The organism is Rhodococcus sp. DMF-1, from assembly GCF_021441945.1.
GTDB classification, from domain to species: domain Bacteria; phylum Actinomycetota; class Actinomycetes; order Mycobacteriales; family Mycobacteriaceae; genus Rhodococcus; species Rhodococcus ruber.
The window spans coordinates 5487799-5543777 of the sequence record NZ_CP090442.1 but is presented as its reverse complement, the minus strand read 5'-3'; the positions used below and the strand labels follow the sequence as shown (position 1 = coordinate 5543777).

The following is a 55979-nucleotide window of genomic DNA, read 5'->3' as shown; positions in this document are numbered from 1 at the left end:
CCGGCCCGATGGTGTTGAGCAACACCCGGCGGCGGGTGTCGGCCGTCTCGGTGCGGCCGCGGCCGAGCACCGGCATCAGCATGCCGACACCGAAGTCGAAGCCCTCGAGCACGAAGTATCCGGTGAACAGCACCGCGATCAGGACGAACCAGATCTCTTGAAGTCCCATGACCGATCTCCTAGTACGCGAAGGACAGCTGCTTGGGCCGGCCGGTGTCGTCGGGTTCGTCGTCGTGCTCGCCCGGCGGGTGAGCGTCGTGCGGCAGCGGGCCCTCGAGGGTGTAGCGGCGGATCAGCCAGAACCACACGACGCCGAGCGCACCGTAGACGACGGTGAAGGCCACCAGGGAGGCGATCACGGCGCCGGCCGAGTTGTTCGACACGCCCTGGTCGACGGTCAGCCGGATCATGTCCACGCCCGTCGGGTTGGGGTGCACGACCCACGGCTGGCGGCCCATCTCGGTGAAGATCCAGCCGGCGCTGTTGGCCAGGAACGGCGTGGGGATGGCGAGGATGCTCAACCAGCCGAACCACTTCTGGTCGGGGACGCGGCCGCGGCGGGTCACCCACAGACCGGCGACGGCCAGCGCTGCCGACCCGGCGGCCAGGCCGATCATGGCGCGGAACGACCAGTAGGTGACGAACAGGTTGGGGCGGTAGTTGCCGGGACCGAATTGCTGCTCGTACTGGTCCTGCAGGTCTTCGACGCCCTGCAGGGTGACGCCGGTGAACTCGCCCTGCGCGAGGTACGGCAGCACGTACGGCACCTCGAGGACGTGGATGACGCCGTCGCAGTTGTTGTGCGTACCGATCGTCAGGACCGAGAACTTGGGGTCGGTCTCGGTGTGGCACAGCGACTCCGCGGACGCCATCTTCATCGGCTGCTGTTCGAACATGAGCTTCGCCTGGATGTCGCCGCTGACGAAGAGCGCGACACCGGAGACGATCATCACGAGCATGCCGAGCCGGGCGGCGGGCCGGAACATGCCGCGGGCCTCGCCTTCGAGCCGGTCGGCCTCGACCGGCTCGGCCTGCGCGGCGCGGCGCATGTTGCGCACCATCCACCAGCCGGCGATGCCGGCGACGAACGTGCCGGCGGTGAGGAACGCCCCGGCGACGGTGTGCGGGAACGCCGCGAGCGCGGTGTTGTTGGTCAGCAGTTCCCAGATGCTCGTCAGTTCCGCACGCCCGGTCTCGGGGTTGTACGTCGCGCCGACGGGGTGCTGCATGAACGAGTTGGCGGAGATGATGAAGTACGCGGAGGCGTTCACGCCGATCGCGACCAGCCAGATCGTCGCCAGGTGGACCAGTTTCGGTAGCCGGCCCCATCCGAAGATCCACAGGCCGAGGAAGGTCGATTCGAGGAAGAACGCCACCAGGCCCTCGAGCGCCAGCGGGGCGCCGAAGACGTCCCCGACGAAGCGGGAGTATTCGCTCCAGTTCATGCCGAACTGGAATTCCTGCACGATGCCGGTGGCCACGCCGAGGGCGAAGTTGATGAGGAAGAGCTTGCCGAAGAACTTCGTCAGGCGGTACCAGTGGTCCTTCTTCGTGACCACCCACATGGTCTGCATGACCGCGATGAGCGGGGCGAGACCGATGGTCAGCGGGACGAGGATGAAGTGATAGACGGTGGTGATGCCGAACTGCCACCGGGACAGGTCCAACACATCCATGGCTACTCCGAGGTAACGCCCAGGGACAGGCTCCGAGTCCGGGGCACGGGCTCGGGGCCTCGGACTCTGTGCACAAGGAACCATCCGCCGGACGCGTCGGTGACCTTGTTACTACTTACAGTAGTAGAAGTGGACAGGAGCGTCGACGGTGTCGACCGACACATCCCCGCGCTCGCGTGCTCCGGACCGGCCCACGACGGGGGATCCGGCGCTCACTCGACCGCGGCGTCCACCAGGGCCTCGACCTCGCCGACCAGGGACCGCCGGGACAGATCGTGCCCGTCGAGGGTGTGCACGCGCGCCGCCAACGCGACGCTCGAGACCAGCCAGACGCCATCTGCCACAACGAGATCCGCAGGACGGACCGGCTCGTACCGCACCACGAAGTTGTGGTCGCCCGCGACGTCGAACAGCGCCTGCTGGGTGGTGCCGGGCAGGATTCCCTGCTCGGGCGGCGGGGTGATCAGCGTGCGCCCGCGCGCGACGAGGACCGACGAACGTGGCCCTTCCAACACGAAACCCTCGCTGCTGATGTAGATCACATCGTCGGCCCCGAGGGACTCGGCATGCCGCAGCGCCGCCATGTTCGTCGCGTAGGACAGGGTCTTGGCGCCGAGCAGCTGCCACGGCGCCTTCGACGCGAGATCCACCGAATACCCGCGCTCGAGCGTCACCACGGACACACCGTCCGCGCGGGCCTTGTACACCCGTTCGGCCACCGGGGTCAGCAACAGGAACGCGGTCGGCTCACTGCCACCCTCCCGGCCGCGGGTGTACACCAGGCGCAACGCCCCTTCCCGCTCCGCGTCCCACTGCTCGACCGCGACGTCGATCGCCAGCCGCCAGTCGTCGCGCTCGGGCGTCGGCAGCCCCGCCGCCGCGGCGGAGGACACGAGCCGGCTCAGGTGCTGCTCGACGGTCCGTGCCCGCCCACCGCGCACGAGGAGGGTCTCGAACACCCCGTCGCCGCGCAGCACCCCGATGTCGTCCGCGTGCAGCAGCGGCACGTCCGCGTCCCGAACCTCGCCGTCCAGCGTCACCAGCACCCGCTCAGCCATGCGCACACCCTATCCATTCCGCCGGGCGCAGACCCGCGCTCCTAGACTGATGTCGTGGCCGACACTCCCTTTGTGACCGACAGCCCACTTCTCGCTCGTCCCGGTGCCGTTCCCGCGCCGGCCGGCACCCCGGACACGGGACTGCCCTGGCACTACGGCGATCCGTTCGGCGAACAGCGGGCCGCCCTCACCGGCGTGGCCGTCGTCGACCGTTCGACCCGGTTCGTCGTCGCGATCTCCGGCGAGGAGCGCCTGAGCTGGTTGCACACCATCTCCAGCCAGCACGTCGCGCAGCTGCCCGACGGCACCTCGGCGGAGAACCTCAGCCTCGATGCGCAGGGCCGCGTCGAGCACCACTTCGTGCAGACCGACCTCGACGGCGTCACCTGGATCGACACCGAACCGCAGTGCGGGCCGGACCTGTTGACGTTCCTCAGCAGAATGGTGTTCTGGTCCAAGGCCGAGCCGCGGGACGGCAACGAGATGGCCGTGCTGAGCCTGCTCGGGCCGCGCGCCGGCGATGCCCCCGTCCTGGCCGCGCTGGGCATCGACGCCCTGCCCGCCGACGTCTACGCCGCGGTCGCCCTGCCCGGCGGCGGGCTCGTCCGGCGCATGCCCTGGCCCACCGACGACGCGTGGGACCTGCTCGTCCCCCGCGAGCGGCTCACCGACGTGTTCGCCGCCCTGGTCGACGCCGGGGCCCGCCCGGCCGGAACGTGGGCGTTCGAGGCGCTGCGCGTCGTCGCGCTCCGCCCGCGGATCGGTCTCGACACCGACGAGCGCACCATCCCGCACGAGGCCCGCTGGATCGGCGGCCCGACCGAGCACGGCGCCGTCCATCTCGACAAGGGCTGCTACCGGGGGCAGGAGACCGTCGCGCGGGTGCACAATCTCGGCAAGCCGCCCCGGCATCTCGTCCTGCTGCACCTCGACGGCTCCGCCGAGGGCCGGCCCGAACCCGGGGACCCGGTGACCGCCGACGGCCGCGCCGTGGGGCGGCTGGGCACCGTGGTCGACCACTTCGAGCTCGGCCCCGTCGCGCTGGCCCTGATCAAGCGGAACGTGCCCGTCGGCACGGCCCTCGTCGCCGGGCCCTGCGCCGCGGCGATCGATCCGGACTCCATCCCCGACGACGCCACCGTGCAGGCCGGCCGGCTCGCCGTGGAACGGCTCCGGGGTCGGTGAGCCACCGGAACCCGCCGACCGGACGGGTCGAGGCGGTCTGCACGGTGCACTCCGTCCGCGCCAGCGGCACCCGCCGTGTCGCGCACACGGCCATCGACAAGCGTCCCGTGACCGGCCCCGTGCAGGTCCGCCGGCTCGGCCTGGCCGGCGACCGGCAGTGCGACACCGCCCACCACGGCGGTCGCCACAAGGCGGTCTACGCGTACGCCGAGGACGAGGCACGTCGCTGGGCCGACGAGCTCGGCCGCGAACTGCCCGCGGGGTGGTTCGGCGAGAACCTGCGCGTGAGCGGGATCGCCGCCTCGGATGCGGTGATCGGCGAGCGCTGGCGGATCGGCGCGCTCGGTCTGCTCCTCGAGGTCACCGGGCCGCGCACGCCGTGCGGCACCTTCGGGGTGTGGGCGCAGGAACCGGGCTGGGTGCGGCGGTTCGCCGCGCGCGGCGACACCGGGGCCTATCTGAAGGTGCTCGCCGAGGGCCCCGTCGAGGCGGGCGACGGGATCTTCGTCGTGCACGTACCCGAACACGGCGTGACCGTGCGGGACCTGTTCACCGGCCGGGACCCGGCGCGGATCGCGGAGATGCTCGCGCAGCAGGACGACCTGTCCCCTAGTGTCGCCGACAAGGCTCGCAGACGAGTCGCCGGACGAGAGGTGCAGGTGGAGTATTGAGCGTCGAACTCGTGGAAGTGGTGCGATCGGGGTTCCGCGAATGCGTGCACCGCGGCTCGCTCGTCGTACTCGACCCGGCCGGCGACGTGCGGCTCGCACTGGGCGAGATCCGCACGCCGATCTATCCGCGGTCGTCGAACAAGCCGCTGCAGGCGGTGGCGCTGCTGCGGCAGGGCTTCGTGCCCCGCTCGACGGAGGAACTCGCGATCGCGACGGCCTCGCACGAGGGCGAGGCCGGGCACGTCCGGCTGGTGGACGCGCTGCTCGCCGGGCACGGATTCACCGAGGACGACCTGCAGTGCCCGCCGGATCTGCCGGGCAACGAACCGGCCCGGGCGACGATCGTCGCCGCCGGTCACCCCCGGCGGACGGTGTACATGAACTGCTCCGGCAAGCACGCCGCGATGCTCGCGACGTGCGCCGCGAACGGCTGGCCCGTCCGCGCCGGCTCGGACGAGCCGGGCTACCTCGACTCCGCCCATCCGCTGCAGCAGGCCGTGGTCGAGACGGTCCTCGACCTCGCGGGCGACGTCGAGGACACCGATCTCGGAATCGACGGGTGCGGCCTGCCGATCGTGCCGCTGCCCCTGGTCAATCTCGCCCGGGCCTATTCGCGGCTGGCGACGGCCGAGCCCGGGACGCCGGAACGGGCCGTGGCCGACGCGATCCGGAGTCATCCGCACCTCGTCTCTGGCACCGGCAAGGACGACGCCCGGTTGATGCCCGCGGTGCCGGGACTGCTGTGCAAGGCCGGGGCGGACGGCGTGCACGCGGGTGCCCTGCCGGACGGCACCGCGTTCGCACTGAAGATCGACGACGGCCACGAGCGGGCCCGCCTTCCCCTCACTGCCGCCCTGCTGCACCACCTCGGAGTGACGTGGTCCGAGGAGCACGCGGAGCTCGCGTCGCAGCCGGTGCTCGGCGGTGGGATCCGGGTCGGCACGGTCCGGGCGATCCCCGGAGTGCTCTGAACGCTCCCTCGTCCCGCATTTGCCCAGGTCGCCTGTGGGTGAGACCAATCGGACACCGGCGCCACCAGGTGTGTGGAGGCGGAACCGACTTTTCCACGCTAGAGTGGTGGCCAGGAAAATACTCAATTAACCGGGGCCGCCAAATTCCCCAGGCCGCCCCGTCAAGGCGCGAGGGGGTTAGCCATGGGCCGCGGCCGGGCTAAGGCAAAGCAGACCAAGGTTGCACGGGAGCTCAAGTACAGCTCACCGGCCACCGACTTCGAGAGCCTCCAGCGGGAGTTGTCTGGCGGTACACCCAACTCGCACCGGGACGAGGTCTTCGCAGACCAGCGTTCCGGACCGGACGGTCGTTCCCCCTGGGACGACGACTACGACGACGACTGGCGTCGCTGACCCGAGCCTCACGCACAGGAGGGGGGAGTCGGACCACCGACTCCCCCCTTCGCTGGCACCCTCCTCGCCGTCCGGATCTCGCACACCGCTGCGACACCCGGCCGGCAGGTGAGGCGATCCGGAAAACTTCGTCACCACGACGCGCAGCGCCCGGGCCGTCCTGCACGGCCCGGGCGCTGCGCGTATCGGTGCGACGCGTATCCGGTGTCGGATCCGGCTCCGGTGCCGACTCCGTTTCCGGTGTCGGCTCCGGACCGGCGCCGGGTCAGAACCGCGGGTGGTCGCCCACGAGCACGGCGCGCACGTCGTCCTGGTCCTGAGACTTGCGCACGGTGCCCAGCGTCCAGCAGTCGATGTGGCGCGCGGTGAGCACCGCGAGGGCCCGGTCGACGTCCTCGGGCGCGACGATCGCGACCATGCCGACGCCCATGTTGAAGGTCTTCTCCATCTCGGTCCGCTCGACGCGGCCGCGCTGGGCGATGAGCCCGAACACCGGGGCCGGGCTCCACGTGGTCCGGTCGAGCTCGGCGACGAGTCCCTTCGGCATCACCCGGGCCAGGTTGCCCGCGAGCCCTCCGCCGGTGACGTGGCAGAACGTGCGGACCTCGGTTTCGGCGGCCAGCGCGAGGCAGTCCTTCGCGTAGATCCGGGTCGGCTCGAGCAGTTCCTCGCCGAGGCTGCGGCTGAACTCGTCGACGTGCGCCGTCAGGCTCATCTTGCCGATGTCGAGAAGGACCTTGCGGGCCAGCGAGTATCCGTTCGAGTGCAGCCCCGACGAACCCATGGCGATCACCACGTCGCCCGGACGCACCCGGTCGGGCCCGAGCAGCCGGTCGGCCTCGACGACGCCGACACCCGTGGCGGACAGGTCGTAGTCCCCGTCGGCCATCACGCCGGGATGCTCGGCGGTCTCGCCGCCGAGCAGGGCGCAGCCGGCCTGGACGCAGCCCGCCGCGATGCCGCCGACGATCTCGGCCACCCGCTCGGGCACCACGCGCCCGACCGCGATGTAGTCCTGCAGGAAGAGCGGCTCGGCGCCGCAGACCACGAGGTCGTCGACGACCATCGCCACGAGGTCGAGACCGACGGTGTCGTGCTTGTCGAGGGCCTGCGCCACCGCCAGTTTGGTGCCGACCCCGTCGGTGGACGCCGCGAGCAGCGGTTCCTTGTAGTCGCCCTTGAGCGCGAACAGCCCCGCGAATCCACCGAGGCCGCCGAGCACCTCCGGGCGGGTCGCCTTCTTCGCGTGCGGCGCGAACAGTTCGACGGCTCGATCGCCGGCCTCGATGTCCACGCCCGCCGCTGCGTAGGAAGCTCCGGGGGTTGTGTCCTCGGTCATGGGTTGTCGGCTCCAGCCTCGAGTTGTGGTGAACAGGTGTATCGGCATCGCTGCCGGGCGCGCGAACGCACGCCGAAGCCCGCCGATCGCGCACCTCAAGGTACCCGACCGGGCCGGACCGCCGACGCGCGACGACGCGAAACCGGGGCCGCCGTCCTCGCGACGGCGGGCGGGTCTAGGGACGGCTCAAGGCGTCCGCGTTGTCGTTGTCGAGCGCCGGCGTGGCCCCCGCGGCCCCGCCGAGCATCCCTTCGAGCACGTTCTTCCCGACGGCGTGCTCCTTCGGCAGCGCGATCGGGTAGTGCCCGTCGAAGCACGCGGCGCACAGGCGCGAGGCGGGCTGCTCGGTGGCGCCGATCATCCCGTCGATCGAGATGTATCCGAGGGAGTCCGCGCCGATCGACCGGCGCACCATCTCCACCATCTCGTCGAAGTCGTGCCCGGTCCGTTCGGAGGCGTCGCGGGTGCCGCCGCCGTTGGCGATCAGCTCGGCCGGGGATGCGAAGTCGATGCCGTAGAAGCACGGCCACTTCACCGGCGGCGACGCGATCCGCACGTGGATCTCGAGCGCACCGGCCTCGCGGAGCATCCGGATCAGGGCCCGCTGGGTGTTGCCACGCACGATCGAGTCGTCGACCACGACGAGCCGCTTGCCGCGGATGACCTCGCGCAGCGGATTGAGCTTGAGCCGGATGCCGAGCTGGCGGATGGTCTGGCTCGGCTGGATGAAGGTACGGCCCACGTAGGCGTTCTTCATCAGGCCCTGGCCGTAGGGGATCCCCGAGCCCTGCGCGTAGCCGACGGCGGCGGGGGTGCCCGACTCCGGCACCGGAATGACCAGGTCCGCGTCGACCGGGTGTTCCTTGGCCAGTCGCCGGCCGATCTCCACGCGAGTGGCGTGCACCGAGCGGCCCGCGATCGTCGAGTCCGGCCGCGCGAGGTAGACGTACTCGAACACGCAGCCCTTGGGCTCCGGGTTCGCGAAGCGGCTCGAGCGGACGCCGTCGGCGTCGATGGCGAGCAGCTCGCCGGGCTCGATGTCGCGCACGAAGGACGCGCCGACGATGTCGAGCGCGGCGGTCTCGCTGGCCACGACCCAGCCGCGGTCCAGGCGGCCCAGGCACAGCGGCCGGATTCCCCACGGGTCGCGCGCCGCGTAGAGCGTGTGCTCGTCCATGAAGGTCAGGCAGAAGGCACCGCGCAGGGTCGGCAGCAGCTCGAGGGCCGCCTGCTCGACCGTGCTGTCGGCGGCGGCGTGCGCGAGCAGCGCGCCGACGATGTCGGAGTCGGTGGTGGCCGTGACCGCCCGCCGGTCGTCGCCGAGGCCCAGTTCCCGGGCACGCTGGGCGAGTTCGGCGGTGTTGACCAGATTGCCGTTGTGGCCGAGCGCGACGCCGGTGCCGGCCGCGGTCGTGCGGAAGATCGGCTGGGCGTTCTCCCAGGTGGTCGACCCGGTGGTCGAGTAGCGACAGTGCCCGATCGCGATGTGCCCGGACATGGCGGCGAGGGTCTGCTCGTCGAAGACCTGGCTCACCAGCCCGAGATCCTTGAACACGAGGACCTGAGAGCCGTCGGCGACGGCGATACCGGCCGCCTCCTGCCCCCGGTGCTGCAGCGCATAGAGGCCGTAGTACGTGAGCTTGGACACATCCTCGCCCGGAGCCCAGACTCCGAAGACTCCGCACTCCTCACGAGGTTCGTTCTCGGGTTCCTCGGCTGCGAGGAGATTACGTGTGTGAACCGACAGATCGGCACTGGTCACCGGGGTGCTCCCTGGGGGCTGGACAAAAGAGAGGCAAGGCCATTCTACGGGTCGGCCGACGATGCCCCGCTCCGACGGGTCACCGGGGCCTCCTCCGCCGTTCCCAGCCCTTGCGCTCACAACCGCAACAGCGGCATCCAGTGCGCGATCTCCGCGGCACGGCTCCCGGACGCGTCCAGCGATCCCGCGGCGGCGGCGTCGGCGAAATCGACGAGTCCCGTGACCAGACGAAGCCACGTCCGCGGGCCGGTCTCGACGACGTTGGGCGGGGTCCCCCGGGTGTGGCGGGGCCCCTCGATGCACTGCACCGCCACGAACGGCGGCACCCGCACCTCGACGCTGGATCCGGGCGCCGCCTGCTCCAGGGCGCGAGCGGTCAGGCGCACCGCCGCCGCGAGGTCGGCGCGGACCGGTGCGTCGACCGTCTCGTCCCGCAGCCACGGACCGACCCGCAGGACGGCGGCGCGGAGCTCGGCGGGGTCGACGGGTTTGCGCGGTGCCACGGCGAGCCAGCCTAGCTACGCCGGGCGGCGTCGTCGTCCTCGGCGGGCAGTCCCGCCAGCCGCACCGCCACGGCCCCGCCGACGTTGAGTGCCAGGTGCAGCAGGGCGGGTGCGAGGACGCTGCCGCTGCGGCGGCGCAGCCGGTCGAAGACCACCGCCGAGAGTCCGGTGACGAGCACCGTGCCGAGCACGTGATGACCGGCGTCCCGCGCGGGCTGCACGTGCCACAGCCCGAACGCCGCCGCGTGCAGACCGGACCCCGCCGTGCCCGGACCGAGCAGCGCCGCGAGAACGCTGCGGAACAGCAGCTCCTCGGCGGCGACGGTGCCGAACGGAATGTGCAGCCCCACCCATTCGTAGAAGTCCTCGCGTTCGGCACGGGCTTCGTCGACGAGCCGGGCCCGCAGCGACGGGACGGCGAGCATGCCTGCGTACGCGGCCAGCGGGACGGCGGCGGCGGCCAGACCCCACCGCGCGCCGGACACGAGATGCCGCGGATCCAGTCCCAGCATGCCCCGCTCGACGCCCGCGGCCCGGGCCGCGAACACCGCGGCGGTGCCGACGGTCGCCGAGAGCACGGCGCGCCCGCGCGGCCCGATCCGGGTGGCCGGCAGCACCGCGCCCCAGCCCACGACCGCCGCGGCGACCGCCGGACCGAGCCACGGCCGGCGGTGACTCCGTCCCGGCCGGCTCACTTCTCCGGTCCCTGCAGATCGTCGATGACGGTCAGCGCGAACCGCACCCGCTCGGTGTCGGCCTCGGTCCAGCCGTCGGGCGCAGTGACCGCGATCCAGCCGTCGAGCACCGTGGTGCCGTAGTTGTGACCGTGCCCGTCGGGCACCCCGGCGGCGTTGGTCAGATCCGCCGAGACCTGCCAGAAGGTCACGAACGGGAACCAGCGCATCTGCGGAAGCCGGTCGGGGCCGGGCGGTTCGGACAGCCAGTCCGGCCGGCTGACGATCAGGTCCGGGGACCACCACACCACCGGATCGGACGCGTGCTGCAGGTACAGGATCCGGGGGAACAGCCACGGGGTGTCGGGCTCCCCGATCGACGCGCGGTCGTCGGCGAAGCGCACCACCAGGCCGTCCGCGTACACCGGTTCGACCTCGGTCGTGCCCGGGTCTCGGCGGTCGACGAGCTGGCGCCACAGGCGGTTCGAGTTGGGCGGGCCGACCCACAGGACGCCGTCGACGGTGTCGCGGATCGCGGCGACCGTGCCGAAAGCGCCCTCCCCCGACTGGGTTCCGAGGCTCTCCCCGTACACATACAGCTCCGGCCGATGCTCGGCGGACTGGGCGAGCCACCGGTTGTGAACCCGATCGATGAGCATGTCGCCGGCGGCCGCGGCCTTCTCACGGTCGGCGAGGAAGGAGATCCAGCTCGGCATGTACGAGTACTGCCACGCGACGAGGGCGACGTCGCCGTTGTGGACGAGCTCCATCATCATCGCCGCGGTCGGATTGACCCATCCCGTTCCGGTGGTCGGGATGATCACGAGCACCTCGCGGTCGAACGCGTCGGTGCGTTCGAGCTCGTCGATCACGACGTCGGCACGCGCCTCGGGGGTGTCGGCGGTCTCGAGTCCCGCGTAGACCCGGATCGGTTCCCGGGCCGGGACACCGTTGATCGCGGTCAGCTCGGCGGCGTCGAGACCTCGGCCGACGAAGTCGCGCCCCTGGTAGCCGAGGGTGTCCCACGCCGCGAACGACTCGGGGCTCCCGGACTTCTCGGGCACGAGCGGCTGCGTGACTCCCGGCCGGGTCTCGTTGTTGTGGATGCCGAACACCCAGTTCAGTCCCGCGTAGGCGCCCCGGGCCAGCACACCGTCGATGAGCATGAACACCACCAGCACCACCAGCAGCGCACCGAGCGAACGCGCGGCCCCCGGCGGTATGCGCAGACGCCGCACCAGCTGCCACGCGACGATCCCCGCGAGTTCGCGCAGGCCGCGCCAGGTGGCGATCAGGGTGAGCGCGACGGCGGCGGCGAGCACCAGGGTCCGCAGATACCCGCTGGTCGTGGTGCCCTCGGCGTTCATCAGCGCGGCCAGCTGGCGTTGCTGCCGCGACGCGAACACCAGCGCCACCAGCGACGCGAGCACGGCGGCGACCGGGACCGCCACCTTGATCGCCCGCAGCACGGGCAGCGGCGGTGGCCACCACGGCCGCTTCGCCAGCAGCCGGTTGCCGGCCCAGCCGACGGCACATCCCACCCCGTAGCCGATGGCGACGTTGATGCCGCCGATCAGCCCCTGGAACAACCAGTCGCGAGGCAGCAGCGACGGAGTCAGCGACCAGCAGAAGAACAGGGCCGCGAAGGCGATGCCGGTGAAATCCAGGCTCAGCGCCCCCCACACCTGGGCGGTATGGGGGTGGCGGTCACCGAATTCGGTGACCGCGTCGATGATCCGGCCCTGCCGGGCCTCTATCGACGCCAGCCGATCGACCTGGGAACCGACCATCGCTCACCCGAACAACGCTGGAAGTGTGCCCTCGTAGACCTCGCGCAGTTCGGCCGTCGTGACCGAGAACAGACCCTGCACCTCGACGGAGTCGGAGCCCTCGTCGACGACCCCGATCCGCACCCACGGCATGTCGCGCGCCGTGCACATGCCGGTGAAGCGGGTCTCCTCGGTGCGCGGCACCGCCACCAGCACCCGGCCGGCGGACTCGGAGAACAGGGTCACGAACGGGTCCGCGTCCTCCGGCAGCAGGATCCGGCAGCCGGTCTCGCCGGCCAGCGCGGCCTCGACGACCGCCTGCGCGAGACCGCCCTCGGACAGGTCGTGGGCGGCGGAGACCAGGCCGTCGCGCGAGGCGGCGGTGAGGATCTCGGCGAGCAGCCGCTCCCGCTCGAGGTCGACCTTCGGCGGGACGCCACCGAGGTGATCGTGCTCGACCTGCGCCCAGATCGAGCCGTCGAACTCGTCGCGGGTCTCCCCCAGCAGGATGAGCGTCTCGCCCGGCTCGAGGCCGAGGCCGGTGGGGATGCGGCGGTGCACGTCGTCGATCACGCCGAGCACGGCGACGACCGGGGTCGGCAGGATCGGAGTGGCCCCGGTCTGGTTGTAGAAGCTGACGTTGCCGCCGGTGACGGGAATGCCGAGCTGCGCGCACCCGTCGGCGAGACCGCGCACGGCCTGCTGGAACTGCCACATCACGCCCGGATCCTCGGGCGAGCCGAAGTTCAGGCAGTTGGACACGGCCTTCGGGGTGGCACCGGTGACGGCGACGTTGCGGTAGGCCTCGGCGAGGGCGAGCTGCGCGCCGGCGTACGGGTCGAGCTGGGTGTAGCGGCCCGAAGCGTCGGTGGCGAGCGCGATCCCGCGGCCGGTCTGCTCGTCGACGCGGATCACGCCCGCGTCGGCGTGCTCGGCGAGCACCGTGTTGCCGCGGACGTAGCGGTCGTACTGCTCGGTGATCCACTTGCGGCTGCACAGCTGCGGCGAGCCGATCATCTTCAGCAGGGTCGCCTTCAGTTCCTCGGGCGTCTGCGGCCGCTTCAGCCCCGCAGTGGTGTCCGCGACGAGCGAGTCCTGGGACTCCGGGCGCTGCACCGGGCGGTGGTACACCGGGCCCTCGTGCGCGACGGTGCGCGGCGGCACGTCGACGACGGTCTCACCGTGCCAGTCGATGACGAGCCGGTCGCCGTCGGTGACCTCGCCGATCACGGTGGCCAGCACGTCCCACTTCTTGCACACGGCCATGAAGGCGTCGACGTTCTCCGGGGTCACGACGGCGCACATGCGCTCCTGGGACTCGCTCGAGAGCACCTCGGCGGGGGTCATGCCGGTCGCGCGCATCGGAACCCGCTCGAGCGCGACGTGCATGCCGCCGTCGCCGGCGGCGGCCAGCTCGGAGGTCGCGCAGGCGAGGCCGGCGCCGCCGAGGTCCTGGATGCCGACGACGAGCTTCTCGCGGTAGAGGTCGAGGCAGCACTCGATGAGCACCTTCTCGGTGAACGGATCCCCCACCTGCACCGCCGGCAGCTTCTTGCGGGACTTCGAGGGGCCGGCTTCCTGTCCGGAACCGGATTCGTCACCGTCGAAGGTCTCCGACGCCAGGACGGACACGCCGCCGATGCCGTCGAGGCCCGTGCGCGCGCCGAACAGGATGATCTTGTTGCCCGTGCCCGACGCGAACGCCAGGTGCAGGTCCTCCGTGCGCATCGCCCCGGCACACAGCGCATTGACCAGGGGGTTGCCGGCATAGGAGGCGTCGAAGACGGTTTCGCCGCCGACGTTGGGCAGGCCGAGGGAGTTGCCGTACCCACCGATGCCGCGGACCACGCCGTCGACGACGCGCCGGGTGTCGGGCGCGTCCGCGGCGCCGAAGCGCAACTGGTCCATGACCGCGATCGGACGGGCACCCATCGCCATGATGTCGCGGACGATGCCGCCGACACCGGTCGCGGCACCCTGGTACGGCTCGACGTAGGACGGATGGTTGTGGGACTCGACCTTGAAGGTGACCGCCCAGCCGTCGCCGATGTCGACGACGCCGGCGTTCTCACCGATGCCCGCGAGCATCGAGGCCCGCATCTCGTCGGTGGTGGTCTCCCCGAAGTACCGCAGGTGCACCTTGGAGGACTTGTAGGAGCAGTGCTCGGACCACATCACCGAGTACATGGCCAGCTCGGCATCCGTGGGACGACGGCCCAGGATCTCCCGGATGCGGGCGTACTCGTCGTCCTTCAGTCCCAGCTCACGGAAGGGCTGGGCGACTTCGGGGGTTTCGGCGGCGTGGGTGACGGTATCCACCTGCGGTGACACTGGGCGTCGGGTCCCTTCACTCTGGGATCGAAACGGCAGGCCGGGCGCGCGCTGCCGCGGCCAGTCTATCCGGGTGCACGCCCGGCTCCGTCCACCGGTGCGGACCGCTGGGGCGGCCGCACCGCCGTCAAGGCGTCGAGGTCCACGCTCACGCGGTGCCCCGCGACCGGGAGCGTCACCTTGCCCGTGTACTCGCCCTCGTAGCGATACCACCCGTCGTCGAGCACGAACACCCCGAGCGTGGCGGGCTCGACGAGGTCGATCATCCAGTACACGGGGATACGGGCCTCGGCGTACTCGGAGAACTTGGTGACGCGGTCGGTGCGGACGGAGCCCTCGGCCATGACCTCCACCACCAGCCGGACGTCGGTCCCCGTCGCGCGGTCCGGATCGGCATCCACCAGTGCGCGGTCGACGACGATGCCGTCCGGGCAGCGCACCGTCAGCGGGGTCTCGGTGAGCAGCACCTCCACGTCGCCGAGCACGGCGAGTTCCTTCGGCAGCTGGTCGGCGAGCTGGGCGACCAGCCCGAACGCGACGTGCTGGTGCAGGTACCCGGGCCGCGGCGACGCCGACAGGACCCCCTCGCAGACCTCGACGTGGAACTGTTCGTACTCGGGCAGTTCCGCCCATTCGGCGAGGGTCAGCAGATGGTCGGGGAACGACGGGCCGGTCACAGGATCACCACCGTTCGCGGTCGGGCGTGTTGTCCCCTCAGTCTGGCACCGGATGCCGCACCGTGCCGGTCAGTTGGGCGGAGTGAGGAACGCCTCGAGCGCGCGGGCGTACGCGGTGACGTCCTTCGTTCCCATGAGTTCGCGCGCCGAGTGCATCGCGAGCTGCGGGGCCCCGACGTCGACGGTCGTCAGTCCGGTCCGGGAGGCGGTGATGGGGCCGATCGTCGAACCGCACGGCAGGTCGGCGCGATGCACGTAGCGCTGCAACGGCACTCCGGCCTGCTCGCAGGCGAGCGCGAAGGCAGCGGCGCCGGCGGCGTCGGTGGCGTAGCGCAGGTTCTGGTTGACCTTGAGCACGGGGCCGCCGTTCACCGCGATGCGGTGGGCGGGCTCGTGGCGGTCGGGGTAGTTCGGGTGGGTGGCATGAGCCATGTCTCCGGAGGCCACCACCGAGCCGGCCATCGTCCGGAGGAAGTCCTCGCGGCCGCCGCCCCGGGCCAGCACGACCCGTTCGAGCACGGTGGTCAACAGGTCGGAGAACGCCCCGCGGTCGGACATGCTGCCGACCTCCTCGTGGTCGAACAGCGCGAGCACCGGCGCCGGGCCACCGTTCCCGGCGACGTGGCCGACGGCCGCGAGCAGCGCCGCGGTCCCGGCGTAGCAGGTGCCCTGGTTGTCCAGGCGCGGCGCGCTGAGCAGGTCCGCATCCGCCCCGATCAGGGTGGACGGGGCGAGATCGTGGGTCATCAGCTCCCAGCCCAGGATCGCGTCGGCCTCCACCTCGACGGCCTCCGCGAGGAAGGCGAGGAAGGACCGCGGCGCGGTGCCCACTCCCCACACGGCGTTCACGTGGCGCTGCGGATCCAGTTGCACGCCCTTGCGGTCCTCCGACAGGTGGATGGCGAGTTGCGGCACGCGCAGGATCGGCCGATCGACGCGCACGAGGACGTCCTCGGCCCCGGTGCCGGTCCGTACGGTGAGCCGGCCGGAGATGCCGAGATCGCGGTCCAGCCACGAGTTCAGCCAGGCTCCCCCGTACGGTTCGAGGCCGACCAGCTGCCAGCCCGCCGAGGTGAGGTCCGGATGCTGCTTGACCCGCAGGTTGGGGCTGTCGGTGTGCCCGCCCACGATCCGGAACGGGCGGGCGGGGTCGCCGTCGGCGCCTTCGGTGCTCCACGCGATCAGCGAACCGCCCCGCAGCAGGTAGTAGCGGCCGGGCTCGCTCGGCCACACCTCGGTCTCGGTGAGCTGCGTGAAGCCCGCGTCGGCGAGAGCGGCGGCGACGGTTGCGCACACGTGGAACGGCGACGGCGACAGATCCACGAAGTTGCACAGGCCCTGGGCGTCGGCGGCGGTAGTCGTAGGCATGGGTGCATCCTCGCACCGCCCGCACCGCTATACACCGCTAAAAGCACCAAAAGAACTAAAAGGAGCTAAAAATCCAGCTAGGCTGGCCGGGTGCGGAACCCGTTCAGACCGTCGTTCGGGGTGACGCCGCCCCTGCTCGTGGGGCGCGGCGACCTGGTGGAGGACTTCGGCGCCTCGCTCGACGACGGTCCGGGCGCGCCCGGACGCGCCACCCTCTACACCGGTGCACGCGGGGTCGGGAAGACCGTGATGCTCAACCAGGCCGAGGAGCAGGCCCGCCGCCGGGGCTGGCTGGTGATCTCCGAGACCGCCACCCCCGGGCTCGTCGACCGGCTCACCCGCGAGCACCTGCCCCGGCTGCTGCACGAGCATCGCGACCCACCGGCCCGGCGCCGGCTGACCGGCGGGTCCGTCGCCGGGGTCTCGGTGAGCTGGACCGACGTCGCGGAGGGCCGGCCCGAGGCCGGCTTGCGCCGGCAGCTCGAGGAGCTGACCGGCATCCTGGCCGGCCACGGCACCGGGCTGCTGATCAGCGTCGACGAGATGCACCGCCGGCGCAGTGGCGACCTGCGCGAGCTCGGCGCCGTCGTCCAGCACGCGTTCCGGGAGGAGCGGGAGCTGGCGTTCGTCGGCGCCGGCCTCCCGGCCGCGGTGAGCGACCTGCTGAGCGACGACGTCGTCACGTTCCTGCGCCGCGCCGACCGGCACGTCCTCGGCCCCGTGTCCCTCGACGACGTCGCCGAGGCGATCCGCGTCCCCGTCGAGGAGTCGGGACGCTCGATCGCGGACGAGCAGTGCCGCACGGCCGCGGCCGCCACCGGCGGATATCCCTTCCTGATCCAGCTGGTGGGCCACAACGTGTGGCGCCGCCGTCCGGACCGGGAACACATCACCGCCGAGGATGTCGCCGACGGCATCGCGGCCGCCCGCCGGCGGATCGGCTCGCTCGTGCTCGAGCCGAGCCTGGCCGATCTGTCGCAGATCGACCGCAGCTTCCTCGTCGCCATGGCGGTCGACGACGGTCCCAGCCGGATCGGCGACGTCGCACGACGCCTCGGCGTGAACGGCACCTACGCCAGCCAGTACCGGCTCCGGTTGATCAACGCCGAACTCGTCGAACCCGCCGGCTACGGCCGGCTCGACTTCACCATGCCCTACCTGCGCGAGTACCTGCGCGAGCATGCCGCCTCGATGGGCGTGCCGCCCCGAGAAGGGTGAGACGTCAACGCTCTTCCGGAGAACCTCGACGCTCTTCCGACAGACCTCAGGGGGTGCTCGCCACGCAGAACTGGTTGCCGTCCGGGTCGGCGAGCGTCACCCACCGGAACCCGCCCATGTCCTGGCGGTGCACCTCGCTCGCACCCGCCTCGACGAGCCGGCTCACCTCGGCGTCGAGGTCGGGCGCCACCAGGTCCAGGTGGATCCGGTTCTTGCCCGGCGTCGGATCCGGAACCTTCTGGAACCCGAGTTTCTGTGGAGTGCCGGGCATTCCGACGACGAAGAACCAGCCCTCGTTGTCCTGTTCGATCCGGCCGCCGGTCTGTTCGGCCCACCACGTGGCGAGCGGACCGGGGTCGGCGCTGTCGAAGGTGATCATGCCGATGTTCAGTGCCATGGCCGGGACGGTAACGGACGGGGCCGACAACGTTGCGCCGCAACGGCACCGGGTACGCCGTCAGCAGGCGGCGCGAACGAGTTGGGTGATGCGGTCCACCTGCTGATCGGTGGGGGCGACCGCACCGTTGGTGGACAGTTCGGCGACGTTGTCGCGGATCTCCTCGTCGCTCGCACCGTCGTCGATCAACGGACAGGTTTCGGTGACGATCGCCTCGATGGAGGCATCGTCCCTGCCGTCGGCCAGGTTCGGGTATCCCGTCCGGAACGTCGCGACGAACGTCCCCAGCTTCGCCGCGTCGACGGCACGTTCGACGACGCTGGAGGCGACGCTGCCGGCCGGGCGGGTCGTGCTCGCCGGCGCCGACGTCTCGTCGTCGGATCCACAGGAGGTGAGGAGGAAGAGGGCGGCGACCGCCGCCACCACAGCAGTCCGAGTCTTCATGGTTCGAGCGTGACACGCCGGGACGTTCCCGTGCCCCGGAAAGGCGGAATTCGCGGCGGACCGCTGCGCTCGGGCACGTTCCGCCCCGGCGGCCGGACAGCCCCGAGGCCGGACAGCCCCGGGGAAAGATGCGTAATGCTACTCGAGACACGGACCGCGACATGCGGCATAGTGGTGCCCGGCACGGCCGATCGGGGGATTCGGCAGTGCCGGCCGGAGCCGGTTGGGGGCCGCTCCGGACCGGAGAAGAAGGGGCCCCGCCGCCGATCGGGACGGCGACGGGGTCCCTTTCTCGTCATGTTCTCTCGCCACGCCGGACGACGATCGGGTCAGCTCCCGGCTGCGATCTTCGCCGGATCCAGCTCCAACCGGCGCAGCAACTGCGCGTTGAGCGCCACGACGATCGTGGACACCGACATGAGCACCGCGGCGACCGCGGGCGGCAGCACCACCCCGGCGAAGGCCAGCACACCGGCCGCGAGCGGCACCGCGACGATGTTGTACCCGGTGGCCCAGACCAGGTTCTGCCACATCTTGCGGAAACTCGCCTGCGACAGGGCGATCACCGACAGCACGGCACGCGGGTCGTCGGCGGCCAGGACCACCCCGGCCGACTCGACGGCGACGTCGGTGCCCGCGCCGATGGCGATGCCGACGTCGGCGCGGGCCAGGGCCGGCGCGTCGTTGACGCCGTCGCCGACCATCGCGACGCGGTGCCCGCGGGCCTGCAGCTCGGCGACCTTCGCGTCCTTGTGTTCGGGCAGCACGTTCGCGAACACCTCGTCGATACCGAGGTCGGCGGCGACGGCGTCGGCCACCTGGAGCGCGTCCCCGGTGATCATGGCGACCTTCACTCCGCGTGCGTGCAGGGCGTCGATCGCCTGCCGCGACTCCTCGCGCACCGCGTCCTCGAGCGCGACGGCCCCGAGCACAGCACCGTCGCGCACGACGTGCAGCACCGACGCCCCGCGCGCGACCCAGGGTCCGGTCGCGGCCTCGACGTCGGCGGGAACGTGCGCCCCCAGGTCCGCGAGGACGGCCGGACCGCCGACGAACACGGTGGCCCCGTCCACCACGGCTCGCACCCCGCGTCCGGGCAGGGACCGGAAGTCCTTCGCCGGCACCGCGGCCCGGCCTCCGGCGGCGGCAACGACGGCGCGGGCGACGGGGTGCTCGCTGTCGGATTCGACGGCGGCCGCCAGGGCCAGCAGGTCGTCCTCGGTGGTGCCGGCGGTGGCGACGACGTCGGTGACGACGTGCCGGCCCTGGGTGAGGGTCCCGGTCTTGTCGAACAGGACGACGTCCACGCCGCGCATCCGCTCGAGCGACAGCCGGTCCTTGACGAGTACGCCGGCGCGGGCGGCGCGCTCGGTCGAGATCGCGATGACGAGCGGAATGGCCAGGCCCAGCGCGTGCGGGCACGCGATGACCAGGACCGTGACGGTACGGACGACGGCCTCGTCGAGGTTGCCGAGCAGCGTCCACACGGCGAAGGTGAGGACACCGGCGAGGGTGGCGAAGTAGAAGAGGAAGGCGGCGGCCCGGTCCGCGAGCGCCTGGGCTCGGGAGGACGAGGCCTGCGCGTCGGCGACCATGCGCTGGATGCCGGCGAGCGCGGTGTCCTCCCCCACCGCGGTGATGCGCACGCGCAGTGCACTGTCGGTGGCGATCGTGCCGGCGACGACGGTGTCGCCGACGGCGCGGGGCACGGCGCGGGACTCACCGGTGATCATCGACTCGTCCACCTCGGCGCGGCCGTCGACGACCGTCCCGTCGGCCGGGACGCGCGCACCGGCCCGCACCAGGGCGACATCGCCGACGGTGAGGTCGCCGAGCGGGACCGGCACCACGCCGTCCGCGGTCACCTTCTCGGCCGTGTCGGGCAGCATCGCGGCCAGGGCGTCGAGCGCGCGCGACGCCGAGCCCAGCGCCCGCATCTCGAGCCAGTGCCCGAGCAGCATGATCACGATCAGCAGCGCCAGTTCCCACCAGAAGTCGAGGTCGAACCCGCCCAGTCCGAGCGTGGTCACCCAGGACGCCGCGAACGCGACGCTGATGGCCATGGCGATGAGCAGCATCATTCCGGGCCGGCGGTCGCGCAGCTCGTTCCACCCGCCGACGAGGAAGGGGCTGCCGCCGTAGACGAAGACGACCGTGCCCAGGACGGGCGAGACCCATCCGGCCCACGCGGCGTCGGGCAGCGGGTAGCCGAGCAGGTCGGCGAACATGGCGCTGAAGACCACGATCGGAACCGCGAGGACCAGGCTCACCCAGAATCTGCGCCGGAAGATCTCACCGTGCGGCCCGTGACCGGCGTGCCGGTCCCGGCTGCGCCCGGTGTCGTTCCCTCCGGGTGGCGCGGTGTGGGCCCCGTGTCCGTGGTGTGCGAGCTGTGTCATGGCTTTCGCCTCGATCCGTTTCCGTTTCCGTGGACCCTTCCATTGATACCCCCAGGGGGTATCAATGGAAGGGTTGGGGCGGTCACGATTCGGTCACGGCGGTGGAACTACTGCTCGAGCATGGCGCGCATCTCGTCGATCTCCGCCTGCTGTGTCGCGATGATCGACTCGGCGAGTTGCCGCGCCTCCGGGTTCACTCCCTCGGCCAGCTCGGTCTGCGACATCTCGATCGCACCCTCGTGATGGGCGATCATCATGGTCAGCCACATGCGGTCGAAGTCCATGCCGCGGGCCCCCATCATGGAATCCCACTCGTCGTCGGACATCATTCCCGGCATGCCGCCGGGCATCCCCATGCCGCCGTGCCCCATCCCGTCCTCGTCCGGTGCCTCCTGCCCCCACTCCGCGAGCAGCGACTCCATCTGCTCCATCTCGGGTTCCTGGGCGGCCTCGATGCGGGCGGCGAGGTCGATCAGTTGCGGATCCTCGCTGCGCTCGGGCACGGCCTGGGCCATCTGCACGGCCTGCGCGTGATGGGGGTACATCTCCTGCAGGAACTCGACGTCCGCGTCGGCGAACTGCGCCTGCGCGGCCGGAGCCGAGGTCTGGGACGTGCCCGGGGCCGACGTCCCTGCCTGTTGCTGCGGCTCGTCGCTGCCACACGCCGCGATCACCACAGCCAGCGGCACCGCTGCCGCCGCCGCTACTACTCTCTTGTTCCACAACATGATTCGAACGTACTCGTCGCATCGGCCGGGTCCGGTGCCGCAGGCCCTGGCCCGGCCGGTCCTTCATCGAAACTTCATCGTCCGCAGGGCCCGCCCACATGCGGCGGCGCGCACACTCGTCACAGGAGGTGCGCGATGATGGGTTGGTACGGCGGCGCGGGCTGGGCCGCGGCCCTCGCGATGGGTGTGTTCTGGCTGTTGCTCGCCGGGGTGGTGGTGTGGGCGGTGATCCGGGCCGCGGCACCACCGGATTCCGGCGACGATGCCCGCCGGATCCTGGATCGGCGGCTCGCCTCCGGCGAGATCGACCTCGAGACCTACCGGACCCTGCGCGACGAACTGGACGCGCGGTCTCCGCGACGGATGCGGCGATGACCCGCATGCCCGGCACGCGAGGCACCCCCTCGGTCGCCGGGCAGAGCCATCCGGTTGCGCACCCGCCCCGCGACGAGGAACGGGCGGCCGTGAGCGCTGGGTACCCTGGCCGCGTGCACACCCCCGGCCCGCGCATCCTCGTAGTCGACGACGAAGCAGCCCTGGCGAAGGTGGTGGCCAGCTATCTCGAACGGGAGGGCTTCGAGGTCGCACTCGCCCACGACGGGCCGACGGCCGTCGCGCTCGCCCGGCGAACGGATCCGGTGCTCGTCGTGCTCGACCTGATGCTCCCGGGTTTCGACGGGATCGAGGTGTGCCGGCAACTGCGGACGTTCTCCGACGCGTACGTGCTCATGCTCACCGCCCGGGGCGACGAGGTGGACAAGGTCATCGGCCTGTCGGTGGGTGCCGACGACTACGTCGTGAAGCCTTTCGGGCCGAGGGAACTCGTCGCCCGGGTACGGGCGATGCTGCGCCGGCCCCGCAGCGGCACCGCGTCGGAGGCACCGCGCCGCATCGGCGGGCTCGTCGTCGATCCGGTGTCGCGCACCGTCTCGGTCGACGACGCACCCGTCGCGCTGACACGCACGGAATTCGATGTGCTGCTGGCACTTTCGGATCGACCGTCGGCGGCGCTGTCACGGCGGCAGATCATCGACGAGGTGTGGGGGCCGAACTGGTTCGGCGACGAGCACATCGTCGACGTCCACATCCGTGCGCTGCGCCGCAAGCTCGGCGACGACGCCGCCGCCCCCCGCTTCGTCCGTACGGTGCGCGGAGTCGGGTACGCGATGGAGGCCACGGGGTGAACCGGCTGGGACTGCGGGGGCGGCTGCTGATCGCGCAGTTGCTCGTGCTGCTCGTCGGGGCGGCGACACTCACCGTGGTCGCGACGCTGGTGGCCGCCCCGCTGTTCCACTACCACCTGGCCCACGCGGGTGTGGAGAACGCGCAGGTGCGCCTGCACACCGAGGAGGCGTTCGCGCAGGCCGGGGCGGTCGCGCTCGCCGCCGGGGCGGCCGTCGCGCTCGGGGCCGCCGCGATCACGTCCGTCGTCCTGATGCGCCGCATCACCGCGCCGGTGAGCCGGCTGGTCGAGGCCACGGGCCATGTCGCCCGCGGCCGCTACGACGTGCCGATCACCCGGTCCGGCGACGCGGACTTCGCCCGGCTCGAGAACGCCTTCGCCGACATGGCAGGCCGTCTCTACACCACCGAACTCTCCCGACGCCGGCTCCTCGACGATCTCGCTCACGAACTGCGCACCCCCGTCGCGACGCTCGAGGCCTACCTCGAAGGCATCGAAGACGACGTACTGCCCGCCGACGCCACCTCGTGGCAGGTGATGCACGATCAGCTCGACCGATTGCGGCGTCTCGTGTCGGACCTGTCCGACCTCTCCGCCGCGGACGAGCACGCGCTCGACCTGCACCCCGAGGAGGGCGACCTCGCCGCGACGGTGGCGGCGTCGGTGTCGGCCGCGACCCCGCGGTTCGCCGACAAGCAGGTGGGACTCGAGGCGGAACCGCCCGAGGTGCTGCCGCCGGTCCGGTTCGATCCGCAGCGGGTCGCACAGATCCTGACGAACCTGCTCGAGAACGCCCTACGGCACACGCCGGCCGGGGGCCGGGTGGTCGTCACGTGCGAGCGCACGGACCGGGCGACCGTCCTGGTGCGGGTGCGCGACACGGGCGACGGCATACCCGCGGATCAGCTCGACGCGGTGTTCGAGCGGTTCCACCGGGTCGATCCGGCCCGCAGCCCCGGCGGCAGCGGCCTGGGCCTGACCATTGCGCGCAGCCTCGCCCGCGCCCACGGCGGCGACCTCACGGCCGCGAGCGACGGGCCCGGGCGGGGCGCCCGCTTCGACCTGACCCTGCCTACGAACGGGTGTCAGGCGGAGACGACCGCGTCGAGAACGCTGTAGAACATGCCGAGCCCGTCGTCGCTGGGGCCCGTGAGTGCTTCGGTGGCGTGCTCGGGGTGCGGCATCAGACCGACGACGCGTCCGTTCGCCGACGAGATGCCCGCGATGCCGCGCTGGGAGCCGTTCGGGTTGTCGCCGGCGTAGCGGAACACCACGCGGCCCTCGCCCTCCAGTTCGTCCAGCACCTTCTCCGAAGCCTGGAACCGGCCCTCACCCGACTTGAGGGGCACCAGGATCTCGGCACCGGCCTCGTAACGGGTGGTCCACGCGGTGTCGTTCGACTCCACCTTCAGCCACTGATCGCGGCAGATGAAGTGCAGGCCCTCGTTGCGGGTGAGGGCACCCGGCAGCAGACCGGCCTCGCACAGCACCTGGAAGCCGTTGCAGATGCCGAGCACCGGCATACCGCCCCGAGCGGCCTCGACGACCTTGCCTATGACGGGGGCGAAGCGCGCGATGGCGCCGCAGCGCAGGTAGTCGCCGTAGGAGAAGCCACCGGGCACGATCACCGCGTCGACTCCCCTCAGGTCGGCGTCGCCGTGCCAGAGGCTGACGGCCTCACCGCCGGCGAGTTCGACGGCGCGGGCCGCATCGATGTCGTCGAGCGTGCCCGGGAAGGTGATGACCCCGACGCGTGCACTCATGCGTCACCGTCGATCCGGCGCACGGTCCAGTCCTCGATGACCGTGTTGGCCAGCAGCGCCTCGGCGATCTTCTCGACCTCGGCGTCGCCGACGCTGCCGTCGACCTCGAGCTCGAAGCGCTTTCCCTGACGGACGTCGGACACGCCCGCGAAGCCCAGTCGCGACAGCGCCCCGACAATGGCCTGGCCCTGCGGATCGAGAATCTCGGCCTTGGGCATGACTTCGACGACGACACGAGCCACGTGCTGCTCCTCGGTAGTAGTGCTGGCGCCCGGGGACGGACACCGGACGCCCCGCAGTTTACCGGCCGACCCCGGGTGACCCGGAATCGGCAGGGCCGCACGCGGGCAGGTCCGTCACGGCTGCGGAGGCGGCTGCTCGGTGAGCGACGCCGTGAAGTTCTCGACGATCTCGGCCGCGAGCGTACGGACCTTCACGTTCGTCGCCTGGGACATCGCCGACAGCTGCGCGAATGCGGTGTCCGCGTCGACCCGGTGCGCTGCCATGAGCAGGCCGACGGCGCGGCTCGTGACACTCCGGGTATCCAAAGCGATCCGGAGCGAGGCGGCCTCGTGCGCACTCGCGGCGAGCAGCTCCTCCCGTAGCCGCGACATCTCCAGGTGCACCCGGACCCGCGCCGTGAGCTCGCTGGGATGGAACGGCTTGACGACGTAGTCGTCGGCACCGGCTCGCAGTCCCTCGACGGCGGACTCCGATCCGGCCCGGGCCGTGAGCAGGATCACCGGAAGCCGCGCCAGCCGTTCGTCGTCGCGCACGTCCTGCAGGAGCGACAACCCGCTCCGCCCCGGCAGCATGACGTCGGTGAGGAGCAGGTCGGGAAGCTCGGCCCGGATCCGCTCGAGCGCGGACTCGGCGTCGGCCGTGGCGTCGACGTGCCAGCCCTGGGCCGTGAGCAGACCGAGAAGGTGGTCACGCATGTCCGCGTTGTCCTCGACGAGGAGGATGCACGGTTGTCCCTCGCGCGGGCCGGCTGCGGGCACCGCGACGGGCCGCCACGCCTCGACCTCTCCCAGGTACGCCGCGCCCGCCGAAGCCACGACGTCGTCCGCGGCGCCGGGCGCCGGCTGGGAGCTCGGCACCGCGGGCACCGTCACCGTGAACACCGTCCCGTGCGGGGCGACGTCGTCGACGGACACCGAACCACCCAGGGCGGCGACGAACTGCGCGACGAGGGACAGTCCGATGCCCGACCCCTCGCGGCTGCGGCCGGACCGGTCGCCGATCTGGTAGAAGCGGTCGAAGATCTTGCCGCGCTCGGCCTCCGCGATGCCCGTGCCCGTGTCTGCGACGCGCAGCACCAGGTTCGCCCCGTCACCCCGCAGGGTCACCGAGACCGATCCCGCCTGGGTGAACTTGATCGCGTTGGACAACAGGTTCAGCACGATGTGTGTCCACATCGTGCGGTCGATGGCCACGTACCGGCTCGGCACATCGTCGACGTCGACCTCGAGGGCGAGCCCCGCAAGGTCCGCCGCGTCCCGGAACAGCTCGGCTCCGTCGCGCGTCACCGCGACGATGTCGGTGGGCTCGCTGTGCGCGGCGAGCCGGCCGGCGTCGCCCCGGGCGACGTCGAGGAGCATGTCGACGAGCCGCTGCAGACGCAGTGCGGCCCGCCGCGCCGCGGCCACGGCGGCGACCTGGGCGGGAGGCAACGCGGCGGTGTGCTCGTCGAGCAGGGTCTGCAGCGGGCCGAGGAGCAGGGTCAGCGGGGTGCGGAACTCGTGGCTGACGTTCTCGAAGAACCGGCTCTTGGCGGCGTCGAGCTCGGCGAGCTCGGCCGCTCGCCGGCGTTCGGCCTCGTAGGCCTGCGCATCGGACAGCGCCGTGGACACGCGGACCGCGACCATGTCCAGGAACACCCGGTACTGCTCGTCGAGCTCGCGGAACCGGCTCGTTCCGAGGACGAGTGCACCGGCCGGGCCGCCCCCGGAGACCGGGAGGGGCAGGACCACCGCGGTGTCGCGGTCGGGACCGAGGTCCGCGACGGCCTCGGCCTTGCCGGACCCGGCCACCCGTGCGATCACTTCCGACAGGTCCGACACGACGCCGGGGGCGGCGCCGAACTCGGCCACCGTCACCATCACCCCCTCGCAGCACAGGTGGGCACTGCCGAACGGCAGATCGTCCTCGTGACCGCCGAGCAGACCGAGCGCGGCCCGGCAGGCGTCGTGGGCGGTGGCCGTCTCCGTCATCGCGAGCTGGCCGAGTTCCCGCAGGACGGCGGCCCGGCGCTCGGCGAGCACCTGCTCGGTGACGTCGGTGGTGGCGACGAAGATGCCGGCGACCGTGCCGTCGGCGGCGCGGACGGGGCTGTAGGAGAACGTCCAGTACGTCTCTTCCGTGTAGCCGAAGCGGTGCATGAACAGTTGCATCCGCTCCGACAGGGTCGGCTCCCCACGCTGCGCCTGGGTGACGAGAGCCCCGATGACGTCCCAGATCTCTTCCCAGCACTCGGCGGCTCGCTGGGCCGCCGCCGCCGGGAACTTCTCCCCGAGCAGGGGCCGGAAGGCGTCGTTGAAGATCTGCACCAGCTCCGGCCCCCAGCACAGCAGCATGGGCACCCGGGACGGGACGACGGTCCGCACGGCCGCCGTGAGTTCGGGGGGCCAGGTGTCGATCGGTCCCAGCTGGGTCGCCGCCCAGTCGGCGTCGCGGTGGACGGTCGCGGTGGGGTCCGGCCCCGGGAACAGGGTGCGGGCCGAAGTCTCGTCGTCCACCTCGGTGCCTCACATCGTGCGTCGTTCCTGTCGGAGCTTCTCAGGATAGAGCGGGCCCACCCGAGCCTCCGCCCGGGCGGTACGCACGATTCCGGGAGTCTCGGGGAAAGGACCGTCCCGGACTGGCGGAGTCATACCCCTAGGGGGTATAAAGGAAGCACACGACCAGAGGAGGATCGCGATGACCCGGCTCCTGCCCCTGACCGACACGGCCGGCGGCTGCCGCTGCGCCGACCACCCGACCGGACCGAGCAGTGAGGATCCCCGAATGAACACCCAGGCCTTCCCCGTCGTCGGCATGACCTGCGGCCACTGCGCCGGGGCCGTCACCGAGGAACTGCGCGCCCTGCCCGGCGTCGAGGACGTCCACGTCGAACTCGTCGCGGGCGGCGTCTCCACCGTCACCGTGACCAGCATCGACGGCCTCGACGACGACGCCGTCGCCACCGCGCTGGACGAGGCCGGCGACTACCACCTCGCCCCGCAGTGAACTGCGACGACACTGCGACGACACTGCGACGACCCAGCGACCCACCGACGACCCGTCGACTCGAGAAGGGACCCGTCCATGACCACGGACGAGATGGTGCACGAGGTAGAACTCTCGATCGGCGGCATGACCTGCGCTTCCTGCGCGGCCCGCATCGAGAAGAAGCTCAATCGGATGGACGGGGTGACCGCCACCGTGAACTATGCGACCGAGAAGGCCAAGGTCGCCTACGCGGACGGGGTCGCCCCCGACGACCTCGTCGCGACGGTCGAGGCGACCGGCTACACCGCCGCCCTGCCCGCGCCGCCTCGGGACGAGGAGACCACCGAGGCCACCCCCGAACCGGACGAGGCTGCGGCCTGGCGGCAGCGCCTGACCGTCTCCGCGGTTCTCACCGTGCCGGTGGTACTGCTGTCGATGATCCCGGCCCTGCAGTTCGACAACTGGCAGTGGCTCACCCTGACGCTCGCCTCCCCCGTCGTCGTGTGGGGGGCGCTGCCCTTCCACCGCGCCGCCTGGACCAACGCCCGGCACGGCGCCGCCACGATGGACACCCTCATCTCCGTCGGCGTCACGGCCGCCTACCTGTGGTCGCTGTGGGCACTGTTCTTCACGCACGCCGGCATGACCGGCATGCGCATGTCGTTCGATCTGCTGCCCACCGGCGACTCCGAGCCGCACATCTACCTCGAGGTGGCCGCCGCCGTCACCACCTTCATCCTCGCGGGACGCTACTTCGAGGCCCGCGCCAAGAGGCAGTCGGGCGCGGCGCTGCGGGCACTGCTCGACATGGGCGCCAAGGACGTCGCGGTGCTGCGCGACGGTGACCTCGAAACCCGGATCCCGATCGGCCGACTCGCCGTCGGCGACCGGTTCGTCGTGCGGCCGGGCGAGAAGATCGCCACCGACGGCGTCGTCGTCTCGGGCACGTCGGCGGTCGACGCGTCGATGCTCACCGGCGAACCCGTGCCGGTCGAGGTCGCGCCCGGCGACCAGGTCGTCGGCGCCACCGTCAACGCCGGGGGCCGCCTCGTCGTCCGCGCGACCCGCGTCGGCGCCGACACCCAGCTCGCCCAGATGGCACGCCTGGTGACCGAGGCGCAGAACGGCAAGGCCGAGGTGCAACGGCTCGCCGACCGGGTGTCGGCGGTGTTCGTCCCCATCGTCATCGGACTGTCGCTGCTCACCCTCGCCGCATGGCTGCTCACCGGCAACTCGGTGACAGCGGCGTTCACCGCGGCCGTCGCGGTGCTGATCATCGCGTGCCCCTGCGCGCTGGGTCTCGCGACCCCGACCGCGCTGCTCGTCGGCACCGGTCGCGGCGCCCAGCTCGGCATCCTCATCAAGGGACCGCAGATCCTCGAATCGACCCGCCGCGTCGACACCGTCGTGCTCGACAAGACGGGCACCGTCACCACCGGCCGCATGGCCGTCGCGGCCGTGCACACCGCCGACGGTGAGGACGACGGCGAGGCACTGCGCCTGGCCGGGGCACTCGAGCACGCTTCCGAGCACCCCATCGCGCGCGCCGTCGCCGAGCGGGCCTCGGCCACCGGCGCTCTCCCGACCGTGGAGAACTTCGAGAACCACGGTGGCCGAGGAGTTTCCGGTGTCGTCGACGGTCACGCCGTGCTCGCGGGCCGACGGTCGTGGCTGCGCGACGAGTGGTCGCTGACCGCCCCCGAATCGCTGCGGCGCAGCGCCGACGACGCCGAGGCCGAGGGCCGCACACCGGTGTGGATCGCCTGGGACGGACGCATCCGGGCCGTCGTCGTCGTCTCCGACACGATCAAGGACACCTCCGCCGCGGCGATCGCGGAGCTGCGCGAACTCGGTCTGCGTCCCGTACTGCTCACCGGCGACAACCGCAGTGCCGCCGAGACCGTCGCAGCGCAGGTCGGCATCGACGAGGTGATCGCCGAGGTCCTGCCCGCCGACAAGGTCGACGTGGTTGCGAGGCTGCAGAACGAGGGCCGGGTCGTCGCCATGATCGGCGACGGCGTCAACGACGCGGCCGCCCTCGCCCAGGCCGACCTCGGGCTCGCGATGGGCACCGGCACCGACGTCGCGATCGAGGCCTCCGACCTGACCCTCGTGCGCGGCGACCTGCGGGCCGCGCCCGACGCGATCCGGCTCGCCCGCGCGACGCTGCGCACCATCAAGGGCAACCTGTTCTGGGCGTTCGCCTACAACGTCGCGGCCCTCCCGCTCGCGGCGCTCGGGCTGCTCAACCCGCTGATCGCGGGGGCGGCGATGGCGTTCAGTTCGGTGTTCGTGGTGAGCAACAGCCTGCGGCTGCGGCGGTTCAGCCCGCGCTGAGCCGGCCCGGGCGAGGCCGACGCGGTGCTGCCGGGAGTCGTCGATTCCCCGGCGGCGCCGCGTCGCGCTGTGTCACGCTCGACGCATGCAGTCCGAGCCGGACCCGCTGCTGCTCACGGTGCGCAACCTCGCCCGCTTCCACCGCGAGCACGAGAAGTTCTATTCCGAATCGCCCTATCACGACGTGATCCGGCTCCAGCGCAGCTCCCGTGCCCTGAAGGCCCTCGCCGAGCGGTGGTCGGTGGTCGCACCGGCCGACGACACGTCGCCGAGCCCGTTCGCCGGGGCACCCGACCTCAACGACGACCGCGCCACCGAGACGCTCGGCATCCTGTTCATGGAGGGCGGCGGCGAACCGGCGGAGATCACCCGGCTGAAGACCGACCTGCGCGCACTCGCCGAGGCGAGCCGGACGACCGGGCAGTGGCTCGCGTCCGCCATGGCGACGGCCTGGGACATGCTCGAGGCACTGCTCACATACCCGGAGCTGGCGGACCTGCTCGCCGAACGGCACCGGATCGTCTCCCACGACTGGCAGTGCGCGTCGACGACCGAACTCGTCGCCCGCCACCTCGACCGGGCGGTCGCGATCCTCGAGCGGGTGGACTTCGCTCCCACCGCACTGCGGGCGGACCTCGCCGCCGACCGTATTGCCCCGCGCTACCTCTTCTCGGCCGCGGAGATGCTCGACCACGCCTCGGATCTCGCCGCCCACAGCGCCGTGCTCACACACGAGAACGAGCGTCGCTGGCGGATCTTCCACGAGCGTGTCGAGCAGCTCGTCGCCGGCACCGACCGGTAGGGGCACTCGGCGGTCGGCACCCGGAAACGGGGGCGGGCGGCCGAATGTCACATCGCGTCGATCTGACCGAACCGATGTGACATTCGGCCACGGGCGGCGGGACGCACCGTCGTCCGGATCCGGCCGGGGCGTCACCCGATCCAGCACGCCAGCTCGTCGGACCGCGGGTTCACCACCACCGGATCGCCCTCGCCCCCGAACACCCGGACCGGTCGCGAGGCACCGACCGGTGCCCACCCGGGATCTCCGGTGGTCGCGAATTGCACCCAGGCGCGGTGCATCTCGTCGGCGAGCGACTGCGGGGGCCGGTCTCCGGTGAGCCGGTGGGCGACGTCGAGACGGTCGAAGACGAACGCGATCTCGAGCGCATGGCACGCCCGCAGATCCTGGACCGGGCTCGGCCACGCGAACTCGTACAACCGGGCCGTTCCACCGCCGCGGACGATCGCGTCCGCGAGGGCGACGGTGCCCGACCGGAACGCGTAGTCGGTGAGGATCGCGGCGAGCACGTCCCCGGGACTGGCCCCGGGACGGTGACCGGCGTACAGATCGGCGATCGCGGGATCGATCCCGTACCGGTGCAGGACGAACGGAAGGGTGTCACCGGTGATCACCGCGGCGATGCCGGTCGGCACCAGGAAGAACCGGAACTCGTCGGTGGTCGTTCCGGCCAGCACCGGCACATCCGTGCCTGCCCCCGCGGCGAGCGCGTCGATCGGCAGCGACGGAAGCACCTCACCGTCGATCGTGGGGAACAGGCTCATCACCCCCAGTCCGCGCTGCACCACCGACTCACCCCACCGGGCCGGATCCGGATTCTGTGCCAGTTCGAGACCGAGATCGTCCTGCGCGGACTGCAGGCGGCCGGGGTCGAGGGCACCGAATGCCGCGGCGGTGGCCGGCACCCCCAGGTTGCCGGCGAGGACGGCCGTCACCCGGCGCGCGTCCTCGACGTCCGCGGCCGCGGTGGCATTGCCGCTCTGCACGACGGCGCGGTGGAACAGGCCCGTCGCGGCGGGCGAGGCGAGCAACGCGGCCACGCTCATGCCGCCGGCCGACTCGCCGAACACCGTCACGTTGCCGGGGTCGCCGCCGAACGCCCGGATGTTGTCCTGCACCCAGCGCAGCGCGGCGATCTGGTCGAGCAGGCCTCGGTTGTCCGGCGCGCCGTCGAGCGAAAGGAACCCGGGGACTCCGAGCCGGTAGTTGACCGACACCAGCACCACCCCGTCGCGCGCGAAGGCACGCCCGTCGTAGCTCTCGATCCGGTTCGAGCCGCGGGTGAATGCGCCGCCGTGGATCCACACCATCACCGGCAGTGCCGAGGCACCCGGGTCCGGGGTCCACACCGACAGGTTCAGGCATTCGTCGCCGGGCTCGATGACGTTGCCGAGCAACGCGGCCGCGGGCGCGGCGTACGGCGACTGCGGACAGGTGGGGCCGGGTACGGTGGCGTCACGCGCCCCCTCCCACCGGGGTACCGGTGCCGGAGCGGCGAACCTCGCCGGTCCCACCGGGGCCGCCGCGTACGGGATGCCCAGAAACGCCCACACCCCGTCGACGACCGTCCCCCGGACCGCGCCCGCTCCGGTCTGCACCGTATCCGTCATGTCCCGTTCCTCTCCTCGCGGCTCCTCACAACGCCACCCACCCGAGCGAATGTATCGCTGATCTCCGCAGGAAAGGCCCGTTCGCTCGGTCCGACGGCTCCTATGCTGAGTGGGACGGTCATCGACTTTCCGCCCAGCCGAGGAGGCGCGGCATGCGAGCACTGGTGGTGTACGAATCGATGTTCGGGAACACCCGTCACGTGGCGGAAGCCGTCGCGCGCGGGCTGGGATCCGCGGTACGCACGGTTCCCGTCACCCAGGCACACGAGGAGAACCTGTCCGACTACGACCTCGTGGTGGTCGGCGGCCCCACACATGCGCACGGCATGAGCCGCGAGTCGACGCGCCACGGCGCGGCCGAGCAGGCCGAGAAACCCGACAGCGGACTGACGCTCGAACCCGACGCCGAGAGCGAGGGCGTCCGCGAGTGGCTCGATTCGCTGCCGTCCGGCGGCGGCAGGGCCGCAGCGTTCGACACACGCATCGACCTGGCGGCCGTGCTCACCGGCCGCGCGGGCAAGGGCATCGCCAAGAAGCTGCGCAAGCACGGGTTCGAGCTCGTCGCCGATCCGGAGAGCTTCCTCGTCGACAAGCAGTCGGCACTCGAGCCCGGCGAGGAGGAACGCGCCGAGCAGTGGGGCCGGTCGCTCGCACAGCAGGCGGCGAGCGGATCCGAAGAAGTGCGCTGACCCGCCCGTGGGCCGAGCGGATGTCCCGCTCGTCTCCGTGGGCCGACACGACGATACCTCCGCTCGGCGCACAGCCGCGCCCGACGGTCCATACTCGGGTCTATGCGACTGACCCACTTCGGACATTCCTGCCTGCTCGTGGAACACCTCGGCGCGACGATCCTGTTCGACCCGGGCAACTTCTCGCACGGCTTCGAGGGCATCACGGGGCTCGACGCCATCCTGGTCACCCATCAGCACCCGGACCACGCCGACCCGGCGCGGCTGCCGGCGCTGGTGGAGGCCAACCCGGGGGCCGCCCTGTACGCGGACCCGCAAACCGCCGCTCAGCTGGGCGGCGGCTGGCAGGCCGTGCACCCGGGCGACGCATTCACCGTCGGCGACGTGCGGGTGCGCGGCACGGGCGGCCGGCACGCCGTCATCCACCCGGAACTGCCGGTCATCGACAACACCGCCTACCTGCTCGGTGACGACGAGAACCCGGCGCGTCTGCTGCATCCGGGCGACTCGCTGTACATCCCGCACGAGAGGGTCGACGTGCTCGCGCTGCCCGCCGCGGCGCCGTGGTTGAAGATCTGGGAGTCGGTGGACTACCTGCGCGCGGTCAACCCGCGGGTGGCCGTCCCGATTCACCAAGGCATCCTCGCAGACCAGGCCACCGGCATCTTCTACGGCCGTTACTCCGAGATGGCCCCGGAGGGCACCGAGTTCCGGGTCCTGCCCGCCGAGGACTCGGTCGAGGCGTAGCCGCCGGTGCGTCCTTTGGGCTGCGGTAGCCGCCCAAAGGACGCACCGGCCGCGTCAGCGGCCGGCGGCGCGGCCGGCGGCGCGGCCGGAGAAGATGCAGCCGCCGAGGAAGGTGCCCTCGAGCGAGCGGTAGCCGTGTACCCCGCCGCCGCCGAACCCGGCGACCTCCCCCGCCGCGAACAAGCCCTCGAACACCGAGCCGCCGGTCGTCAGTACCCGGCCCGACAGGTCGGTCTCGAGCCCGCCCAACGTCTTGCGGGTGAGCAGGTGCAGCTTGACCGCGATCAGCGGACCGGCCTTCGGGTCGAGCAACCGGTGCGGGGCGGCGATGCGGGTGATCCGGTCCGGCACGTAGGCGCGGGCCGCGCGCATCGCCGCGACCTGCAGATCCTTGGTGTACTTGTTCGCGATCTCGCGGTCCCGGGCCTCGACGACCTGCCTGACCGCCGCATAGTCCAGGGGCGCGTCCGGGGTGATCTCGTTCATCCCTGCCACCAGGTCGGCGAGGGTGTCGCGGACGACGAAGTCGACGCCGCGCTGCTTGAACGCCTCCACCGGTGCCGGCGCGCCGGGCTTGACCCGCTGCAGCACCTTGCGGATGTCGCGGCCGGTCAGGTCCGGATTCTGTTCCTGGCCGGAGAGCGCGAACTCCTTCTCGATGATCTTCTGGTCGAGCACGAACCACGTGTGGTCGTGCCCGCTGCGCACGATGTGCTCGAGGGTGCCGAGGGTGTCGAAGCCCGGAAACAGCGGGACCGGCAGTCGCTTTCCGGTCGCGTCGAGCCACAGCGACGACGGGCCGGGCAGGATGCGGATGCCGTGGTTGGGCCAGACGGGGTCGTAGTTCGTGATGCCCTCGGTGTAGTGCCACATCCGGTCGCGGTTGACGATGCGCCCGCCGGCGCGCTCGGTGATCTCGAGCATCCGCCCGTCGACGTGTGCCGGCACGCCGGTGAGCATGTGCTTCGGCGGGTCTCCCAGCCGCTTCGGCCAGTTCTTCTTCACCAGGTCGTAGTTGCCGCCGATGCCACCCGAGGTGACGATCACCGCGCCGGCCGAGAATTCGAACTCGCCGGTCGCCACGCGCGACGACGCCACACCCCGCGCCGCCGACGACGGTTCGAGCACGGTTCCGCGCACCCCGGTGACGGCGCCGCCGGTGACGACGAGGTCGTCGACGCGGTGCCGGTTCCGCAGGATCACCCGGCCACGGTCGACGCCGTCGAGCACCGTGCGGGCGAAGATCTCGACGAGTCGCGGTCCGGTTCCCCACGTGATGTGGAACCGGGGCACCGAGTTGCCGTGACCGCCGGCGTCGTAGCCGCCGCGTTCGGCCCAGCCGACCATGGGAAACAGCTTCAGCCCGCGTTCCTTCAGCCACGCGTGCTTCTCGCCGGCCGCGAACTCGACGTAGGCCTGCGCCCAGCGGCGCGGCCAGTAGTCCTCGTCCTCCCGGTCGAACGCGGCACTGCCCATCCAGTCCTGCAGGGCCAGGTCGTACGAGTCGCGGATGCCGAGCCGGCGCTGTTCGGGGGAGTCAACGAAGAACAGCCCGCCGAACGACCAGAAGGCCTGTCCCCCGAGGTTGTGCGAGTTCTCCTGGTCGACCAGCACGACGGTGCGCCCGGCGTCGAGGAGTTCGGCTGTGGCGACGAGCCCGGCCAGACCGGCGCCCACCACGATCACGTCTGCGTCCATGCCCGCCAACCTACTGCAGGGTAGGTTCGCGTGGGCGGATCTCCGGGGTCAGGCCGCGCCGAGTGTGCGTGCGCGCGGCGGCCAGCGGTAGACCGAGGGCTGCGCCTCGAGGTGCAGGGCGAGGTCGACCGCGTCGAGCATCGCCTGCCGCGGTCCGGGACGGTCGAGCTGCTTGCCGGAGATGGACAGCCGCAGCAGCCCCCCGCGACGGGCGACCCGACCGGCGCCGATCACCATCGCCCGGCACCACCACGGTTCGGCCTTGGCGCCCTCCCCGATGCCGAACACCCGCGCGTGGGTGACGGTGTCGCGGTGAAGGTCGTGGATCCCGGCGACGCCGGCCATCAGCCGGAACCCGGTGGCGGGCAGCGCCGCGACGGCCCCCGGCGAGGCGAGCCAGCGCGGCGGTGCGAACAACCGGGTCCGCAGTCCCGTCTCCTCGAGCACCCGGTCGGCGGCGAGCAGCCGCAGCCGCGCCTCGTGTTCGGGCAGGACCGCGAACTCGGCGCGCCGCCGCTTCGTCGCGGCCTGGTCGTAGCCGTGCAGCACGATGGCGTCGCCGCCCTCGCGACGCTCGAGCAGCCACTCCTGGGTGTGCGGGTCGCGTGCGAGCCGGTAGTGGTCCTTCATGCGCGGCGCGACCAGCAGCGACAGCGGCACGCCGCGAGCGTCCATCTCCCGGGCGAAGGCGTCCACCGCCGGGCGGGTCTCGTCCCTGATGCCCGACACCGACACGATCAGCTGGCCGCTCATGGGCTCCACGGTGCCAGGGCCGGGTGAACGTCAGGCGTCGCGCACCTGAAGGGTTTCGGCATGCACGGCGTCGGCGAGGGGCCGGCCGGTCCGCCATCCGAACCGCTCGAGGTCGGGCACGTCCTGCAATCGGGTCACGGGACCGACGCACAGCCACGCGATCGGCCGCACCGGGGGCCGGGCTCCGACGAAGTCGGCGAGGAACGCCTCGTCGTAGAACGACACCCAGCCGACGCCGAGTCCTTCGACGGTTGCCGCGAGCCACAGGTTCTGGATCGACAGCACCGCCGAGAACACGCCCACGTCGTCGACCGTGTGCCGGCCGAGGATGTGCCGCCCTCCGCGCGACGGGTCGTAGGTGACCACGATCCCGGTGCCCGACTCGACGATGCCTTCGACCTTGATGGGATCGAACGTGCGCCGCCGGTCCTCCGGCAGCGAGTCCGCGAACGCGCGACGGCATCCGGCGACGTGGTCGGCGAACTCGGCGAGCCGCTGCGGGTCGCGGACCACGACGAAGTCCCACGGCTGGGTGTTGCCGACGCTGGGTGCCGCGTGCGCCGCCCCCAGCACCCGCCACAGGACCTGCTCGTCGACGCGCTCACCGGTGAACTCCGCGCGGACGTCGCGGCGGGCACGGATCACGTCGTACAGCGCCGCCCGCGCATCGATGGTGTCGGTCATCGCGCTCAGCGGGGCAACGCGGCTTCGAGGGCGGCGATCACTTCGGGGGCGTCGGGCTCGGTGCGGGGCCGGAACCGGGCGACGACGTTCCCGTCGGGTGCGACGAGGAACTTCTCGAAGTTCCACTGCACGTCGCCGGCCTCGCCGTTCGCGTCGGGGTGCCGGGTGAGTTCGGTGTAGAGGGGGTGCCGGCTCTCGCCGTTGACGTCGATCTTCTCCCACAGCGGGAACGTGACGCCGTAGTTGGTGGAGCAGAAGGTCTGGATCTCCTCGGCGGTCCCCGGCTCCTGGCCCATGAACTGGTTGCACGGCACGCCGACGACGGTCAGGCCCCGGTCCGCGTACTCGACGGCGAGCTTCTCGAGCGCCGTGTACTGCGGAGTCAGGCCGCACTTGGAGGCGACGTTGACCACGAGGACCGCGCGACCGTCGAACTCGGCGAGGGAGGTCGGCACCCCGCCGAGGGTGTTGATGCCGATGTTCTGCAGAGAAGTCGTCATGCCGCCCGACGTTAGTCGCGACGGTCCCCGGGGCGGTAGTGCGCCCCGGGGCCGCCGCGGGCAGGCACGTCAGAGTGCGGCGACGACCGCGAATGCGCCGAGGGCGACGAGCGCGGCGCCGGTCAGCGTCTGCACCCGGCGGTCGACCACGCACATCGCCGACAGGAAGCCCGGCATCGACCCACCGCCGCGGGTGTGCACGATCGCCAACAGGCTCGGCAGGCACCGGCCGAGCGAGACGAGCGTGAACAGCGCGGCACCGAGGACGGGTGAGCCGGCCGCGGCGACGCCGAGCACCAGCAGGTAGTACGCGCTCGACCGGATGAAGATCACGAAACCCGGCCCGATGAGGGCGCCGAAGAGCAGCGAGACCTTCCACGGTGCCATCGACCGGCGCAGGTGCCGCGGCAGCTGCCTGCGGCGCATCGGCGTCGGCAGCGTCACCAGGCCCAGCTCGTGCAGGCCGTAGGCGAACGCGACGGCACCCCACGCGAGGAGCGCCCACGTCACCGGGACCGCCCCGGCGACGAGCGCACCGAGCGCCCCGACGAGCGCGCCGGTCGGGGCACCGGTCGCGATCGAGCCGAGGGCGTGCCAGCCGAGCCGGCGCACCGGGGTCGACGAACCCGGACGGTCGGGCTGCTTCGGGGCGGCGACGACGCCGGCGACCGACATGCCGCACGTCGACCAGTTCGCGGCCAGGGCGGTGACGGCTCCGGCACCCACGACCGCGGCGGTCGTCGCTGCGGGCCCGGACGGGGTGAGCAGCGCCGCCGCCCCGGCACCGGCGACGCCGGCTGCGGCGATCAGCGCCGCACGGGTGTGCGACGGCACGGCCTTCTGCAGGGTGGGACGGATGTCCGGCACGTCCGTCGTCAGCGGCTCGTGCGCGAGAACTGCGGTCATGACTTCCTCCAGGGGATCGGTGTTTTCCGGATACGGACGGCTGGTTCAGGATTCGGTGACGGTGACGGTGACGGTGCCGGTCATGTACCGGTGGACCGAGCAGGTGTACGGGTAGGTGCCCGGCTCGTCGAAGGTGCGGGAGTACGTACCCTCCGCGGTGATCCCGCTGTCGAACGACCCCTCCGATACGACCTGGTGCAGCACCCCGCCGTCCTCGAACCGCCATTCGACGGTGCCGCCGGCCGGCACGGTCACGTCGGGCGGCGCGAAGTGGACGTTGCGGACGACCACCACCGCGTCCGGGGGGCGATCGGACGGGCCGCAGGCTGCGACGAGCGGAAACAGCAGGGCCGCAGCCCACCCCGGCTGCCGGCTCATTCCCGGACGATCACGGTGCCGACCATCATCGGGTGCGGCGTGCAGTGATACGTGAAGGTGCCGGCTTCGTCGAACGTGTAGGAATACGTTCCCTCGGTGAGGAGCTCGCTCTTCAGCCGGCCCTCGAGAGGGCCCTCCCCCACCACGTCGTGCGGCAGTCCGCCGTCGTCGAAGCGCCACTCGACGGTCTGGCCCTTCTCGATCGTCACCGACTCCGGGTTGTAGGCCATGTTCTTCACCTCCACGACGACGGTGGGCTCGGCCGAACCTCCGGCGGTGCCGCAGGCGGACAGGCTCACCGCGGTCAGCAGGCCGGCGAGCAGGACGGCGAACTTTCGCATGACGATTCCTCTCATCGGATGTACCGCAGGTTCGCGGTCATACCGGCTTCGAAGTGGTAGGCGTTGTGGCAGTGGAACATCCATTCACCCGGATTGTCGGCGTCGAATTCGATCGCGAGTTCGGCACCGGGCAGCACGTTGACGGTGTCGCGGCGCAGCCCGCCGTAGGCGCCGACCGCGAAGGTGTGCCCGTGCGTGTGCATCGGGTGCCACATCGTCGACGAGTTCTTCATCGTGATCCGCACGCGCTCACCCTGTTTCATGACCAGGCGGCCGGCGTCGGTCCCGGCCATGCCCCACACGTAGCGGCCCCCCGCCTGGATCAGCTCGATCCGGTAGTCCCGATCGAGTTCGCGTGGATCGAGCCGCACGGCCTCGACGGGCCGCAACGCGCTCTCCGCAACGAGCCGGCCGCCGAGTTCGGGGATCGCGCCGCCCACGTCGGCGTCGGCCATCGGCACCGCGTCCGGGGTGCGCAGCACCGTCGAGGCATATCCTGGCCGCCCTTCGACCTTCGCGACGATCGGCCACACGCCCGACTTCACGGTGACGAGGACGTCGTAGCGTTGCGCCATTCCGACGACGATCGTGTCGGCGACGGTGGGCTGCACGTCGAAGCCGTCCGCCGCGACGATCGTGAGTTCGTGCCCGGCCACCGCGAACCGGTACGGGGTCTCGGCCGCCGCGTTGACGATCCGCAGCCGCACGCGCTGCCCCGCCGCGGCGACGACCGGGGTGGGATCGTTCGGGGGCCGGCCGTTGATCAGGTGCAGCGGGTACGCGATGTGCTGGGTCATCCCGCCGAGCGCCGCGGAGTCGCCGTGCCCGGCACTCACCAGCTGCCGGGCGACGTCCAGGTCCCCGGCGGGCTGCGCCCCGGGTGCCGCACCACCGCCGTGCCCGCCGTGCCCGCCGGAGATCGCGGGGTTGAGCGCGGTGAGCACCGCGTCGGGTGTGGTGCCCAGGCCGTCGAGCCAGTCGTCGAGGACCAGCACGGCGTCGGCGTCGGCGCCGGTGCGGTCGTCGGGGTCCTCGACGATCAGGGCGCCGAACAGCCCGCGATCGGCCTGCAGGCCGCTGTGCGAGTGGTACCAGTGGGTGCCGGGGTCCGGGACGACGAAGCTGTAGTCGAACGTCGTGCCGGGCGCGATCGCCGCCTGGGTGACGGGCGCAGCACCGTCCATGTCGTTGCGGATCCGGATGCCGTGCCAGTGGACGGTGGTGTCGGCATGCAGGTCGTTGCGCACCGCGGCGTCGAGCCGGTCACCCCTGCGGACCCGCAGTTCCGGGGCGACGGCCCGGCCCCCGTACGTCCAGGTGTCGACGAGACGCCCACCCAGGTCGACGGTGGCGACGCCGGCGGCCAGCGCGAACGACGCCACGGTGCCGTTCCAGCCGCGGGCGGCCTCGGCGGCGGCGACCTCCGGGTCGGCCGGGGAAATGTAGTCGAGATCGGCCGCCGCCCCGTTCTCCGCGCCGGCGCCGGCCGGTTGCGTACCGGACGATGCGGTGGCGCAGCCGGCGGCGCCGAACCCGAGCGCGCTCATCCCCAGCGCCCCGGCCCCGAGGGAGCCGAGGGCCAGGAACCTGCGCCGGCCCAACACGGCGCCGGGTGGTCTCATCCGATCACCTCGGGGGTGAGCAGATCGGTGAAATCCTCGACGTTGCCGCTGATCTCCACCGAGGAGACCTGCTGCCCGGTCGCGGCGTCGAACCCGACGATGCGCTGCGCCGCCTCGCCCTGCCCCTCCGGGTTGCCGCCGAGCACGTAGAACGTGGCGCCGTCCACGGAGAACGCCATGCTCGCGATGTCGGTCAGTCCCAGGTCCGGCAGGCTCAGCGACCGGATCGGCGCGAGGTTCGCGGCGTCGGACAGCACGATGCGGGCCAGGTCGCCGCCGCGGGCGGAACTGGGATGGATCGGTGAGTCGGTGTAGGCGATCGCGATCCGGGTGCCGGTGTTGTCGATGACGTCGCTCGCGAACCGGCCCTCGGGCCGGCCGGCGTTGCCGATCGGCGTCACCGCGTCCTGCGGCAGGCCGTTCGAGAAGTCGAAGACGTACACGTCGCCGTTCTCCCCGACCAGCAGGGCCTTGCGTGCCTCGGCGGCCCACCCGACCTTCCGCGCGCTGACGAAGTCGTCCGGCAGCACCTTCGCCCGGGCGGTCTCGGCGGGCACGCCGTCGTCGCCGACGGAGATCCGGACGAGCTCACCGGTCTCCTCGCACACGCTGTAGATCTCGTGGTCCACGGTCCAGGTGAACGGTCCGCAGCCGACGAGCTGCACGGCTCCGCTCTGCTGCCTCGTCTCGAGGTCCACGACGCGGACGCCGTAGAGGCCGTCGTCCCAGGTGACGAAGTACCGCCCGTCGGAGGTGACCGCGTTGGAACCGGGCCGCGAGTGCACACGCGCGACGTCGGGCAGCAGCGCCTCGGCGGGCTCGAGCAGGTTTCCGGAGTAGGTGCTGACGGTGAAGTCGGCGGCGCCCCGCGATCCGCGGGGACGCCACACTTCGGCGGCGAGAACGGCCGGGTCGGACGGGGTCTCGCCGACGAAGCCGTGGATCACCGGGTCCCAGATGCCGGGCCCGACGACGATGCGGCTGCCGGCGACACCCGTCTTCGGGTCGAGGACGTTGACACCGAGCTCCAGCTTCCCGAATCCGCCTGCCACGGCGACGAGTTCGTCGCGCCCGATGGGCTCGATCTCGGAGACGTGCAGCGGTTCGGGGATGGTGTCGCCGATCTCCTGGTCGTCGTGCCCGAGGGCGATGCCCTCCCCCGGGGTGGTGAATTCGACGGTGGGATAGGTGACGTCGCCGGCGGTGCTCGGGTCGTCGCCGGACGAGCCGCAGCCGGCGAGGGTGACGAGCAGCGCGAGGGGCACGGCGGCCGCGGCGGGACGCACGAGGCGACGGGAACGCAATGTCATGATCCGGCACCGACCTTCGGACGCTCGGCGGGACGGGCCTGGCAGTCCTCGCCGATGATGGGGGCCATGGTGCAGGTGTACGACTGGGATTCGTCGGAGACGCACCAGATGATCTCCTGGTCGTAACTGCCCGAGACCGGGTTGTACATCACGGCCTGCATGTCCGGCTCGCCGCAGAACGCGTTGGAGCACGACGGGGCCCCGCAGCAGTCGTAGTAGGCGATGAGGTAGGTCTTGCCGGTGTCGGGGTTCGTGCAGCACCCGACCCAGAATTCGGCACCCGGTTTGCTGCCCGGCGCGCACGTGGTCACTCCGCCGCCGTTGCAGGCCGCGCAGGAGGTGCCGTCCATGTTGCACCAGCGCCAGTACTCGCACTCGGCCGGATCCTTGCCGTCGTAGACGGGCACGAGCGGTTCCGGGCCGGGATCGGGTGCGGGCTCCTGCGCGAACGCGGTGCGGGTCACCGGAAGCGAGCTGATGAGCGCCACTCCCGACACACCCATCGTCCAGCGGCCGAGACGGCTGATCATCGAGCGGCGCGACACCTGCTCCGACATCCGGCGTCCGGTCCGGCTCATGAACGAGCCGCCCTTGCCGGCCATCCAGGCGGCCTGTTCCTCGACGGTCTCCTTGTCGACCGGGTACCGGTTCTCGTACATCTCTTCCAACGCATCTCTCCGTTCGTCCGGGGGGATTCAGGCGCTCGCGGCGGCGCGGGCCTTGGCCTGTTCGTGCAGGTGCTGCAGCGACGGGGTGCCGGTCTCGAGGGCGTTGAGCAGGCTCTCGACCTGGGCCATGTGGTTGCACAGGCCCTTGGCGCGGATCTTGCCGTGCTCGTCGAGGATCACCCCGTAGGGCGTGGTGCCGACCTGGTAGGCGATGCCGACGTCGCGGCCGTCGACGTAGCTCAGTTCGGTGCCGATGTTGCTGCCGGCGAGGAACTGCCGGTGCTCCTCGGGTGTGCCGTCGGAGACGATCACGACGTCGAAGTCCCTCTCCGCCTTGGCCATCGCGCGGACGCCGGGCAGCAGACTCTTGCAGGTGGAGCAGGTGGGCGCCGTGAACAGCAGCAGCTGCGGCCGGTCCCGGTGCCCGCCGATGCCGACGGTGCGTCCGACGTGGTCGGTGAGGCCACGGAAGGACGGACCCGCCTGCTCGATCTTCGGGCCGGTGTCCATCATGCGGGCCCCGAGGGGTCCGAGCCGGACCTGCACCCGGCCGATCTCGCGGGCCAGCGCGAGCACCATCAGGAACAGCACGGCGACCGCCGCCGTCAGCACGGTGACCGCAACGAGAAGAATGGTGTCCATCTATCGGTCCTGTCTCGGAAAGGGTTTCGGGAGAGGGGTTCTCAGGCGCCGTAGCGCGACACGGTGGCGACGGCACGCAGTTCGGCGGACGCGGGGGTCAGGTGTTCGTCGACGGGCCGGCGCCCGACGTGGACCACGGCGCGCAACTGGGCTGCCGCGAGGGCGGCGGTGAGGACGAGCGCCGCGAGTGCGAGCGCTGCCGCCTGCTCGAGCACGCCGATGCCCGGGGGCCCGGTGAGGGCCAGCACGATCGACACGACGGCGAACCCGCCGGCCCGCACCGAGTGGAACCAGCCGATACGCGGCGCCGCATCGTGGTCGCCGAACGCGAAGCAGCCGCAGTCGAGCTCGCGCCGGCCGCGGGCGAGGTTCACGGTGAGGCCGACGAAGAAGCCGAGGAACAGCACCGCTGCGGCGGCCGCGGCGGTGCGGCCGGCGACGCCGAACACCAGCAGGGCACCCACGACGATCTCGGCGGCGGGCAGCACCCGCGCGACCACCCGCTCGACCCCGGACGGCAGCAGCCGGTAACCGCGGACAACGCGCAGCAGCCCCTCGTGATCGCCGGCCTTCGGCACCCCCGCGAGCAACAACGTCCCGCCGACGAGCGCCGCTACCACCGCCCACATCATGGTCGTCCCCTTCGCAGTCGAATGATCGTGCCGCTCAATCGTGCGCACCGGATGCGTCGCGAACGGGTCGTCGGGGAAACGTCCGGGGGCACCGCGAGTGGAACCCGGCGTCGCGGTGCGCCTCATGCGAACGCTGCAGGTGGGCGCGGTTTCTCGACCTTTCGGAGGACCTGTTCGCCGGGCACCCGGGCCGTGGGGTGGCGCGGGCCACAGCGCTGTCCCGGGCGGATTCCCACTTGCCGTCCACATGTCGTTCGCGGAGGAAACCGTCGCGTAACACCGCGGCGCTACGTTGTCCCTCGCCCTGAGGCGGTTCACCGCCCGGGTGCCGGCACCGCCGGCCGCACGGACGCACAGACGGGACACGACGATCGTGACAACCGCACTCCGGGCCGCGATTGCCCGCTCACGGGATGCCGGAACTCGCCGGGATCCGGTGTACTCGCCGCTGCGTGCCCTCGGCCGCCGGCAGCTCACCCCCGTCGACCTGCTCGGCCAGTCCCTGTCGACGATCGCGCCGGCCACCGGGATGGTGTTCATCGCGCTGTGGATGGTGACTCACCGCCCGGGCGTGGGCGGCCTGCTCGCGATCGCGGGGACCACCGCCGTGGTGGCGTCGGTGGCGCTGTGCATCACGCAGTTCACGCGGCGGCTCGCCGCGGCCGGCTCGCTCTACAGCTTCGTGTTCCAGGGCCTGAGTGCCCGCGCGACCCTCACCACGGGCGCGGCCCTGCTGGTGGGCTATCTCGGCATCTCGATCTCGGTGATGTCGCAGGCCGCGCAGAGCCTGCTCCGCATCGCCGACCTGCTCGGTGTGCACGTGTCCGGTGCCGCGCCGTGGTCGGTCACGATCGGTCTCGTGGCGCTCGCCGTCGCGGTGATCACCGTGCGTGGGGTGCGGTTCGCGACGCGCGCGATCCTGCTGGTCGAGACGTGTTCGCTCGTGCTCGTCGTGGCGCTCATGGTGGGCACCCCGGCCGGGGCGGGCCCGGCCACCACCGAACTGCCGGACGCCCCGCTGAGCATCATGCCGTTCCTCGCGATGCTCACCGTGCTGTCGATGGCCGGCTTCGAGAGCGCCGCGTTCTTCGGCCCGGAAGCCAAGCGGCCGTTGGTGACCGTCACGCGCACCGTGCTGATCTCTCCCGTCGTCGTCGGTGTGCTGTTCGTGTTCGCTGCCTGGGCCGCGTTGTCCGGTCACGCCGCCGTCGTCGTCGGCGCGTACTTCGACGGCACGGCGTCCGGCGCGAGTGTCGGCGTGGTGCTCGCCGTGCAGGCGGGTATGACGTGCTCGTGGCTGGCGTCGACCCTGGGCTGCGCGCAAGCCGGTTCGCGGTTGCTGTATTCGATGGGCGTCGAGCGGGTGCTGCCGAGCACCCTCGCCCGGGTCCACGACCGGTTCCGCACCCCGCATGTGAGCGTGCTCGCCTTCACGGCCGCGAGTCTCACCGGTGCATGCCTGTATGCGTCCCTCGCGGAGGCGGATTCGGGGTCGTTCGACGGTGTCGTCGAGATCGGCCTCGTCGTGGCCTACACACTGGTGGCCGTCGCGTCGTGGCGGTTCCTGCACCGCATCGGCGAGCACACCGTGGTGACGCGGGCGGCCGCGGTGTTCGTCTCGGTCCTGGGGATCGGTCTGCTCGGCTACATCGCCGTCGACGGCACCGCGCACGGCGTGTGGATCGTGCCCGCGGCGCTCGCGGCGGTCGCGGTGTCCGGCACGGTGTGGCAGTACGTCCTGCGGCGGGTCCGGCCGGGCAGCCTGGCGACGATCGGGGCGTTCGACTCGGTCGAGACCGGGGACATCCTCCCCGGGGCGGGGACTCTCGTGATCGGTGCGGACGGGCGGCCGCGCATACTTCCGGACGTCCCGCACTCCCGCGACGGGGACCCGGCTTGACGGCGCACGTGTCCGTGCACGCGGACGACTCGCACTTCAGCGGGCAGCAGCCGGGCGCGGTGCAGAAGGCACTGGGAATGCTCGAGGCGGTCGCGCAGCTCGGCCCCGGCACGTCCGCGAAGGAGATCGCCAGGTTCGCGGGGGTGCCGCCGACCACCGCGTACCGCATGCTCAACCTGCTCGTGGCCGACGGGTTCCTCGTCCGTGTGCCGGACCTGTCCGGCTTCGCGCTGGGCCGTCGCACCGCGGAGCTGGCGCGGGCGGCCGTCGAGACGAGCCCGTCGCCGACGCTGCACGACGCCGTGGAGGAGCTGCGGACCCGCACCCGCTTCGGGGTGCACGTCGCGTCGTTCGCGGCCGGGCGGCTGCGGTTCGTGGACAAGGATCCCGACCACGAGATCGTCGCCGTCGGTGCGCTGGCGAAGAACCTGCATGCCAACGCCCTCGGCAAGCTGATGCTCGCGCACCATCCGCACGTGCGTCCCGATCCGCGGCTGCGTCGCCTGACCGACCACACGATCTGCGACCCCGGCGTTCTCGCCGAGGAACTGCGCGCCGTCGCTGTCGCGGGTTACGCGTACGAGGGTGAGGAGTGCCGGATCGGGCGGGCCGCGCTGGCGGCGCCGATCCGGGACCGGTCGGCGTTCGTCGTCGGCGGCCTCTACCTGCAGGGGTCGGCGTCGCGGGTCACCCCGGACGACGCGGCGCTCGTCCGGTTCCTCGTCGACGGCTCGGCACGGCTGTCGGGGCTGCTCTGACGGGGAATGTCACCGGGTGGGTAGGGGCGGGAATGTCACCGGGTGGGTAGGGGCGGGAATGTCACCGGGTGGGTAGGGGCGGGAATGTCACCGGGTGGGTAGGGGCGGGAATGTCACCGGGCGGGCATGGGCGGGAATGTCACCGGGCGGGCCGCGACGGGGGCGCGTCGTCCGGGGCGAGCTGCGCACCGATCCGCCGGAAGAGCGTGTCGGCCTTGTTCGAGTACGCGCCGGCGTCGTCGAACGCCGCCGGCGCGTAGGTGACGGCGACGGCGACGGCGATCTTCTGCGACGGCAGGTATGCCTCGACCGCGGCGTACCCACCGAACAGCGGGTTCTGCATCAGCCAGTTGCCGGTGATCACCACCCCGAGTCCGTAGGTGTAGCCCTCGGACTGCGGGAAGCACGTGGGACAACCGGGAAGCGCGGTGGTGCGGCCGCGCAGGTCGGTCGACACCATCGCCCGGTACGACTCCGGTGAGAGCAGCGCGCCGGTGCCGACGGCGACCGCGGTGTCGTGCAGGTCGTGGATGTCGGTGGTCTGGACGGCCCCGTGGGTGATCGTCCAGGAGGGATTCCAGAACGTGGATTCCTCGTAGAAGGGGGTCGCGACGGGGATCCCGAGCGCCTGCCGGCGTTCCGAGCTGAACGCATGCAGCACCGGTTCCGGGATCGCCGGCGTCTGCGACGGCGTCGTGCCGTCCAGTCCGAGCGGGTCGAGCACCTTCTCCTGCAGCAGTTCCGCCACCGGCCGGCCGGTGATCCGTTCGAGGGCCATGCCGAGGATCACGTAGTTGGTGTGCGCGTAGTTCCAGTTGGTGCCGGGCTCGTAGAAGAGGGGCTGGGACGTGCCGAAGGCGAGAAGTTCCTCGGGTGTCCAGTTCCGGAACGGGTCCCGGTAGATCGCGTCCGACAGTTCGGGATTCTGCACGTAGTCGGCGTAGCCGGAGGTCATCTGGGCGAGCTGGCCGAGGGTGACCCGGTCCGAATGCGGGATGTCGGGCAGCCACGTCGAGACCGTGTCGTCGAGGCGGACCGTCCCCTCGTCGACGAGTTGCAGCAGCAGCGTGGCGACGTAGGAGATGGCCACGGCGCCGTTGCGGAAGTGCATGTCGGTCGTCGCCGGCACGCCGGTGGTGGATTCGCCGTAGGCGCGGGTGAGGATCTCCCTGCCGTCGACGGTGACGCGCACGATCGCCGCCTTCAGATGCGACTCCGCCATGGTGTCGCGCACGATCCGGTCCACGGCCTCGGCCTGCGCGGGGTCGGCCGACGAGGAGGTCGCCGACGCGGCCGCGTTGTCCGCCGATCCGGGCGGGCCGGGTGCCGCGTCGTCCGTGGCCGTGCAGGCGACCAGGAGCCCGAGGGCGCACAGCACGGGCAGTATCCGCCGGGTCAGGGGCATACCTGATCTTGGCAGATGCGCTCGACCGGTGTGCTCACTCCGGCGCGGCGACGGCGGCTCGGCGCAGGTCCCGTCCGGACCGCAGGAGGGCGGTGAGTTCGGCCCGGCTGCGCACGCCGGTCTTCGTGTAGATCGCCTTGAGGTGATCGTGGACGGTGTTCGGGGTGATGCCGCGACGGGCCGCGATCTCGGCGGTCGAGTACCCGGCCATCGCCTCGAGGCACACGTCCCGTTCCCGGGCCGTGAGGGCGTAGGCGGCGAGCAGCAACTCGGCGAGTTCGCCACCGGCCGCGGGCTCGAGCGTGACCACGGTCTGCGGTTCGTCACCCCCGAGCAGCGCGGTGGCCCGCAGCAGGATCCAGCCGCCGGTGGTGTCGCGGATCCGCGTTCGGAACACACCCGAACCGCTCGCACGCGCCCCGAACGCGGCGGCGCGCACCATGACGGCCAGCCGTCCCGGTGCGATCTCGTCGAATCGTTCCTCCCAGTCGCGGGCGGCTGCCGTGAGCGCGAGGGGCTCGCCTCCGGCCCCGGTCAGGACCACCGCCGGACCCGGGTCGCCCCGGCCCGAGGGGGCGGTGGCGCACACGGCGGCGCGGGTCGCGACCGCCACCGCCGGCGCCACCTGCGTGAGGAACTCGACCTCGGCATCGGTGAAGTCCACCCCGGATCGAACGAATCCTGCTGCTCCCCAGCACAATTCACCACTCCGGAAGATCACGCGCAGTTCGTTCTCCACTCCGAGCGGACGCCACACCTCGGCGTGGCGAAGACAGTGGGCCACCTCGTCCGAGGGCAGATCCGATCCCCGGGTCGCCGTGCGGCCGGTGCGGAACAACTCGGCGAAGGTGCCGGGATCGTGCCCGCGGTACTCGCTCTCGGCGAGCAGCGGCTCGTACTCCGGCGGAATCCGGTCGGGGCCGCTGGTCATGGAGCCGATCGTCAGGGACCGGGGATCGATCATCGCCCAGCACGTCAGGTCGCTGCGCACCGTTCGGCCCACGAGTTCGATGGCACGCTCGTGCACCTGGGTCACGTCGGCGCCGGCGGCGGCGAGCGCCACCACCTCCCGGCCCACCTTCTCCGCCCGGATCTCGAGCATGATCCCAGTATGCGCCGGTGGCGGGCTACCACCCATCCCCGTTTCCGGGGATGGGCCACCGGCCGGGCGGTTCCTAACGTGACAGGCATGACCGAGAACACCGAACTCTGCAGGATGGGCGAGGGCCGTCGTCTCACCCTGCCCGACGCCACCGTCACGGCCCTGTCCACCGGCGCACACGCCGGCGGAGCGTACGAACTCTTCCTCGTCGAGGCGCCGCGCACCGAGCCGCCACCGCTGCACGCCGAACCGTGGGCCAAGTCGTATCACGTTCTCACCGGCCGGATCCTGGTCCGCGCCGGCACGGAGGTGCACGAACTCGCGGGCGGGGACACGATCACCGTGGCGGCGGGAACGATGAACTCCTTCACCGTCCTGACCGGCACCGCGACCTTCCTGCTGATCGCGGCCGGGACGTCGATGAGCGGCTTCTTCGGCGCGCTCGAGGGCCTCGCGTCGCCGCAGTCGCCGGGCGAGTCCGCCCGCGCGCTCCGAGCGGTCGCCGACCGGTACGGGGTCGCGCTCGCAACGGAGGCGGGTGCGCCGTGATCACCCTCGCCCAGCTCGCCGCGTCCCTCGCCGCGGCAGTGCATCTGCTCGCGTTCGTGTGGGAGACGCTGCTGTTCCGGCGGCCGTCGATCCACGAGGACCTGTTCCGCATTCCCTCCGGCGACGTCGCGGCGGTGCGGATGTGGGCGTTCAACGTCGGCTTCTACAACCTGTTCCTCGGCGCCGGGGCGCTGATGGGGGTGGCCCTGTGGCGGGCGGGCGAGGACACGGTCGGACGCGCGCTCGTGCTCTACACGTGTTCGTTCATGCTGCTCGCCGGGATCGCCCTGTTCGTCTCGGACCGCCTGGCCATGAGCCGGCCCCGCGGCGCCGGGCTCGGGGGTGCCGCGGCGCAGTGCACGCCACCGGCGATCGCGCTGATCGCGCTCGCGGCGGCCTGATCCGCGTCACGTCCGTGCGGCGACGTACCGCCGCAACGCCGCGTCGCGGTCGGCCGGTGCCCGGCGCGGACAGCTCGTGCACTTGTCGCTGCCGGTCGCGCGGTAGATCAGGCAGCAGGAGCTGCGGCGCACGAAGCGCCGTCCCGATTCCGGCGATCCCGGCGCCGCCGTCCCGCTCCCGCCCGGTCCGACGTCGACGAAACGCGGTGGGAGCAGGGGCGGTACGGACAGCACGGCGGCAAGAGCGCATCCGTCCTCGGTGCGGTGGGCGGCACGCCCGGCGTCGAGGGCGCGGTTGGCGATCGAGTCGGACGCGACGGCCCACAGCGCCCGCTCCGAGGCACCCGACACCCCCGCGAGCGGTACGACGATCGCCGACAGCGCCGGCCCGAGAGCACGCGCGAAGGCATCGGCCCCGGTCAGCAGGTGTGAGGACCGTACCGCGCCGAGGTAGCCGTCCGGTCGCAGCGTGCAGCGCCACCGGGCCGGGTCCGGGTCGGGGGCGCAGCCGGTGGCCAGGAGCATCGCGACGGGTCCGGCCACGAGTGTCGAACTCGCCGAGTACCACCAGAGCGTGCCGGCGACCCGGGGGTCGGGGCAGTCCCATCTGCGTCCGGTGTCGCGGACCCGTTCGGCCAGCCACTGCGGATCGGTCGAGAGCCTGCCCGGAAGGACGACGGGCCCGAGGTCGACGGTGTGCGCGAAGTCGCCGAGCAGGGACCGGGCCGCGGCATAGGCACGCGCCACGGCACCGGAGTGGCGGTCAGGCATCGACCGGCCCCCGGACGTCGAGGGTGCGCCGGCCGTCGCCGTCCACACCGACCCGGCCGCGGACGCCGAAGACCTCCGCCAGCAGCGCGGGTTGCAGGACGTCCTCCGGAGTTCCCTCGGCGACCACCGACCCGTGGTTCAGCACCGCCATCCGGTCGCAGTACTCGGTCGCCAGCCGCAGGTCGTGCAGCGTCACCAGGACGGCGAGCCCGTCCGCGGCGAGGCCGCGCAGCAACTCCAGCACGGTCAGCTGGTGACGCAGGTCCAGGTGATTGGTCGGCTCGTCGAGCAGCAGCACCCGGGGCTGCTGGGCCAGGGCCCGGGCGATGGAGACACGCTGACGCTCTCCCCCGGACAGGGCGAGCACGTCGCGGTCGGCGAGGTGCAGCAGCCCGAGCCGGCCGAGCACGTCCTCGACCACCGCCCGGTCGTCGTCGCCGAACGGTTCGAGCCAGCCGCGGCGGGCGGTGCGCCCGAGCTGCACCGATTCGCGGACGGTCGTCCCGCCGAGCGCGACCGGTTCCTGGACGCCGACCCCGACGAGGCGGGCGAGGGAGCGGCGCGTGACGTCGGTGACGTCCCGGTCGTCGACGGTGATCGTGCCGGCCCCGACCGGCACCGCGCGGTAACAGGCGCGCAGCAGGGTCGTCTTGCCGCTGCCGTTGGGTCCGACGAGGGCGAGTACCCGGCCCACCGCCACGTCGAGGTCCACCCCGTCGAGAACGATGCGTTCGCCCAGCCGGGCACGGACCCCGGTGGCGCGCAGGCAGGTCACCACTCCCGCCCGTAGCTGCGCCACAGCATGACGAGGAAGGCCGGTGCCCCGAGCAGTCCGGTGACGACCCCCACCGGCAGTTCGGTCGAGCTGCTGACCGAGCGGGCGACGACGTCGGCCAGGACCAGCGCGAGCGCCCCGGCCACCGCCGCCACGGGTATCGACCGGACGCTGTTGCGGCCGACGAGGTGACCGGCGACGTGCGGGATCAGCAGTCCGATGAAACCGACGGTCCCCGAGACCGCCACTGCCGCGGCGGTGAGCAGCGAGACCGCGAGCAGGATCAGGATGCGGAACCGCCGCACGTCCATTCCCAGCGCGGTCGCCCCGTCGTCGCCGACGAGCAGCAGGTTCACCTGCCGGCCGCACAGCAGGACGCCGCCGCCGACGACGAGCAGGACCAGCGCGGGCACGGCCAGCACGGACCAGGTCGCATCCCCGAATCCTCCTGCCAGCCAGCGCATCACGGTGCCGAGCTGGTGGTCGTCACCGAGGACCAGCAGGGTGAAGGTGGTCGCCGCGGAGAACACCATCGACATCGCCACGCCGACGAGGACGATCGCGGTGACGGCGTGGGCGCGCACACTGACCGCGATCGCGCCGGCGAGCGGGACCAGGGCTCCCAGGAAGGCCGCGAACGGCAGGGTGAAGGCTCCGAGGGCGCCGCCGCCGACACCCAGGACCGTCACCAGCACCACCCCGAACCCGGCGCCGGAGGACACGCCCAGCAGATAGGGGTCGGCCAGCGGATTGCGGGTCACCGCCTGCGCCACCACCCCGGCGATCGCGAGCGCGGCACCGACGACGGCCGCCGTCAGCGCTCGGGGCAGGCGGGAGTCGACGACGATCGCTTCCCGCGCCGCGGTCCACCACGGCATGAAGGCTCCCGGGGCGAGGCGGTGCGCGACGATCGCCCACACGTCGCCGAAGGGGATGTTCACCGTGCCCAGCGATACGGCGCCCGCCAGCGCCAGCACGAGCGCGGCGAGCAGCGGCGGCAGGATCAGCCACAGCGAACGATGGTGCGCGCCCCCCTCGCCTGCCCGGACCGTCGTGGCCGGGGCGTGCGGCGACGACGGGCCGGTCAGGGTGCCGGCGGCGGTCACGGCGCGTCCGGGAATGCGGCCGGGTGCAGTCCGCGGGCGATCGTCTCGACCGAATCGACCATGCGCGAACTTTCGAAGAAGTCGTCGAGCGGCACGACGACGAATCGGTCGTTGCGCACGGCGGGTGTGGTGGCCACGATCGGCTGGTTCTTCAGATAGGCGATCTTGTCCTGCGCGCTGGTCGCACCGTAGTCCAGAACGACGATCGCCTCGGGTGCGCGCTCACCGACGATCTCCCAGCCGGTGGTGAAGTACGGCTTCGGGCCTTCGGCGGTGATGTTGTCGGCGCCGGCGTAGCCGGCGATGAGGTTGCCGATGCCCACGCCACCGACCGAGAGCGGTTCGGCCTCGCCGGAGTCGTAGAAGAAGGTGCGCACGGGTGCGACGGCAGCCTGCGCCAGCCGGGCACGTACCGCGTCGAGTTCCGCGGTGATCGACCGGGTCAGATCCGCGGCCTGCTCCTCGACACCGAGAAGAGCGCCGAGCTGGGCGAAGTCGTTCTCCAGCAGGGCGATATCGGAGAAGCCGGCACCGCAGTACTCGGAGAACAGGAACGTGTGGATCCCCGCCTGCTCGAGCGCGTCCCGCCCCCGACCGGTCTTGTCGTCGAATGCGCTGCGCATCCCGCCGACGACCAGGTCCGGTTCGAGGTCGCGGATCTGCTCGTATGTCGGGTACTCGGCGGCCAGCGACGGGATCGCCCGGAACTGCTCGGCCGTCTCCGGGAGCGGGTCGTCCTTCTCGCCGTAGCCCATGCCGACGATGCGGTCCCCCACGCCCATCTGGATCAGGGTTTCGGTGACGTGGTCGTTCATCGACACGATCCGCTGCGGGGGCGCGTCGTAGGTGGCGGTGCGTCCGCAATTGGTGATCGAGACCGGTTCGGCGAAGGCTGCCGCGGACGGGCCGGCGCCGATGTCGGCGCCGCGCGAACAACCGGCCGCGGTGGCGACGGCGAGGACGGCGAGAACCGCGGTGGCGGGACGGCGGAAGTCGACGGGCATGGGACCTCGTGCTCTGCTCAGGTGGCACGGGGCAGACTCCGGCACGGCAGCGGCCCCGGACAGAGGTCACCGACTACCCTGCTGGACTCCATCTCGTAGACCACGACGAAATACCGGAGTCGCGCACGTCCATGCAGGCGATCGGGCTCACCGTCGGGTGGACGGTCTACCGTTGCGGGTCAGCGCCGGACTCGGACCGGACTTTCCCTGCATGGGCGTCAGCAACGCTGCGGTCATTATGCATGTCGACGGCCGGCACGTATCGCAGGGTCGGTCCCGAATGCGCGGGTCCTCGGAACGGCGGCCGGGCGCCGTCCGCGCCGCGTGCTCGAAATTCACCCCTGCTTTCACCCCGTTCGCGACGCTCGCTCCGGCACCGCGGCAAGCTCCGATGCGTTCCACCCGATGGAGGCTGTCGGACAGGCCGCACTCTCGTGCAGCCGGAGCCGTCGCCGCCGGCCCCTCCCCGGAGGGGAACGCGCCGGAACGTCGAGTGGGGATGCGGACCGGCGGGGCCGGTCACCGCGCAGGGGGCGGTGGCCGGCGTCCGGGCGCGGGCAGGCCGACTCTACGAAACCCAGAGTTCAAAATGCGGCCATCTGCCGGAGACCCGGCGCCGCGACACTGGAGGCACAAAGTGTCAACGACGGACGGGGAGACACTGATGTCCGAGAACTTCGCCCACCGACCCGACCCCCACTTCGCTCTGCCGCCCGCGGCGGTGCGCCACCCGGTACGCCTCGACGACCCCGCCCCGGCCCGCCCGGCGCCCGGCCTGCGTCCGCGGTTGGGCACCGTGCTCGGTACGGTCGTCTCCGCGGGGGCCGTCGCCACGATGGTCACCGGCTTCGTCGCGGTCGGTGCCGCCGCCACCGTCTCCGGCGTGATCTCGGCGGTGCGGCTCGGTCCCTGACCATTCCGGCGAACTTCCTCAGTTGCCGAACTGCACGCTGTCGACGACGACGTCGGACCCGAACAGTTCGCGGGCACGGGCCAGGGCCGCGTGGCGCACCTCCGGTTCCGACAGCCTGATGGGCAGCGCCAGGGTCAGCAGCGAGGAACGACCGCCGGACCCGGGCCGGGTCCTGACCCGGCACACCCAGTCCACCGTTCCGCCCTCCCGGCGCGACGCCAGCTCGGTACGCGCGACGTCGCGGGCGGAACACGGCAGGGCAGGGTCGGTCGTGCGTTCGAGCTCGGCCACGAAATCCTCGAGACGCTCGGTGCGCCACTGACGCAGTCCGGCCACGCGCGGTTCGACGTACATCTCGACACCCTTCGACGCCGGACGACCGTCGGTTTGCGCCTGCCGGAGCACACCGCTGACGAGGCCTGCGGCGTCAGTGAGAACTGACTTCTACCGAGACCATCGCGGCGCGCGGCTCCCGCGTTTCACGAGCCCGGCAGCAGACTGCGCAGCGCCGGCAGCAACTCCTGTTCGGCCCACCGGATGAACGGTTCCTGCCGGTCACCGCCGATCTGGACGAGGGCGACCTCGGTGAACCCCGCCTCGACGAACGGCCGGATTTTGTCGACGTACTCGTCGATGTCGTCGCCGCACGGAAGTTGCGCCCCGACCTGTTCGGGCGTCACGAACTGGGTCGCGGCCGCGAACGAGGACGGCGCGGGCAGATCCGGGTTGACCTTCCAGCCGAGGCCGAACCAGCGGAACTGCTCGTGTGCCCGTCGCACAGCCGCGTCGCGGTCGGTGTCGTAGGAGACGGCGATCTGCCCGACCCGCGGTTTGCCCGCTCCCCCCGCCTCGTCGAACATCCGGGTCAGGTCCGGCTCGGGTTCGGTGGCGACCATCAGGTCGGCCTTCTCCCCGGCGAGGGAGCACGACCGCGCGCCGGAGACGGCGATCCCGATCGGCACCCGGTCCTCGGGCAGGTCGTACAGGTGCGCGGACTCGACGTCGAAGTAGTCGCCTCGGAAGTTCACGTTCCCGCCGTCGAACAGGGCCGAGATGATCTCCACGGCCTCGGCCAGCATCTCGTGCCGGGTGCCGACGGCGGGCCAGCCCTTGCCGACGACGTGCTCGTTGAGGTTCTCCCCCGCGCCCAGTCCGAGGCGGAAGCGGCCCCCGGACAGGATCTGCATCGTCGCCGCCTTCTGCGCCACCACCGCCGGGTGGTACCGCAGGATCGGGCACGTCACGTAGGTCATGAGC

The 55979-nt window shown here is 71.7% G+C and carries 57 protein-coding genes (2 of these 57 only partly in view); 18 read left to right on the top strand and 39 right to left on the bottom strand.

Translation table 11 applies throughout. The annotated features are described in order from the left end of the window. The 3 genes from cydB to LZP97_RS25425 form a co-directional block, all read right to left on the bottom strand. Positions 1–169, bottom strand: the 5' portion of a protein-coding gene (cydB, locus tag LZP97_RS25435; RefSeq protein WP_040274077.1) for a cytochrome d ubiquinol oxidase subunit II. The gene continues 869 nt to the left of window position 1, outside the view; the window shows 169 of its 1038 coding nt (coding positions 1–169); its start codon is at positions 167–169; the stop codon falls past the left edge of the window. Between the two features lie 10 nt (positions 170–179). Further along, complete coding sequence (locus LZP97_RS25430; protein ID WP_017680647.1) at positions 180–1676, bottom strand: cytochrome ubiquinol oxidase subunit I; 1497 nt, start codon at positions 1674–1676, stop codon at positions 180–182. A 212-nt stretch (positions 1677–1888) separates the two neighbouring features. Beyond that, on the bottom strand, positions 1889–2734 hold the full coding sequence (locus LZP97_RS25425) for an aminodeoxychorismate lyase (RefSeq protein WP_010593857.1): 846 nt from the start codon (positions 2732–2734) through the stop codon (positions 1889–1891). 54 nt (positions 2735–2788) lie between these two features. Between LZP97_RS25425 and ygfZ the strand changes: the two genes are divergently transcribed. The 4 genes from ygfZ (at position 2789) to LZP97_RS25405 (ending at position 5954) form a co-directional block, all read left to right on the top strand. Continuing rightward, a complete protein-coding gene (ygfZ, locus tag LZP97_RS25420) occupies positions 2789–3919 on the top strand; it encodes a CAF17-like 4Fe-4S cluster assembly/insertion protein YgfZ (protein ID WP_048772585.1) in 1131 nt (376 codons plus the stop codon). Then, a complete protein-coding gene (locus LZP97_RS25415) occupies positions 3916–4590 on the top strand; it encodes an MOSC domain-containing protein (protein ID WP_010593855.1) in 675 nt (224 codons plus the stop codon). The genes ygfZ and LZP97_RS25415 overlap by 4 nt, the downstream gene beginning before the upstream one ends. After that, on the top strand, positions 4587–5561 hold the full coding sequence (locus tag LZP97_RS25410) for an asparaginase (protein ID WP_048772587.1): 975 nt from the start codon (positions 4587–4589) through the stop codon (positions 5559–5561). Before LZP97_RS25415 ends, LZP97_RS25410 begins: the two co-directional genes overlap by 4 nt. A 183-nt stretch (positions 5562–5744) precedes the next feature. Further along, the gene (locus tag LZP97_RS25405) at positions 5745–5954 is read left to right on the top strand and encodes a DUF3073 domain-containing protein (protein ID WP_003936528.1); all 210 of its coding nucleotides are present in this window, start codon (positions 5745–5747) and stop codon (positions 5952–5954) included. Positions 5955–6219: 265 nt separating this feature from the next. On the opposite strand, the gene purM is transcribed toward LZP97_RS25405, so the two are convergent. The 8 genes from purM to LZP97_RS25365 form a co-directional block, all read right to left on the bottom strand. Beyond that, positions 6220–7293, bottom strand: coding sequence for a phosphoribosylformylglycinamidine cyclo-ligase (gene purM / locus LZP97_RS25400; RefSeq protein ID WP_026137732.1), 1074 nt, complete (start codon positions 7291–7293; stop codon positions 6220–6222). 175 nt (positions 7294–7468) lie between these two features. Then, on the bottom strand, positions 7469–9055 hold the full coding sequence (gene purF / locus LZP97_RS25395; RefSeq protein ID WP_010593852.1) for an amidophosphoribosyltransferase: 1587 nt from the start codon (positions 9053–9055) through the stop codon (positions 7469–7471). Positions 9056–9171: 116 nt separating this feature from the next. Further along, a complete protein-coding gene (locus tag LZP97_RS25390; protein WP_010593851.1) occupies positions 9172–9558 on the bottom strand; it encodes a sterol carrier family protein in 387 nt (128 codons plus the stop codon). A gap of 11 nt (positions 9559–9569) precedes the next feature. After that, on the bottom strand, positions 9570–10253 hold the full coding sequence (locus LZP97_RS25385; RefSeq protein WP_048772588.1) for a CPBP family intramembrane glutamic endopeptidase: 684 nt from the start codon (positions 10251–10253) through the stop codon (positions 9570–9572). Beyond that, positions 10250–12022: an alpha/beta hydrolase gene (locus LZP97_RS25380; protein ID WP_010593849.1), complete on the bottom strand. Its 1773-nt coding sequence runs from the start codon at positions 12020–12022 to the stop codon at positions 10250–10252. The genes LZP97_RS25385 and LZP97_RS25380 overlap by 4 nt, the downstream gene beginning before the upstream one ends. A gap of 3 nt (positions 12023–12025) precedes the next feature. Then, positions 12026–14332 carry a phosphoribosylformylglycinamidine synthase subunit PurL gene (gene purL / locus LZP97_RS25375; RefSeq protein WP_010593848.1) on the bottom strand — a complete coding sequence of 769 codons (2307 nt, stop codon included), beginning with the start codon at positions 14330–14332 and terminating at the stop codon, positions 12026–12028. Between the two features lie 65 nt (positions 14333–14397). After that, on the bottom strand, positions 14398–15009 hold the full coding sequence (locus LZP97_RS25370) for a Uma2 family endonuclease (RefSeq protein WP_010593847.1): 612 nt from the start codon (positions 15007–15009) through the stop codon (positions 14398–14400). Positions 15010–15078: 69 nt separating this feature from the next. Beyond that, the gene (locus LZP97_RS25365) at positions 15079–16377 is read right to left on the bottom strand and encodes a M18 family aminopeptidase (protein WP_010593846.1); all 1299 of its coding nucleotides are present in this window, start codon (positions 16375–16377) and stop codon (positions 15079–15081) included. Positions 16378–16497: 120 nt separating this feature from the next. Between LZP97_RS25365 and LZP97_RS25360 the strand changes: the two genes are divergently transcribed. After that, the gene (locus LZP97_RS25360; protein WP_228287179.1) at positions 16498–17595 is read left to right on the top strand and encodes an ATP-binding protein; all 1098 of its coding nucleotides are present in this window, start codon (positions 16498–16500) and stop codon (positions 17593–17595) included. A 46-nt stretch (positions 17596–17641) separates the two neighbouring features. On the opposite strand, the gene LZP97_RS25355 is transcribed toward LZP97_RS25360, so the two are convergent. From LZP97_RS25355 to LZP97_RS25340, 4 genes are all read right to left on the bottom strand, one after another. Further along, entirely contained in the window at positions 17642–17992 is a 351-nt protein-coding gene (locus LZP97_RS25355; protein ID WP_010593843.1) for a VOC family protein, read from the bottom strand. A gap of 60 nt (positions 17993–18052) precedes the next feature. Beyond that, a complete protein-coding gene (locus tag LZP97_RS25350) occupies positions 18053–18418 on the bottom strand; it encodes a hypothetical protein (protein WP_010593842.1) in 366 nt (121 codons plus the stop codon). 347 nt (positions 18419–18765) lie between these two features. Next, the gene (locus LZP97_RS25345; RefSeq protein WP_010593841.1) at positions 18766–20835 is read right to left on the bottom strand and encodes a copper-translocating P-type ATPase; all 2070 of its coding nucleotides are present in this window, start codon (positions 20833–20835) and stop codon (positions 18766–18768) included. 107 nt (positions 20836–20942) lie between these two features. After that, a complete protein-coding gene (locus LZP97_RS25340; RefSeq protein WP_010593840.1) occupies positions 20943–21524 on the bottom strand; it encodes a DUF305 domain-containing protein in 582 nt (193 codons plus the stop codon). Positions 21525–21698: 174 nt separating this feature from the next. Here LZP97_RS25340 and LZP97_RS25335 point away from each other — a divergent pair, with 174 nt between their 5' ends. From LZP97_RS25335 to LZP97_RS25325, 3 genes are read left to right on the top strand one after another with little or no spacing between them, the layout of a single operon-like run. Further along, positions 21699–21938 (top strand): hypothetical protein, encoded by a 240-nt coding sequence (locus LZP97_RS25335; RefSeq protein WP_010593839.1) that lies wholly within the window; start codon positions 21699–21701, stop codon positions 21936–21938. After that, a complete protein-coding gene (locus LZP97_RS25330; RefSeq protein ID WP_010593838.1) occupies positions 21935–22747 on the top strand; it encodes a response regulator transcription factor in 813 nt (270 codons plus the stop codon). Before LZP97_RS25335 ends, LZP97_RS25330 begins: the two co-directional genes overlap by 4 nt. Beyond that, a complete protein-coding gene (locus tag LZP97_RS25325; RefSeq protein WP_010593837.1) occupies positions 22744–23865 on the top strand; it encodes a sensor histidine kinase in 1122 nt (373 codons plus the stop codon). The genes LZP97_RS25330 and LZP97_RS25325 overlap by 4 nt, the downstream gene beginning before the upstream one ends. Here LZP97_RS25325 and purQ read toward each other — a convergent pair. The 3 genes from purQ to LZP97_RS25310 all read right to left on the bottom strand — a co-directional run bounded on the left by purQ (position 23832) and on the right by LZP97_RS25310 (position 27247). Next, positions 23832–24509: a phosphoribosylformylglycinamidine synthase subunit PurQ gene (purQ, locus tag LZP97_RS25320; protein ID WP_048772589.1), complete on the bottom strand. Its 678-nt coding sequence runs from the start codon at positions 24507–24509 to the stop codon at positions 23832–23834. The two genes, LZP97_RS25325 and purQ, sit on opposite strands and share 34 nt — an antisense overlap. Next, complete coding sequence (purS, locus tag LZP97_RS25315; protein ID WP_003936546.1) at positions 24506–24751, bottom strand: phosphoribosylformylglycinamidine synthase subunit PurS; 246 nt, start codon at positions 24749–24751, stop codon at positions 24506–24508. Before purS ends, purQ begins: the two co-directional genes overlap by 4 nt. A 114-nt stretch (positions 24752–24865) precedes the next feature. Next, positions 24866–27247: an ATP-binding protein gene (locus LZP97_RS25310; RefSeq protein ID WP_010593835.1), complete on the bottom strand. Its 2382-nt coding sequence runs from the start codon at positions 27245–27247 to the stop codon at positions 24866–24868. Positions 27248–27428: 181 nt separating this feature from the next. On the opposite strand from LZP97_RS25310, the gene LZP97_RS25305 reads away from it, so the two are divergent. From LZP97_RS25305 to LZP97_RS25295, 3 genes are all read left to right on the top strand, one after another. After that, positions 27429–27737 (top strand): heavy-metal-associated domain-containing protein, encoded by a 309-nt coding sequence (locus tag LZP97_RS25305; RefSeq protein ID WP_017680636.1) that lies wholly within the window; start codon positions 27429–27431, stop codon positions 27735–27737. Between the two features lie 78 nt (positions 27738–27815). Continuing rightward, complete coding sequence (locus LZP97_RS25300; protein ID WP_017680635.1) at positions 27816–30056, top strand: heavy metal translocating P-type ATPase; 2241 nt, start codon at positions 27816–27818, stop codon at positions 30054–30056. Positions 30057–30141: 85 nt separating this feature from the next. Continuing rightward, positions 30142–30858 carry a hypothetical protein gene (locus LZP97_RS25295; protein ID WP_010593832.1) on the top strand — a complete coding sequence of 239 codons (717 nt, stop codon included), beginning with the start codon at positions 30142–30144 and terminating at the stop codon, positions 30856–30858. A 131-nt stretch (positions 30859–30989) separates the two neighbouring features. Here LZP97_RS25295 and LZP97_RS25290 read toward each other — a convergent pair whose 3' ends face one another. Continuing rightward, positions 30990–32468: a carboxylesterase/lipase family protein gene (locus LZP97_RS25290; RefSeq protein WP_010593831.1), complete on the bottom strand. Its 1479-nt coding sequence runs from the start codon at positions 32466–32468 to the stop codon at positions 30990–30992. 152 nt (positions 32469–32620) lie between these two features. On the opposite strand from LZP97_RS25290, the gene LZP97_RS25285 reads away from it, so the two are divergent. Beyond that, a complete protein-coding gene (locus LZP97_RS25285; protein WP_010593830.1) occupies positions 32621–33157 on the top strand; it encodes a flavodoxin family protein in 537 nt (178 codons plus the stop codon). Positions 33158–33259: 102 nt separating this feature from the next. Next, positions 33260–33904, top strand: coding sequence for an MBL fold metallo-hydrolase (locus tag LZP97_RS25280; RefSeq protein ID WP_010593829.1), 645 nt, complete (start codon positions 33260–33262; stop codon positions 33902–33904). 54 nt (positions 33905–33958) lie between these two features. Here the strand turns inward: LZP97_RS25280 and LZP97_RS25275 are convergent, their stop codons facing one another. From LZP97_RS25275 to LZP97_RS25220, 12 genes are all read right to left on the bottom strand, one after another. After that, positions 33959–35602, bottom strand: a complete 1644-nt coding sequence (locus LZP97_RS25275; protein WP_017680633.1) for an FAD-binding dehydrogenase — start codon at positions 35600–35602, stop codon at positions 33959–33961. Positions 35603–35650: 48 nt separating this feature from the next. Next, positions 35651–36355 (bottom strand): DUF2334 domain-containing protein, encoded by a 705-nt coding sequence (locus LZP97_RS25270; RefSeq protein WP_010593827.1) that lies wholly within the window; start codon positions 36353–36355, stop codon positions 35651–35653. 30 nt (positions 36356–36385) lie between these two features. Next, positions 36386–37039, bottom strand: a complete 654-nt coding sequence (gene bluB, locus LZP97_RS25265; protein WP_010593826.1) for a 5,6-dimethylbenzimidazole synthase — start codon at positions 37037–37039, stop codon at positions 36386–36388. Positions 37040–37044: 5 nt separating this feature from the next. Further along, positions 37045–37539 (bottom strand): glutathione peroxidase, encoded by a 495-nt coding sequence (locus LZP97_RS25260; protein ID WP_010593825.1) that lies wholly within the window; start codon positions 37537–37539, stop codon positions 37045–37047. Between the two features lie 69 nt (positions 37540–37608). Then, positions 37609–38445, bottom strand: a complete 837-nt coding sequence (locus LZP97_RS25255) for a hypothetical protein (RefSeq protein ID WP_010593824.1) — start codon at positions 38443–38445, stop codon at positions 37609–37611. A gap of 45 nt (positions 38446–38490) precedes the next feature. Next, positions 38491–38823 (bottom strand): cupredoxin domain-containing protein, encoded by a 333-nt coding sequence (locus tag LZP97_RS25250; RefSeq protein WP_010593823.1) that lies wholly within the window; start codon positions 38821–38823, stop codon positions 38491–38493. After that, positions 38820–39164 (bottom strand): plastocyanin/azurin family copper-binding protein, encoded by a 345-nt coding sequence (locus LZP97_RS25245; RefSeq protein WP_017680631.1) that lies wholly within the window; start codon positions 39162–39164, stop codon positions 38820–38822. The genes LZP97_RS25250 and LZP97_RS25245 overlap by 4 nt, the downstream gene beginning before the upstream one ends. A gap of 11 nt (positions 39165–39175) precedes the next feature. Continuing rightward, positions 39176–40786: a multicopper oxidase family protein gene (locus tag LZP97_RS25240; RefSeq protein WP_040274038.1), complete on the bottom strand. Its 1611-nt coding sequence runs from the start codon at positions 40784–40786 to the stop codon at positions 39176–39178. After that, positions 40783–42096 carry a hypothetical protein gene (locus tag LZP97_RS25235; RefSeq protein ID WP_026137730.1) on the bottom strand — a complete coding sequence of 438 codons (1314 nt, stop codon included), beginning with the start codon at positions 42094–42096 and terminating at the stop codon, positions 40783–40785. The genes LZP97_RS25240 and LZP97_RS25235 overlap by 4 nt, the downstream gene beginning before the upstream one ends. Further along, positions 42093–42755, bottom strand: coding sequence for a methylamine dehydrogenase light chain (locus LZP97_RS25230; protein ID WP_010593819.1), 663 nt, complete (start codon positions 42753–42755; stop codon positions 42093–42095). Before LZP97_RS25230 ends, LZP97_RS25235 begins: the two co-directional genes overlap by 4 nt. Before the next feature lie 36 nt (positions 42756–42791). Next, positions 42792–43406 (bottom strand): redoxin domain-containing protein, encoded by a 615-nt coding sequence (locus LZP97_RS25225; RefSeq protein ID WP_010593818.1) that lies wholly within the window; start codon positions 43404–43406, stop codon positions 42792–42794. Positions 43407–43447: 41 nt separating this feature from the next. Beyond that, on the bottom strand, positions 43448–44038 hold the full coding sequence (locus LZP97_RS25220; RefSeq protein WP_029539987.1) for a MauE/DoxX family redox-associated membrane protein: 591 nt from the start codon (positions 44036–44038) through the stop codon (positions 43448–43450). A gap of 436 nt (positions 44039–44474) precedes the next feature. Between LZP97_RS25220 and LZP97_RS25215 the strand changes: the two genes are divergently transcribed. Both LZP97_RS25215 and LZP97_RS25210 read left to right on the top strand, forming a co-directional pair. Further along, on the top strand, positions 44475–45938 hold the full coding sequence (locus LZP97_RS25215; RefSeq protein ID WP_082061334.1) for an APC family permease: 1464 nt from the start codon (positions 44475–44477) through the stop codon (positions 45936–45938). Next, on the top strand, positions 45935–46696 hold the full coding sequence (locus LZP97_RS25210) for an IclR family transcriptional regulator (protein ID WP_017680627.1): 762 nt from the start codon (positions 45935–45937) through the stop codon (positions 46694–46696). The genes LZP97_RS25215 and LZP97_RS25210 overlap by 4 nt, the downstream gene beginning before the upstream one ends. Before the next feature lie 139 nt (positions 46697–46835). Here the strand turns inward: LZP97_RS25210 and LZP97_RS25205 are convergent, their stop codons facing one another. Together LZP97_RS25205 and LZP97_RS25200 are read right to left on the bottom strand one after the other, a co-directional pair. Beyond that, positions 46836–48101 (bottom strand): serine hydrolase domain-containing protein, encoded by a 1266-nt coding sequence (locus LZP97_RS25205; RefSeq protein WP_048772592.1) that lies wholly within the window; start codon positions 48099–48101, stop codon positions 46836–46838. A gap of 34 nt (positions 48102–48135) precedes the next feature. Beyond that, entirely contained in the window at positions 48136–49203 is a 1068-nt protein-coding gene (locus tag LZP97_RS25200; protein ID WP_017680625.1) for a helix-turn-helix transcriptional regulator, read from the bottom strand. Between the two features lie 87 nt (positions 49204–49290). On the opposite strand from LZP97_RS25200, the gene LZP97_RS25195 reads away from it, so the two are divergent. Together LZP97_RS25195 and LZP97_RS25190 are read left to right on the top strand one after the other, a co-directional pair. Then, positions 49291–49752, top strand: coding sequence for a hypothetical protein (locus LZP97_RS25195; RefSeq protein ID WP_017680624.1), 462 nt, complete (start codon positions 49291–49293; stop codon positions 49750–49752). Further along, a complete protein-coding gene (locus LZP97_RS25190) occupies positions 49749–50153 on the top strand; it encodes a DUF1304 domain-containing protein (RefSeq protein WP_017680623.1) in 405 nt (134 codons plus the stop codon). Before LZP97_RS25195 ends, LZP97_RS25190 begins: the two co-directional genes overlap by 4 nt. A 6-nt stretch (positions 50154–50159) precedes the next feature. On the opposite strand, the gene LZP97_RS25185 is transcribed toward LZP97_RS25190, so the two are convergent. From LZP97_RS25185 to LZP97_RS25170, 4 genes are read right to left on the bottom strand one after another with little or no spacing between them, the layout of a single operon-like run. After that, positions 50160–50924, bottom strand: coding sequence for a (2Fe-2S)-binding protein (locus LZP97_RS25185; RefSeq protein ID WP_234420164.1), 765 nt, complete (start codon positions 50922–50924; stop codon positions 50160–50162). After that, positions 50917–51699, bottom strand: a complete 783-nt coding sequence (locus tag LZP97_RS25180; protein ID WP_053085919.1) for an ABC transporter ATP-binding protein — start codon at positions 51697–51699, stop codon at positions 50917–50919. The genes LZP97_RS25185 and LZP97_RS25180 overlap by 8 nt, the downstream gene beginning before the upstream one ends. Beyond that, entirely contained in the window at positions 51696–52805 is a 1110-nt protein-coding gene (locus LZP97_RS25175; RefSeq protein WP_048772599.1) for a FecCD family ABC transporter permease, read from the bottom strand. Before LZP97_RS25175 ends, LZP97_RS25180 begins: the two co-directional genes overlap by 4 nt. Then, on the bottom strand, positions 52802–53809 hold the full coding sequence (locus tag LZP97_RS25170) for an ABC transporter substrate-binding protein (RefSeq protein WP_017680619.1): 1008 nt from the start codon (positions 53807–53809) through the stop codon (positions 52802–52804). The genes LZP97_RS25175 and LZP97_RS25170 overlap by 4 nt, the downstream gene beginning before the upstream one ends. 664 nt (positions 53810–54473) lie before the next feature. Between LZP97_RS25170 and LZP97_RS25165 the strand changes: the two genes are divergently transcribed. Further along, the gene (locus tag LZP97_RS25165; RefSeq protein WP_017680618.1) at positions 54474–54722 is read left to right on the top strand and encodes a hypothetical protein; all 249 of its coding nucleotides are present in this window, start codon (positions 54474–54476) and stop codon (positions 54720–54722) included. Positions 54723–54740: 18 nt separating this feature from the next. Here LZP97_RS25165 and LZP97_RS25160 read toward each other — a convergent pair whose 3' ends face one another. After that, on the bottom strand, positions 54741–55076 hold the full coding sequence (locus LZP97_RS25160; RefSeq protein ID WP_225222236.1) for a hypothetical protein: 336 nt from the start codon (positions 55074–55076) through the stop codon (positions 54741–54743). Between the two features lie 125 nt (positions 55077–55201). Continuing rightward, positions 55202–55979: the 3' portion of an LLM class F420-dependent oxidoreductase gene (locus LZP97_RS25155; protein ID WP_017680617.1), read on the bottom strand. 200 nt of this gene lie beyond the right edge of the window; 778 of the gene's 978 nt are visible here — the last part of the coding sequence; the start codon falls outside the window, past its right edge — the gene reads right to left on this strand; the stop codon is at positions 55202–55204.

What these genes read in the sequence shown, in the direction of transcription:
- LZP97_RS25430 (WP_017680647.1), bottom strand. Translation starts at nt 1,676, where the DNA reads ATGGATGTGTTGGACCTGTCCCGGTGGCAGTTCGGCATCACCACCGTC.
- LZP97_RS25425 (WP_010593857.1), bottom strand. Translation starts at nt 2,734, where the DNA reads ATGGCTGAGCGGGTGCTGGTGACGCTGGACGGCGAGGTTCGGGACGCG.
- LZP97_RS25405 (WP_003936528.1), top strand. Translation starts at nt 5,745, where the DNA reads ATGGGCCGCGGCCGGGCTAAGGCAAAGCAGACCAAGGTTGCACGGGAG.
- purM (WP_026137732.1), bottom strand. Translation starts at nt 7,293, where the DNA reads ATGACCGAGGACACAACCCCCGGAGCTTCCTACGCAGCGGCGGGCGTG.
- LZP97_RS25380 (WP_010593849.1), bottom strand. Translation starts at nt 12,022, where the DNA reads ATGGTCGGTTCCCAGGTCGATCGGCTGGCGTCGATAGAGGCCCGGCAG.
- LZP97_RS25365 (WP_010593846.1), bottom strand. Translation starts at nt 16,377, where the DNA reads ATGCCTACGACTACCGCCGCCGACGCCCAGGGCCTGTGCAACTTCGTG.
- LZP97_RS25355 (WP_010593843.1), bottom strand. Translation starts at nt 17,992, where the DNA reads ATGGCACTGAACATCGGCATGATCACCTTCGACAGCGCCGACCCCGGT.
- LZP97_RS25345 (WP_010593841.1), bottom strand. Translation starts at nt 20,835, where the DNA reads ATGACACAGCTCGCACACCACGGACACGGGGCCCACACCGCGCCACCC.
- LZP97_RS25335 (WP_010593839.1), top strand. Translation starts at nt 21,699, where the DNA reads ATGATGGGTTGGTACGGCGGCGCGGGCTGGGCCGCGGCCCTCGCGATG.
- LZP97_RS25330 (WP_010593838.1), top strand. Translation starts at nt 21,935, where the DNA reads ATGACCCGCATGCCCGGCACGCGAGGCACCCCCTCGGTCGCCGGGCAG.
- purQ (WP_048772589.1), bottom strand. Translation starts at nt 24,509, where the DNA reads ATGAGTGCACGCGTCGGGGTCATCACCTTCCCGGGCACGCTCGACGAC.
- LZP97_RS25305 (WP_017680636.1), top strand. Translation starts at nt 27,429, where the DNA reads ATGACCCGGCTCCTGCCCCTGACCGACACGGCCGGCGGCTGCCGCTGC.
- LZP97_RS25300 (WP_017680635.1), top strand. Translation starts at nt 27,816, where the DNA reads ATGACCACGGACGAGATGGTGCACGAGGTAGAACTCTCGATCGGCGGC.
- LZP97_RS25295 (WP_010593832.1), top strand. Translation starts at nt 30,142, where the DNA reads ATGCAGTCCGAGCCGGACCCGCTGCTGCTCACGGTGCGCAACCTCGCC.
- LZP97_RS25290 (WP_010593831.1), bottom strand. Translation starts at nt 32,468, where the DNA reads ATGACGGATACGGTGCAGACCGGAGCGGGCGCGGTCCGGGGGACGGTC.
- LZP97_RS25285 (WP_010593830.1), top strand. Translation starts at nt 32,621, where the DNA reads ATGCGAGCACTGGTGGTGTACGAATCGATGTTCGGGAACACCCGTCAC.
- LZP97_RS25280 (WP_010593829.1), top strand. Translation starts at nt 33,260, where the DNA reads ATGCGACTGACCCACTTCGGACATTCCTGCCTGCTCGTGGAACACCTC.
- LZP97_RS25275 (WP_017680633.1), bottom strand. Translation starts at nt 35,602, where the DNA reads ATGGACGCAGACGTGATCGTGGTGGGCGCCGGTCTGGCCGGGCTCGTC.
- LZP97_RS25270 (WP_010593827.1), bottom strand. Translation starts at nt 36,355, where the DNA reads ATGAGCGGCCAGCTGATCGTGTCGGTGTCGGGCATCAGGGACGAGACC.
- bluB (WP_010593826.1), bottom strand. Translation starts at nt 37,039, where the DNA reads ATGACCGACACCATCGATGCGCGGGCGGCGCTGTACGACGTGATCCGT.
- LZP97_RS25260 (WP_010593825.1), bottom strand. Translation starts at nt 37,539, where the DNA reads ATGACGACTTCTCTGCAGAACATCGGCATCAACACCCTCGGCGGGGTG.
- LZP97_RS25255 (WP_010593824.1), bottom strand. Translation starts at nt 38,445, where the DNA reads ATGACCGCAGTTCTCGCGCACGAGCCGCTGACGACGGACGTGCCGGAC.
- LZP97_RS25250 (WP_010593823.1), bottom strand. Translation starts at nt 38,823, where the DNA reads ATGAGCCGGCAGCCGGGGTGGGCTGCGGCCCTGCTGTTTCCGCTCGTC.
- LZP97_RS25245 (WP_017680631.1), bottom strand. Translation starts at nt 39,164, where the DNA reads ATGCGAAAGTTCGCCGTCCTGCTCGCCGGCCTGCTGACCGCGGTGAGC.
- LZP97_RS25240 (WP_040274038.1), bottom strand. Translation starts at nt 40,786, where the DNA reads ATGAGACCACCCGGCGCCGTGTTGGGCCGGCGCAGGTTCCTGGCCCTC.
- LZP97_RS25235 (WP_026137730.1), bottom strand. Translation starts at nt 42,096, where the DNA reads ATGACATTGCGTTCCCGTCGCCTCGTGCGTCCCGCCGCGGCCGCCGTG.
- LZP97_RS25230 (WP_010593819.1), bottom strand. Translation starts at nt 42,755, where the DNA reads ATGTACGAGAACCGGTACCCGGTCGACAAGGAGACCGTCGAGGAACAG.
- LZP97_RS25225 (WP_010593818.1), bottom strand. Translation starts at nt 43,406, where the DNA reads ATGGACACCATTCTTCTCGTTGCGGTCACCGTGCTGACGGCGGCGGTC.
- LZP97_RS25220 (WP_029539987.1), bottom strand. Translation starts at nt 44,038, where the DNA reads ATGATGTGGGCGGTGGTAGCGGCGCTCGTCGGCGGGACGTTGTTGCTC.
- LZP97_RS25205 (WP_048772592.1), bottom strand. Translation starts at nt 48,101, where the DNA reads ATGCCCCTGACCCGGCGGATACTGCCCGTGCTGTGCGCCCTCGGGCTC.
- LZP97_RS25200 (WP_017680625.1), bottom strand. Translation starts at nt 49,203, where the DNA reads ATGCTCGAGATCCGGGCGGAGAAGGTGGGCCGGGAGGTGGTGGCGCTC.
- LZP97_RS25195 (WP_017680624.1), top strand. Translation starts at nt 49,291, where the DNA reads ATGACCGAGAACACCGAACTCTGCAGGATGGGCGAGGGCCGTCGTCTC.
- LZP97_RS25185 (WP_234420164.1), bottom strand. Translation starts at nt 50,924, where the DNA reads ATGCCTGACCGCCACTCCGGTGCCGTGGCGCGTGCCTATGCCGCGGCC.
- LZP97_RS25170 (WP_017680619.1), bottom strand. Translation starts at nt 53,809, where the DNA reads ATGCCCGTCGACTTCCGCCGTCCCGCCACCGCGGTTCTCGCCGTCCTC.
- LZP97_RS25165 (WP_017680618.1), top strand. Translation starts at nt 54,474, where the DNA reads ATGTCCGAGAACTTCGCCCACCGACCCGACCCCCACTTCGCTCTGCCG.
- LZP97_RS25160 (WP_225222236.1), bottom strand. Translation starts at nt 55,076, where the DNA reads ATGTACGTCGAACCGCGCGTGGCCGGACTGCGTCAGTGGCGCACCGAG.